Genomic DNA, 57,671 nt, shown 5'->3' with positions numbered 1-57,671 from the left:
AGCCCGTGTCATCGCCCTGGCGAAGGAAGCGGGGATCGCGCTGACGGGTGCCGGTTCGGCGTTCCCGTACAAGAAGGACTCCGAGAACAAGAACATCCGTCTCGCCCCGAGCTTCCCTTCGCTCGGTGAGCTGGAGAAGGCCATGGACGGTGTCGCGACCTGCGTGCTGCTCGCCGCAGCAGAGAAGGCGCTCGCCGGTAAGTAGTGCGCCGACAGGCCCGCAACGCGAGGACGAGGCTCGCAACACCAGCAGTGACTGCCGGTGTTGCGAGCCTCTTTTCTGTGTTGCGTACCTCCCCGGCTGCAGAGTCTGTGAGTTTGTTCCCAGCCTGTGGATAAAGTTGTGGACAACACGTGGATGGGCGGTGGACAACCCCGAACCGCCCTGTTCGGAGCGTTTTCGGGACCCGGCGTCACACCGACTTGCTTTCCCCTCCCGACCTGACATACTCGCGGGTCAGGGTCGCCGCATACCGTGCGGCGGGTTCGGAAGTGGTGAGTGTGATGGAAAACCGCGCGCTCGTGGATTCCGGAGTCGGCGTATCGGCCGTCGGATCTGTCACGGGGTGTGTCGGCGTACTGAAGGTGTTCCTCCTGGCGCTCGACATCGAGGCGGCGCCCGAGACGCCGCCGCGAGTTCCGCCCGTCGAGAAGATGGAGCCCTTCCTTCCCGCACGCATCGCCGATCACCCCGATACCGACCACGGTGTGCGTCCGCCGTGCCTGCTCGCCTTCCGGCACATCGTCGACCCGGCACGGCCGGCCGTCTCGTTCGGCGCGTCGACGGGTTCGCTGCGGGAGGCCCCGGATGCGACCCGGCCGTATGTGGGTCACCCCGCGACGTGCGTGTCGCTGTGGGACGTTCCGGGTCACGGCCTCGTGCTGGCGCTGGAATCGCTGACGGACAACGGCTCCCCGCTGATCGACTGGCGGAGCGACCCGCTGCAGGACCGCGACGGAGCCGGTCTGCGTCCCGTGCTCGGCGAGTTCCTCGCACCCTTCGAGCTGACGGCCGACGATTGCCTGAACGATGTGTTCCCGGGTCTGAACAGGCGGTTGTGCGCGCCGACGACGTTCCGTCCCCTCCACGAACTCGTCGTCCACCGCCACCGGGGAGTAGGTGATCGGGAGGTCGTCGAGGGGATGGTCGTGGAAGTGCTCTCCAGCGGTGGCGAGCGCGTCCGTTCTCTCGTCGACGGACCGCGTATCGGTCCGGAGGCCCGCGCCGCGGCACGGTCCTGGGGTGTGCTGTGGGGATGGGACCGCGTGCCGCTGGTGGACCGGCCCGTTCAGCCGGGCGCCGCCCTCGCGGTGCGGGAGGATTCCGGTGCGGTGCTGTTCGACCTCGAGGCCACCTCTCTCGGCAGCGACTATGTCGGGCACGGCACTCGCGAGATGATCTACGGGCTCATCCCGTGGGTGGCGGTGCGAGCGCGGGCCTCGGCCGATTACTGGACGATCATGGACCGTCTGCGCCACCCCGACGGGCTCCGCGGGGATCGGCTGGCCACCGTTCTCGACGACATCGCGATCATGCAGGCCCGCCGGATGGACCGCCTTCTCCTGCGCAAGGAATCGCTCCACGACGACCGGTTCCACTCGTGGACGCACCCCACCCAGCTGCGCGCCCTCATGGCCGGCCGGGTCGCCGCCGAGATGGCGGAACTCGACGCGGAACTGTCCGAGATCGTGGAAGTCGTCGAGCACGCGTTGCTGCACAGTGCGGAGCTGCGCGGGGCGAGGCACACCCGCCTCGCCCAGGGGTGGTCCGCGGCCGCGTCGGTCATCGCCGTCGTGGCGTTGTTCGCTGCGCTGGCCGCCGTTCCGGCAACGTCGCAACCGACTCTCTTCCCGCACTGGTTGCATGCGCTGACCACATCGATCGCCCTCACCCTGGGCATCGTGATCGCGGTGGTCGTGTGGCGCCGGCCCTGACGCGCAGGGCATGATCGTCGTCATGTCATCGACGCTGAACCTGGTCGGAGATCCCGACGCCGACGCACTGCTGGCCGAGGATCCGCTGGCCCTTCTCATCGGCATGCTGCTCGACCAGCAGGTGCCGATGGAGGTCGCGTTCGCGGGACCGAAGAAGCTCGCCGACCGTCTCGGTGGTCTCGACGTGCACCGCATCGCGTCGGCGGATCCCGACGAGTTCGTCGCGGTGTGTGCGCAGCAACCGGCCGTACACCGGTTCCCCACGTCGATGGGTCAGCGGATCCAGGCGCTGTGCGCGGCGATCGTCGAGGACTACGACGGCGACGCCGCAGCATTGTGGACGTCCGGCCACCCGGACGGCAAGGAAGTTCTGCGGAGGCTGAAGAAGCTGCCGGGTTACGGCGACCAGAAGGCACGCATCTTCCTGGCACTGCTCGGCAAGCAGATCGGCGTGCGGCCCGAAGGGTGGCGGGAAGCTGCCGGCGACTACGGGCACGAGGGCGCGCGCCGGTCGATCGCCGACGTCGTCGACGAGCAGTCGTTGCGTGAGGTGCGCGAGTTCAAGAAGTCGATGAAGACTGCGAAGAAGTCGTGAGACGCGCATTCGCAGTGTGTTGTGCCGCTGCCGCATTCGCTTCCGGAGCGTCGGGCGTGGCTTCGGCGGGCGGGGGAGACGACCGGGTCGTCCTCCGGCCCGGCGACGGGATCTCGTTCTCGCCGGAGCCGACACCGGGCTGGTGTTCGGTCGCGGCGGTCGGGCACGACGACGCGGGTCGTCTGGTCGCCATCACGGCGGGGCACTGCTATCGAACGGGATCGTCGCCGGTCTGGAAGGTCGACGAACAGCATCGAGGTGCCATCGGTGCCGAAACGGATGTCGCGAGTACGGGTTCGATCGATCCGCTCGGATTCCCCACCGACGAGATCGCCGATTACGCGGTGGTCGTCCTCGACGAGACCCGCGTACGGGGGTCGAACACGTCGGCGCCGAACGACCGCGGAGAACGTGTGGTGCTCGAGTCGGTGGCGGCGTTCGACGAGGGCGAGCTGCCGGTCGGGACACACTGCGCGGCAGGGCGAAGCACGTCGGTGGCCTGCGCGACCGGCGAGGTGCGGGTGGACGAGAACCTGATGTCGTCGCCGTTGCTCATGCGACCGGGCGACTCCGGGGGTCCGCTCGTACGTGCCGAGACGGGTGAGTGGCTGGGACTGTCCGTGGGATACCGGTTCCCGCCGACCCGGGTCTCCGGCGACCGGCAGGTTCCCGATACGAGATTCGCCGCCTACCAGCGGGCCGACCGGATCCTCGCCGAGATCGACGCGCGCGACGGGATCGGGTCGGGGTTCCGTCTCGTCGACACCCCCTGACCGATCCCGCCGGCGTTACCGTCAGAGCTTCTCGAAACGCGGAATCAGGTGCTCCGCAACGTTCTTCGCTTCGTCGATGAGCGGCCATCCGGCGAGGATCAGGGAGGTCGGTCCGGTCGCGTCGCGCAGGGTGCGCACGTGGCCGGTGATCTCGTCCGGGTCGCCGACGTAGTAGACCGCCGACGAACCCGTGGCAAAGATGTCCAGCGGTGACCACGCGGTGATGCCCGCGTAGAGGCCGTCGCCGAGATACAGGTCCTCGGGTTCGGGCAGCGTGCCGGCGTTGATGGAGTCGACCCAGCCCTGCCGCTGCGCGTCGCGCGCGGTGAAGGTCTTCAGGTCCTGCTTGCCGTGGGTGCGGCGGCGGACCGCCTTGTCGAGCACGTCCTGGATCTGCTCGATGCCGGCCTTCTCGAACAGCGACCGGAACCGCTCGATCGCTTCGTCCCGGCTCGGGCGCACAATCACACCGGACAGTGCGCCGCTGAACGCGTCGAAGGTCAGGGCCTTCTCGGCGAGCAGTCGCGCGGGCATCATGTTCGCGTAGATCGCGACGAGGAACTTCATCCGGCTGGTGTGCGCGGCCGCCCACGTCGCCGAGATGAACGGATCGTTCGGCCAGGTGGCGACGAGCGCGCCCTCGAAGCCGCCGTCGTCGATGGTCTTCGCGAGTTCGATCTGCCGCTGCCCGTCCACCGGGTACAACCCGCCGGGGCTCCAGGGGTAGTCGCCGTCGGCCTGGGTGAGATACCAGAAGGTCTTGACAGGCATTACTTCGTGTCCTTCGAGGGGAGTTCGAACGGCTCGACGCGGGCGCGGGCGCGCACCGTGTCGGCGTCCACGGTGAACAGGGCGTCGAGGTAGGCGACGGCGAACGAGCCCGGGCCGGTGGAGTTCTCCTCGGCGATCTCGGAAGCCACCGCGACGTGCGTGTGTGCTGCCGCGAGGCCGGCGAGCGGGGTCTCCGCGACCGCGAGGTAGGCGGCGACGAGACCACCGAGAGAGCATCCCGTGGAGGTCACGCGCGGCAGCATCGCGCTGCCGCCGGCGATGCGTAGCCCGACGATCGAGCCTTCGCGGTCGCGGCCGACGAGATGGTCGACGGGACCGGAGGCCGACACGGCGTCGGCGTGATCGAGCAGGGTCAGGGCGGCGGGCACGGCGGCAGCGGCCTCGTCGGCGCTGTCGACGCCGCGCGTGTCGCCACCCAGACCGGCCAGCGCGATGATCTCGGAGGCGTTGCCGCGGATCGCGGTGGGACGGAACTTCAGCAGGTCGGCGGCGAGCGAGGTGCGCCACGCGAGTCCGCCCACACCGACGGGGTCGAGGACCCAGGGGGTGCCGGCCTCGTGCGCCGCCTCGGCCGCGCGGGTGAAGGCCACCGAGGTCTCGTCGAAGGGCGTGCCGAGGTTGACGAGCACTCCACCGGCGATGCGTGCAAAATCGCCTGCCTCATGGGCATTGTCGATGTGCGCGTTGCTGGCGCCCGCGGCGAGCAGCACGTTGGTGAGGAAGTTGGCCGAGACGATGTTGGTCAGCGAGTGTACGAGCGGAGTCCGCGCGCGCAGAGCGTCGAGGGTGGCGGCGAGATCGTCGATGGTGGGGATCGTGGTCACGGAAGATCCTGTCGGGGGAGGGGAGAGGACGAAGCGGTCAGGATCGCGGACATCGCATCATGCGCCGCCCTTCTCTTCTCCGAGGGTCCGCATGGGAAGGGCGGGGTCGGCCGTCCACTCCTCGAGCGAGCCGTCGTAGACGGCGACGTCGTCGTGTCCCGTCCGTACCAGGGCGAGCGCCAGCAGGCAGGCCGAGACGCCGCCACCGCAGTACAGGATCAGCGGCCGGGACGTGTCGGTGAGCACCTGCTCGGTCAGCTCGCCGATCCGATCGGTGCTCCGCAGGATCCCGTCGGTGAGCAGGCTCTTGGCCGGCAGGTTCCGGCTCCCGTCGATGTGCCCGCGGCGTGCGTAACGGGTGGTGACGGTGCCCGCGAACTGCGCGGCGTCGAGCGCGCAGACGAGGGTGCCCGGTGCGTCGCCTGACACCACGGCGAGCACGTCGTCGCGGTCGCGCCACAGGCCGCGGTCGGTCCGCGCGGTCCGAGGCGTGGCGGGGTGGCGTTCGGCGGCGTCGCCGGCCTCCACGGGCAGGTCGAGTGCGGTCCAGCGGGCGAAGCCGCCGTCGAGGACGCGGGCGGAGACGCCGATGTTGCGCAGCATCCACCACAGCCGGGACGCCCAGGTCATGCCACCGTCGTCGTAGACGACGAGGTCGGCCTCGGGGGCCACGCCGAGTTCGGCCAGGGCTGCCGCGAGGGCGTCCGGAGTGGGACGGGTGAAGTGCAGGTCGGGGTCCGGGGCGCTGAATCCACCGAGCAGGTCGGCGTGCAGGGACCCGGGGATGTGTGCGGCGCGCCAGGTCGCGTAGCCGGATTCCGGCCGGTAGTCGCCGTCGAATCGGGGCTTCGGAAAGGTGACCGTGGCGTGCAGGACGGTGTATGCACCGGGATCGTTCGAGAGCTCGTCGGCGCTGATCAGCACCTGCTCGTCTCGAAAACTTGCCTCGGTCACGCGTTCGGTCCTCTCGTCGTGTTCGCCCGACCGACGCTAAACGACGGATAGCGTATACGCAAGTATTCGCACGTTGACAGTGGCATAATCGGCGCACGTAACCGGCATGCCTACGGAGGGTGTAGATGACCGAGCAGGACGCGACGGCCGAGCTGGAGAGCTCGCTTCTCGTCGAACCGCCCACCGGGCGCGACGACCAGACCTCCAGGCAGTACCTGCGCCTGCGCTCGGACATCCTCGCCGGGAAGTTCCCGCGCGGCGCCGCTCTGCACGAGACCCAGCTCAGCGAGACCTACGGGGCCTCCCGCACCCCCATCCGCGAGGCGCTCAACTGGCTCGCGCACGACGGTCTGCTCGAACGGGCGAGCCGCGGCTTCCGGGTGCGTTCCGGTACTCCCGAGGACGTCATCGAGATCTATGCGGCGCGCGTCGCGCTCGAATCCGAGGCGGCCGGCGCCGCGGCGGTCCGGCACACCGATCTCGACATGGCCCGGCTCGAGCGGCTGCACGATTCGTGCTGCTCCGCCACCGACGATGCCGCGGTGCGCATCGGGAACTTCCGGTTCCACGAGGCGCTGTGGCAGGCCGCGCACAACACGACGATCACGACGTTGCTCGTGCGACTGACCACCCAGCTGCGGATCTACGACTCCGGGCCGCCGTCCAACTACGGCGAACCCGATCTGCTCAACCGGGAGCACGCGCAGATCCTCGGCGCGTTGCGGGCGCGGAACGAGTCCGCGGCCCGTGAGCACATGCGTGCTCATCTCGAGCGCAGCCGCGAACAGCGCATCCGCCTCTTCGCTCGCGGCTGAGCCCGCCCTCCTTCTCGACCGTGACGACTCCTTCGTCCTCGAGCTCGGGGATCGTCAGGGTGGATCGTGCCCGGGCCGGGGCGTCAGGCGCGATGGATCTCGGTATACGCCCGACGCGGGAGTGGTCTCGGCCACAGAGGGCGGCGGACCGACCTCCGTGCGTGTCGGCCGCCGCCGGTACGCTCGGCGCGTGGCTCTGTACCGGAAGTATCGACCTGCGACCTTCGCGGAGGTGGTGGGGCAGGAGCACGTCACCGTGCCCATCAGCACGGCGCTCGACACAGGCCGCATCAACCACGCCTACCTGTTCTCGGGTCCTCGTGGATGCGGCAAGACGTCCTCGGCCCGTATCCTCGCCCGCTCGCTCAACTGCGAGACGGGCCCCACCTCGACGCCCTGCGGTACGTGCCGGTCGTGCGTGTCGCTCGGGCCGGGTGGCGGCGGCAATCTCGACGTCACCGAACTCGATGCCGCGAGCCACGGCGGTGTCGACGACACCCGCGAACTCCGCGACCGCGCCTTCTACGCTCCCGCCGAGTCGCGCTACCGCATCTTCATCATCGACGAGGCGCACATGGTCACCACGCAGGGCTTCAATGCCCTGCTCAAGATCGTGGAAGAGCCGCCGGAGCACCTGATCTTCGTCTTCGCGACCACCGAGCCCGAGAAGGTGCTGCCGACCATCCGGTCGCGCACGCACCACTACCCGTTCCGGCTGCTCGCCCCCACCGCGATGCGGGGGCTGCTCGAACAGATCTGCGGCCAGGAGAACATTCCGGTCGAGGATGCGGTCTACCCGCTGGTCATCCGCGCCGGTGGCGGATCCCCCCGCGACTCGCTGTCGGTGATGGACCAGCTCCTCGCCGGCGCCGGACCCGAAGGCGTCACCTACGACCGCGCCCTGTCGCTGCTCGGCGTCACCGACGTGGCGCTCATCGACGAGGCCGTCGATTCGCTCGCGGCCGGTGACGGCGCGGGGCTGTTCGGCACCGTCGAGAAGGTCATGGACGCCGGACACGACCCGCGTCGCTTCGCCGTCGACCTGCTCGAACGCCTCCGCGACCTCATTCTCATGAAGTCGGTGCCCGATGCCGCCGAGCGTGGGCTCGTCGACGCACCCGGCGACGTCCTCGAGCGGATGCGCGACGAAGCGACCCGTCTGGGTCCGGCCACCCTCACGCGCTACGCCGAGATCGTGCACGCCGGGCTCGGCGAGATGCGTGGGGCGACGTCGCCGCGACTGCTGCTCGAGGTGATGTGTGCGCGCATGCTGCTCCCCGCGGCATCCGATGCGGAAACCGCTGTGCTGCAACGGCTCGAACGTCTCGAACAGGGTATCGTCGCGCCTCCGGCCGGAGATGCTGCACCGAGGCCCGTGTCCGCCCCTGCCACACCGCCCCTCTCGCCCGACGAGCCCGCAGCGCGTTTCCAGCGACCCTCCCAGCGCCGGGTGAGCGAGGTGCCGCCTGCCGCGCCGCCTCGCGAGGCCACTCGGCCGCAACCGGAAGCCTCTGCCCAGCAGACCCCTGTCCAGCAGGCCCCCGCCCCGCAGGCACCGATGCAGCCTGAACCGGCCCAGTCGGTATCTGCCCCGACGCCGCCTCCCGCTGCGGTGCCGCCTCCCGTCGTTCCGGAGGTGTCGCAGCCGCAGAGTGTGCCCGACGAGGGTGTCGGGCAGGAGATTCCGTCGCCCGCGCCCGCGCCTGCACCCGAGATCGAGGAGCCGGTTGCTCCCGAACCCGAGCCCGAACCTGTCCGCGCGACCAGCGGTCCCGATGCAGCCCAGATGCGGGGCGTGTGGTCGGAGGTGCGCGCGAAGGTCCGCGAACGGAGCCGCACCGTCGAGGTGATGCTCTCGGGCGCCACCGTGCGCTCGGTCGACGGCACGCGCGTCGTGCTCGTGCACGACTCCGCTCCGCTCGCGAAGCGACTCGCCGACCCGCGCAACGCTGCAGTCATCGCCGATGCGCTGCACGAGGTCTTCGGTGGGGAGTTCGAGGTCACCTGCGTACACGGTTCGGCTGCGGAGGCGCCCGTCAGAACCCAGGCGCCCGAGAAGAATTCGCGCCCCGCAGGTCAGCCCCGTTTCTCCCGGCCGAGTCAGGCGAAGAACGCCGCGCCGGCTGTGCCCGCCGAAGCCTCCGCCGCACCGCAGCGGCCGGTGGCCACCGCTTCCGCTTCCGCAGCCCCGACCTTCACACGTCCGTCCGTCGAGAACGTCGACGACATCCCGCCGCCCGAAGCCCCCGATCTCCCCGACGATCCGGGGCCGGGCTACGACGCGCCGCCGCCCGACCCGTCGCAGATGACGGAGGCGGACGTCGAGGAGATGTTCGCCGAGGCCGCCACACCCGGCGATCCGTCGACGCGTCGCGATCCGGAGGAAGTCGCCATCGAACTGCTCAAGGACGTACTGGGAGCGAAACCGCTCGACGAGAAATAGTCGTACCGCGTCCGGAGCTGCCGACGAACGGTGTCAGCTCTGCGGATCGTCTCCGTCGGTGCGGTCCGGCGTGAGCTCGTCCCAGGTCGCATCGACCGCGTCGGCGAGTTCGCTGTCGGTAGGCACGAGTTCGCGGATGGGTTCGGGCAGGGTGTCGTAGGTGTAGTTCGCAACCGCCAAGGGAGCGGTCGTGCCCGCGAGCGAATAGCGCACGACGTTGTCGTTGCGCCCCGCGCACAGCAGGATCCCGATGGTCGGTGCGTGCCGGTCCGCGACTCGCAGGTTCTCGTCCACCCAGGAGACGTAGAAACCGAGTTTGCCGGCGTATTCGGGCTCGAACCGGCCGATCTTCAGCTCGACCACCACGAAGCGCGACTGAATCCAGTTGAAGAAGAGCAGGTCGATGTAGAAGTCGTCGTGGTCGACGGTGAAGTGGTACTGGCGGCCGACGAACGCGAACCCGTGCCCCAGTTCGAGGAGTACCTGTTCGAGGCGTGTCATCAGTGCCGCTTCGAGTTCTCGTTCCGCGGCCCGCTCGTCGAGATCGAGGAAATCGAAGATGTACGGGTCGCGGAACGAGTTGCTGTGCGAGGTCGGAGTCCTGTGGAGGAAGATGGTCCGGAAAATTCGACGGTGCGGCACCTACACGGCGATGTAACTGCCCGGCGATCTGATGGTCAGAACGTGACGCGACCACCCGTGTTCTGCTGCGCGAGCTGCGTACCAGTCGCGAAGCTCTCGATTGTCGAGCTTGTCGAGAAGGACCGCATGTAGAAGAGATTGCGGCGCGAGAGACCGCGCATGTGTGGAAACTCGGAGCGCAGGTCCCTGGCCAGTTGGTCGACGACCTTCGATCCCCAGCCGTGTACATGTTGACGCTCGAGAAGGGAGTGCCCGAGCGTCCAATACAGGATCAGCAGTTCGGTATTCGCGGCGCGTGTAGCCCGTAGACGCGCTCGACGAACCTGTGCTTCGAGTTCGTCCAGGAATTGCGGATAGTCCTCGGGAAGCCCGACGGTCTTTTCGGTCACGGCCACATGGTGCCCTCGGGATACGACAGAAATACGAATGCCGCCCTCGTCATGGTCAGCGATCGAAGGGTGCCGTCGCATCGCGGTCACCCGGCGATTCGTATCTGCTGCCGACGGGTATCGCCCCATCATGAACCTGCACGAACTCCTGCGCGCCGTCGAATTCTTCGACGCTGTGGATCGGCCCGCCGAGCGCGTCGCGCAGCGCATACGGCGAGTCCTCGACGGTTCCGTCGTCGACGACCTGCTCCGAGGTTCCTGGCTCGGACACCCCGTCCATCCCCTCCTCGTCACCGTCCCGATCGGATCGTGGATCTCCGCTGCCGTATTGGATGCGCTGCCCGGCCAGCGGGACGCGTCCCGGAAACTCGTCGCCCTCGGACTGGCCGCGGCCGTTCCGACCGTGATCACCGGATACGCCGACTTCTCCACCCTCGATGTTCCTCAGCGCAGGGTCGGCGCGGTGCATGCTGTATCCAACGCGATCGGGGCGATCTGCATGGCGACGTCCTATCGCGCGCGTCGCGCACGGCACGACCGGACGGGGACGGTGTGGACCCTGGTCGGTCTCGGCGCCGTAAGTGTCGGCGGCGCGCTCGGCGGTCACCTCTCCTACGCCCAGGGCGGGGGAGTGTATCGGTGGCAGCGACCGTCCGAGAGTGTCGATCTCGCAGCCGAACTCGAGGACATCGGCGCGAAGAGGTGAGCGCTCGTCGCCGAGGTGGACCACCCACAGTCGAGGCTCACAACCCTGATGGCCGACCACCGGGGTTGTGAGCCTCGTTTCCCGGTTGTGGCCTCCGTTTATCCGCACACGGCGGTCAGTGCGATCTCGAGCGGCGCTCCACCGGGCAGGGTGTGGACGCCGACGGCGGTGCGTGCCGGTAGTGCGGCGACACCGAGTTGGCGTTCGATCACGTTCGACGCGCCGTCCGCGACCACCGACAGGTCGGTGAACCCGGGCGCGGTCGCGACGTAGACGACCATCTCGACCGGCCGGAACGGTGTGCCCTCCGGCAGCGCCGCACGGATCGCCGCCAGCGCGTTGCCCACCGCGACGATCGCGGCGGCACGTGCCTCGTCGACGGTGACCTCCGCGCCGACCCGCCCGGTGAGTATCAGTTCGCCGTCGCGCCGGGGCGTCATGCCCGCCGTGCGGACGGTGTCGCCGGCCAGTACGGCGGGGACGTACCGGCCCTGCGGACGCGGTGCGACAGCAGCAATGTCAGAGGACACCCGTTGCGGAGCAATGTCAGAGGACACCGAGCGCCACCCCCTCCTGTCGTGGATCGCTGCCGCCGGACAGCACTCCGCGGTCGTCGATCGAGATCACCTGTGCGCTTCCGTCGGCGCCCAGTGGTTCGAGCATCTCCACCCGGTGACCGAGCCGGCGCAGTTCGTCGCACACACCGTCGGCGACGTCGCCTTCGATCCGCAACGCGGTCGGTTCGCCGAGCACGTCGGCGTCCGATCCGGGGAAGACGGTGAAGCGCGGCGCCGAGACCGCCTCCTGGGGATCGAGACCGTGATCGAGCAGGTGCGACAGCAACTGCATGTTCCACTGCACCTGACCGTCGCCGCCGGGGGTGTTGCCGACGTGCCGCAGCTCGCCCGCCGAGTCGGTGACGATCCACGCGTTGAGTGTGTGCAGGGGCTTGCGGCGCGGTGCAACCTCGTTGGGGTGACCGTCGATCAGGTAGGCACCGCGACCGAGCCGGTTGTTGAGCACGATGCCGGTGCCGGGCACGGTGAGTTTCGCGCCGAAGGTGAACGCCAGCGAATGGATGAACGACACCGCCCGCCCGTCGGCGTCCACGGCGACGAACGACGTGGTGTCCCCGGCGGCGACCGCGAACGCCCCGGCCGGTGCACGCTCGTCGATCCGTGCGCGACCCGCTGCGATATTCGCGGGGTCGAGCACCCGCGCGACCCCGTCGTTGTCCGACGAACACCAGCGGAGTCTGTCCTCGAAGGCGAGGGTGGCCGCGCGGGCCATCCGGTCGATCGATGCCGCCCCGAGTACGGGATGCGTGCCGAGTGCGCCGTCGCACAGGGCGGCCTGGTGCAGCACCATCCATCCCGGCGTCGGGAGCGGGGTCTGGTGCACGACGTGCCCCGCATAGGTGGCGGTGAGCGGTGCTTCCGCGTCCACTGTCGCCCCGGCCTGCCATTCGTCGCCGGTGAACGGTGCTCCGCACCCCTGCAGCGTAGCCACACAGCGTTCGGCGAGCGCGCCGGTGTAGAACGATCCCGGATCGTCGGCGAGAGCACGGATGGTGCGGGCCAGATCCGGTTGCGGCAGTATGTCGCCGACGCGCGGGAAACGGTCGCCCGGGGTGTACACCGAGGCGAGTCCGGCGTCGCCGCGGATCGCATGGAGGGCGGTCTGCACATCGGTCCGAGTCTTCGCCGAGCAGGGCAGGCCGCTTCCGGCGAGACGGGCGGCCGGTGCCCACAGTTCGGGCAGCGACCTGCTCGCTCCCCGCCGGTGCAGTGCGGCCAGCGCGGCGGGCGCACCGGGCACGGCGACGGCGAGCGCCCCGTCGAGCGGGATCGCGCCGAGTCCGTGTTCCCGGTAGAAATCCGGTGTGCCGCCGTCGGGTCCGTAACCACTGCCGTTGACCGTCCACACCGATCCGTCCGGTTCGCGCACCACGGCGAAGGCGTCGCCACCGATGCCGCATTGCCCGGGCAGGGTCAGCCACGTGACCGCCGCCATCGCCAGGGCCGCGTCGACGGCGTTACCACCGTCTTCGAGCACGCGGACCCCGGCCCGACTCGCGAGCGGATGACTCGACGCGACCATGCCCCCGGTAGCGAGCGTCGCCGGTCGTACAGCGCGCCGGGTCATGCCGACCGCATCCTGCGTCGGCGCGGTCCTTCCGGCGGCTCGGCGGGGTCGATCCCGACGAAGATCTCCCCGTCGCGCTCCTCGCACGGATAGGTCTTGATCGGCTCGGTGGCCGGAGGGCAGATCGGCTCACCGGTCTCGAGGTCGAACGCGCTTCCGTGGCAGGAGCATCCGATGCCGTCCTGGACGAGCTTGCCGGACGAGAGCAGGCAGTCGAGATGCGAGCAGTAGTTGGATGTCGCGTACGCCTTGCCGTCGAGCCGGGAGACGGCGAACTCGTAGTCGTCGGCGTAGAACCGGCGGACGATGCCTTCGGGCACCTGCCCGGATCGGGCCACTCGTTTGAACTCCATGGTCTTTCCTCCAGGCATGTGTAGGGGTGTTCGCCGGTCAGGCGTCGGGGGCGAGGTAGACGGTCTTCTCGGATTGGTAGAACTGCATGAGCGTGGGGCCGGCCTGTTCCTTGAAGGTCTGCGTGCTCGACTGCTTGTAACCGCCGAACGGTGCGTTCATGGCCATTCCCGTGGTGGGCTGGTTGACCTTCACGAGTCCGGTCCTCGATCCGGCGACGAATCGCTGGGCGTCCGAGAGGCTCCGGGTGACGACGGAGGCGCTGAGCCCGAAGGCGGTGTCGTTCGCCAGGGCGAGGGCTTCGTCGAAGGAACCGGCGCGCTGGAAGGCCAGCACGGGTCCGAAGATCTCGTCGGTGAGCAGGCGCATCCCCGGTGCGGTGTCCGCGAACACTGTGGGCCGCACGAAGAATCCGTCTCGCAGCGCATCGTCGTCGCATCGCGCGCCACCGCACACGAGCCGTGCGCCTTCGTCCGTGCCGATGGTGACGTACTCGAGGAACTTGTCGAGCTGACCGCGACTCGCGAGCGGGCCGAGGTCGACGGCGGCACCCGAACCCGGTCCCACCCGCAGGGCGCGGGTGCGTTCGGCGACCTTCTCGAGCAACTCGTCGTGGATTGCGTCGACGGCGACGACACGGCTGGTGCCGGTGCACGCCTGGCCCGACAATCCGAAGGCGCCCTTGACGATCAGTGCGGCTGCGGCGTCGAGGTCGGCGTCGGCCAGCACGACGACGGGGTTCTTGCCGCCCATCTCCAGCTGCACGCGCCGGTCGGGGCCGACGCTGCGGTGGATGGCGCGTCCGACCTCGGTGGAGCCGGTGAAGGTCACGGCCGCGACCCGTTCGTCGCCGGACACGGCCGCGCCTGCCTTGCCGTCGCCCTGGACGAGTGCGATCGCGCCGGGCGGCAGACCACCGGCGAGCAGGGCCTCGACGAGTCGCTGCCCCATCAGCGGGGTGATCTCGGACGGCTTGAACAGCACCGTGTTGCCGGCGGCGAGCGCCGGCCCGAGCTTGCGGGAGGGGATGTTGAGCGGGAAGTTCCACGGTGTGATGGCACCGACGATCCCGATCGGTTCGCGCACGGTGTAGATCGTCGTGGATCCGGGGGCCGGGAAGGTCGCACCGGTGGCGCGCAGCGCTTCACCCGCGTAGAAGCGCAGGTTCATGGGGGTGCGGCTCACCTCCATCGACGCTTCGGTGCGGGTCTTGCCCTCCTCGCGGATCAGTTCGTCGACGAGTTCGGCCGAGCGCGCGGCGAGGTGGTCGGCGGCCGCTTCGAGGATCGCGGCGCGGCGTTCCGGCGGGGTGGCGGCCCATTCGGGCGCGGCCTTGTCGAGTGCGCCGACGGCGTTGCGGACGTCGACGCTGTCGGAATCCGGGAAGGTGCCGATCAGATCGGTCTCGTCGGCCGGGTTGCGGCGTTCGAAGACCGCTCCGGAGGCCGCCGGTACCCAGTTGCCGTCGATGTGGTTCAGGCCGGTGATCGTCATGCGGGCTCGACCTCCTCGTACATCTCCCACAGATCGGTGTCCTCGTCGGCGAGCAGCGCCGCGTCCACTCGGCGTCCGACGAGTTCGCGGGCCGCCATGATGTCCTCGCCGCGGTCCATCGCGAAGGCGGCGGTCAATACGTCTCCCGCGAGATAGAAGACGGAGAACTCTCCGCTGCCGGCATCACCTCGGACGACGAGTTCGGTTGTTCCGGAAGCCGATCCGGCGAACTGGATGTTGGTGTCGTATTGATCCGACCAGAACCAGTGCGGGTCGTCGGAGAGCGACTGCCGTCCGGCGATCGTGTCGGCGACCACCGCGGCCTGCCGGTTCGCGTTGTCGAAGTGCTCGACGCGGATGTGCCGGCCTTCCCTCGGTGAGAAGCGCTTCGCGACGTCGCCTGCCGCGTAGATGTTCTCGACCGAGGTACGTCCGGTGGCGTCGACCACGACCCCACCGTCGACGGTCAGTCCGCTCGCCGCCGCGATGTCGGTGTTGGGCACGATGCCGATACCGACCACCACGGCGTCGGCCTCGACGATCCCGCCGGTGGTGGTCTCGATCCGTACGCCGCTGTCGGAGGTGGTCACCGAGGCGACACCCGTGCCGGTGCGCAGGTCGACGCCGTTGCGGCGGTGCAGATCGGCGCAGTGGCCGCCGACCCGCTCGCCGAGAATGCCTCCGAGCAGGTGTTCGGCCTGTTCGAGGACCGTCACCGTCACGCCGAGAGATCGTGCCGTCGCGGCGATCTCGAGTCCGATGAAGCCGCCACCGACGATTGCGAGACTCGACCCCGGGGTCAGGCGTGCCGCGAGGGCGGTCGCGTCGTCGACAGTGCGCAGGTAGTGGACGAGATCGGGACGGGATCCGGTGGTGGTGAGGGTGCGGGGGCGTCCGCCCGTCGCGAGGACGATCGCGTCGGCGGCGATCTCGCCGCCGTCGAACTCGACGGTGCGGGTCGCGGTGTCGATGCGCTGCACCGACACGCCCGTGCGGATGTCGATGTCGTTGGCGTCGAGCCATTTCCGGGTCAGCAGCGCGAGGGAGTCGACTCCTTCACAGCCCGCGAGGAATTCCTTCGACAGGGGCGGACGCTGGTAGGGGGCGTGCTGCTCGTCGCCGAGCAGCACGATCCGTCCGTCGAAGCCGCGGCGACGCAGGGTGCGTGCGGCGACGGCGGCGACCTGGCCGGCGCCCACGGTGACTACGGTGCGAACGGTCATGCCGTGCACTCCTTTCCGGATGCGGCCGGTGCCGGACGCGGGGTGGGGTCGACGAGGACGGTCTCGTCGCGCACGAGGACGGGATAGACCGGCTGGCAGAGGTCCTGGTCCTCTTCGTATCCGGTCTCGAGATCGAAGCGCCACTGGTGGCCCGGGCAGATGACCCGGCCGTGCAGGAGCGTGCCCTTCACGAGCGAGCGGTCCTGGTGGATGCACAGGTCGGCGAAGGCGTAGATGCGGTCGTTCGCATGGAACAGTGCGATCGCGAGGCCGGCGACCTCCACGCGGAGTTTGCGGCGGCGGGTCACCTCTTTCACCGTGGCGACGGCGACCCAGGCCGGGGACTCCGTTGCGGCATCGGTGCCGGTGGTCCCGCTGCCCATGATTTCGGTGGACATGCTTCTCCTTCGCTCGTGTGCGACATCGGGAGCGGAAGCCGCGAGCGACTTCCGCTCCCGCACATCGGATCAGGCGGACGCCAGCTCCAGATCGGGAGCGACGTACGTGTCGTACAGGCCCTTCGTGTACGAGAAGCGCATCTCCGCTCCCCAGCGGACGAGCTGCAGGCAGCGCTGCTGCAGCTGCGGGGTGTCGGCGCAGTCCAGGACGATCTGGTAGCCGCGCTCACCGTGCACCACATCGGAGGTGATGTGCAGGTCGAAGAACTCGATCTCGTCCTCGGTGAATCCGTACACCTCGCGCAGCGGGACGATCTGCTTCTTGTAGATGCTCGGCACCTGCGATTCGAGGCCGACGACCAGCGCCGCGGTGGCGACGACGAAGTGTTCGCGCTGGGACACCGCGTAGCACCACGCCTGCAGGCCGCGCGTCACGGCGTTCATGTTGTTCGGATCCTCGACGCGCTCCTTGGTGGTGCCGCACGCCTCGGCGAACTTGATGAGCAGGTCGGTGTGCCGGATGTCGGCCAGTTCCTCCTCGTACATGTTCTGGAGGGTGAAGTCCTTGGCGTCGGTGAAGTGATCGGGGGTGTTGGAGTAGATGTTCGCCAGGTAGTCGGCGAAGGGGCCGACGTAGTGGTAGTGGTTCTCGGCCCACCGGGCGAAGTGGTGCTTTTCGAGCTTGCCCTCGGCCCACGCCTTGCTGAACGAGGCGTTCTTGGCCTCGCGTCCCTTGATGGCGTCTTCGAGTGCGGCGCGGAATTCGTCGCGTCCGAGCAGTTCGGTCATGATGATGCCTTTCGGTGAGGAGGTCGTGCGGGGGATGCGATCAGGCGTTGATCGCGGAGGTCAGAGCTTCGAATTCGGCGATCATGGCGGCGCCGACCGCTTTGTCCTGCTCGCCGTTGCCGCCGCTGATGCCGACGGCGCCGACGATCTGCCCGTCGTAGACGAGGGGGAAGCCGCCGACGAAGATCGCGAACTTCCCGGGGAGCATGTGGCTGATGCCGAACGCCTCGTTGCCGGGGAGGGCGGGTCCGTTGGGGCCCTCGTTGAACAGGTGGGTGGCGCGCTCGTGCCCGGCGGCGGTGAACGCCTTCGCCATGGCGATCTCGACACCGGTCAAGCGGGCGCCGGGAAGCCGGTGCAGAGCAATGACGTTCGCGCTCTCGTCGCAGACACACAGGGTCTGCTTCACGCCGATCTCCTCGGCCTTCGCGCGGCCGGCGGCCAGCAGGGGGAGTGCGTCGTCGAGGGTGATGCGGTGGATTCGATGCATGGGTGTCCACTTTCGAGGTCGGGTCGGAGAGTCGGACGATTCCTGGTCCGCGTCGGGATCCGGATGCGTCCCGCCGATGCCGCGTCGCTGAAGTGTCGGCGGGTGCCGGAGTGGTGAAGCGGTGTGTCCGGCGTGGCTCATTTCTAACAGGGCTGCGCGCCGATGGGGACGGTCAAGATCACCGTCGTTTTCGTAATTCGGTGTACACAGTGCACATGTGTCTGTGACCCATGACTCTGGTAACTGGTGTAGAAAGTGCACACCGCCACGGTGTCGGCGGGCCCACCCCCTCGCGGCCCGCAGATGCTCCCGAGGGAAGCAGGTCCCCATGGAATCGAGCCCGCGTCTGACAGTCCGAGGGCTGCTCGACGAACCGCTCATGGCGGGCGCCCGGGTCGTGGATCGGGAGGCCGATCTCGACCGGGCGCTCACCTGGGTGCTGCCGTTCGGCGAGATCATCGGCCGATTCGACGATCTCGACGGTGTCGCCGTGTACATGCGGCCGGAGTCGCTCGCCGACAGCGCGCACGCTCTGTCCGCGCTTGCGGCCCGCGGCGCCGCGGCGCTGGTCGTCGACGGCGCGGCGCCCGCCGGAGTGTCCTGGCCGCCGGGGTCGGTGGTGATCGAACTCGACCTGCCCGTGGGGTTCGCGGCGCTCAACAGGTTGCTCGCCGAGCGGTCGCTGATGCAGGAAATGCACGTCATGCGCTATTCCGCGCATGTGCACTCGACGCTCGCCGGTCTGCTGCACCGTGGCGCGGGACTGACGTTGCTGGTCAAGGAGGTCTCCGCCCTCGCGCAGCATCCGGCGATCGCGCTCGACGCGCGTGGCCAGGCCGTCGCCTTCCATGGCGTGGATGCCGGCCGGGCGGACGACATCTCGGAGATCCTGCTCGAGAAGTTGTCGGCGGTGACGGCCGCGGATCGTCACGCGCACCACGACACCCGCGTGCTGGAGGAGGTCGTCGGAGGCACGCACTGGACGTGCACGGCGAGCACCATCCGGCTCGGCAAACGGTTCGAGGGCTGGGTGGTGGTTCTCGCCTCGGGGCCGTCGCCGGGACCGCACGAGCTGGCCCAGCACGCGGTCGTCACCGAACAGGCGACGGCGATCATCGGGTCGGAGATGCTGCGGCAACGCAGTGTCGACGAGGCCGAGGAACGGGCCCGCGGCGATTTCGTGCAGGCTCTGGTGCACGGCAGCTTCACCAGCCAGCACGACATGCAGGCCCGCGCCGAGTACCACGACATCGACCTCACCTCGACGTTCGCGGTCTTCGTCGCGCCCGGCTACGGGGAGAACCCGGCCGGTCCGGGCGGCGACGAATCCGGCGGACTGCTGCGGTTGGCCCGGTACGCGGCCAGCGTCCTGCCCCATCCGTCGGTGCGCTCGTACGTCACGGTGATCGGCGACGTCCTGGTCGTGGTGCGGTCGCTGCGCTACCGCGACCCGCGCGATGTCGAACTCGAGATCGCCGAGTACGCCGACGCGGTCTCACAGGATCTGTCCCGCCGGCGCGTGCGCCCGGTGCCCGTCGCCCACGGCGCTCCGGCCGTCGGGGCGGACCAGATCCGCGAGAGCTACCGGCAGGCCCGCGTGGCGCTCGGCATCGGGCAGCGGCTCGGGATGTCGGGTTCGGTGGCGTATCGCGATCTGCGGGGCTACGGCGTGCTCGAGTTGGTCGCCGAGACCGACCGGAGCCGCAGATTCGTCGGCGACGTGCTCGGCGCGCTCGAGCCCGGCACCGACCTCTACGACACGCTGTCGGCCTATCTCGCGGCCGGCGGGAACGTCAATGCGGCGGCGCGGGAGTTGTCGGTTCATCGCAACACGATGCTGTCGAAGCTCGACCGGATCTCCCGCGCGATGGCGATGGACGTCCGGATACCGGAGAACCAGTTCACGGCCTGGCTCGCCGTCAGGCTCGAGCTCCTCGACCGGCTGCGCACCTCCGTCGAGAACGAGATCAACTACCGCTGACGGCTGTCGAATCGGAGACGGGTTCGGTGTCCTCCGGATCCGTCCCCAGGAACGAGGCGGCCAACCCCGCGCACACGACCACGGCGCACACCGCGAAGAGCGGGCCCACCGTCCACGAGCCGAGCGCGACGGTCACCCACGCCGCCCCCACGGCCGATCCGCCGAAACGGATCAGGTTGAACACCCCCAGCCCTGTCCCGCGCTCACCCGCCGGTGACCGCGTCGATCCTGCCGCTGCAGGGGTCTGCACGGCGGCGATGCCGGCACCGGTGATCGCCAGGACCGTCGCGACGAGCCACAGGCGCGGTTCGTCCGCCGAGAGGACGACGGCGAGCGCGACCTGACCGACGAGCAGCACCACCAGTCCCGCCCGCAACATCCGTCGTCCGCCGACACGATCGACGGTGCGGCCGACCACCGGGGCGAGGGCCGCCATCACTGCGGGCAGCGCGAACAGGATCACCCCGGCCGTGGCCGTCGACGCGCCCGTCGCGTGCAACCGCAGCGGCACGGCCAGCAGGGCCGCACCCAGGCAGAACATCTGCGCGAAGGCGGCGGCCGCGCTCCGCGCGAACCGGCTCTCGACCAGCAGTCGGACGTCGACGAACGGTACGGTCGCGCGCAGGCAGTGCCCGACGAAACCGACGAGTACGACGATCGAGACCGCCAGCACGATTCCCGCGACGGACGTGGGGATCCCCGCCTGTCCGAACATGCTCAGCCCCAGCACGACTCCGGCGGAACCGAGTGTCAGTGCGATCGCGCCGGGTACGTCGAGGGTCATCCGGCGGCCGGGGAAGATCGGGATCCAGCGCAGCGTTCCGGCGAGTCCGATCAGTGCAATCGGAATCATCGGGACGAAAACCCATCGCCAACCCCACTGTCCCGCAACGAAACCGCCGAGGGTGGGGCCGACGGCCTGGCCGAGTCCGTTCACGGTGGCCCACGCGCTCACCGCGCGTGCGCGTCGGTGTGCGCCGAACAGCCACGCGATCAGTCCCATGACGGCCGGTGCGAAGGCGGCGGCCGCGAGTCCACCGAGGGCGCGCCAGACCACGAGGATCTCGAGGGTCGGCGCCGTCGCCGCTCCGGCCGCGCAGATCGCGGTGCCGAGCAGGGCGCCGCAGTAGACGCGCCGACGGCCGTATCGGTCGCCGATGTACCCCGCGAGGGGCATCGCCGCAGCGAAAGTGAGAAGGAAACCGACGGCCAGGAGTGCGCCGTCGTCGAGGCTTGCGTCGAAGTCGGAAAGAATCTGTGGCAGTGGGACATTGATGATGTTGTTGCTCAGTGTCCCGACGAGGGTCCCGGCGAGCAGGGCGGACAGGGCCGTAGGGGTGCCTGCATCCGTTTCGGTTGCCGGCGCTGCCGGTGTATCGGTGCGAGTGGTCATCGAACTCTCCGGAACCTCGGGAACGTGCGCGGCACGGTTCGTACCGTCGGACCACTGTCGCACTGCGCTACCGTCGGATGCATCGCCATCGCGGAGTCGAGATGCACATCGGATCCGGACGAGCCGGGGCAGAGTGCACATTCGGCGAGATCGCGAGACCGGCGCCGGGCTCGCGACACATGTTCGTAGCAATTTTTCACATGCGAGCGACTCGGCGTCACGAAATCGCAAAAGTGGAACACAGTGCACAGTTAGCGTGTCGGTCACTGTGCACCGTTCTCGTTGACCGAGCACGGGCCGTAGCGGAAAGTTCCCCCAATACATCGAGTGCCCATTCACCGTCCACGAACACAGCCCGACTCGTTCCACCCTCCTGTCGAAGGAAACGCCTTGGACGTACACCTCACCGCCGCGCACTGGGTCTACCTGGCCGGCATCCTCGTCATCCTGGCCACCATGGCCCTGCGGAAGAACATCGTCGTTCCTGCAGTCGTCGCAACCTTCCTGACCGCACTGACGTTCTCGGGCAGCATCGTCACGGGACTGTCGGCCATCTTCAACGCGAGCCTCGTCGCGGCGAAGGAACTGTTCAACATCTTCCTCATCATCGCGATGGTCACGGCCATGCTCGGCGCGCTGCGCCAGCTCGGCGCGGACCGGATGATGGTCGCGCCGTTCCGGCGCGTCATGCGCGCGGGCACCAGCAGCTTCCTCGTCCTCGCCGCCGTCACCTACGTGATCTCCCTGTTCTTCTGGCCCACCCCGGCCGTGCCCCTCGTCGGCGCAGTGCTCATCCCCGTCGCGATCCGCGCCGGCATGTCCCCGCTGTCGGTGGGCATGGTCATCGCGATCTGCGGTCAGGGCATGGCGTTGTCGTCGGACTACATCATCAAGGTCGCACCCGGTATCTCCGCGGCAGCCGCCGGCGTCGACGCCGACTCCGTCGCGGACAAGGCGCTGGTCCTCTCCCTGATCGTGGGCGTCACGGCACTGCTCATCACCTACTTCGTCCAGAAGCGGCACTGGCGTGCACCGTCCGCCGACCTGCTCGTCGAATGGGAATCCGAAGCCGACAGCGGCATCGGTGACACCCGTGGCGGCGACGACTCCTCGGGTGGAGCAGGCGGCTCCCGTCTTCCGCGCCGGCCCGAACCGGCCGGCGGTCCCGGCGGGCCCGGTGGTGGCGGCGAGCAGGCAACGGCGGCCACGGCGGTGCTGGTGGCTCCGTCCGAGCCGGTCGCCGACCCCGCCGAGGCGGAGAAGGAGCGTCGCGGTACCGCCAAGGCGTTCGCGATGCTCGTGCCGCTGGCCTACCTCGCGTTCATCGTCTATCTGATGCTGGGCAAGTTCACCGAGGTCGTGCCGCCCCTGCAGGGTGGTGAGGCCGCCGCGATCGTGGGCGGGATCGCAGCCCTGATCCTGTTCGCCGCCGCAGCGTCGACCGACCGGGGAAGCTTCCTCGAGACCACCTCGGATCACCTCGTCGACGGTCTGGTCTTCGCATTCAAGGCCATGGGCTGCGTCCTTCCGATCGCCGGATTCTTCTTCATCGGCAACCCGGAGTTCGCAGGCCCGATCCTCGGCCTGTCCGCCGACGCCGCGGGCCCGGCAATCCTGTTCGACCTCGTGACCTCGGTGCAGGCACATCTGCCGCAGAACGCCTTCGTCACCTCGTTCGGAATTCTGCTCATCGGAGTGGTCGCGGGACTCGACGGTTCCGGATTCAGCGGACTGCCCCTCACCGGCGCGCTGTCGGGTGCTCTCGGCCCGGCCGTCGACGTCGACCCGTCGACGCTCGCGGCGATCGGTCAGATGGGGAACATCTGGTCGGGCGGCGGCGTCATCATCGCCTGGTCCTCGCTGGTCGCCGTGGCCGGTTTCGCCCGGGTGCCGGTGCTGGATCTCGCCCGCAAGTGCTTCCTGCCGGTGATGGCGGGGCTGATCCTCTCGACCGTCTTCGCAGTGTTGGTGCTCTGACGAAGGCGCATCTTCGTGCGGAAGCGACCGGGTCCCTGCTTCAGGGACCCGGTCGTTCCGGCAGGGTCAGGATCCGGTAGCCGAACTCGTGGAGCCGGCGATGCTCGGTCCAGCGCTGCCGGGTCCACGCCGGCTCGGTGTGCGCGGCGATGACGGCCGCGGTGGTGGAGGCGTGCAGATCGAACTCCAGATCGCGGCGCAGTTCGGGCAGTTCTTCCACGTCCGTCGACGCGGCGATCCCGGCGACGGCGTCGCGGACGCGACCGTCGGCGAAGTCGAGGACGCGGCGGTGGGCCCGGGGCAGCACGCCCCACATCACCGCCAGCGCGACACAGACGCCGACGACGGTCTCGAGGAACCGGTCGCGCGAGACCGTCACCAGATCGCCGGGGGTACCCAGCCCGCCGAGAACGACGACGAGCGGGGTGATGAAGACCATCGCGAGGCCGTAGTTCCGCACCAGGAACATCTCGGTGCCGGCCATCGCCGCGGCCAGCACCACCACGAGCGCGACACCGCTCGGATGGAAGGGCGTCAGGCAGGCCAGCAGGCCGAGCCCGAGCACGGTGCCGACGAAGCGGTGCGCGGCCCGGTACGAGCCGAGGATCCGGTCCGGTCCCTGATGCAGGATCATCGCCGCCGTGATGACCGCCCAATCGGGGCGCCCGACACCCAGCGCGATCGCGGTCGTGCCGGCGACCGGCCCCGCGACGAGCAGACGCACGGCGATCGTCGCCGAACGACTGCGCGGGTGCGCGGCCCGCGCGAGGCGGTACCGCACCGAGGGTCGCCGCAGCGGCGGCTGCAATTGCAGGTCGTCCTCGGGGACCGCTTCGTCGCGCGGACGTTCGTGCAGTGTCTTCGCACATCGAACGTGGGCGGCGTGCAATGCTCGTTCGAGGGGGTGCCCCGAGCCGACGAGGCCGGCGTCGTGCAGGCACTGCCAGGCCACGTGCAGATCGTGGACGGCGGCGCGGCGATGAGCCGGTGAGTTCTCCTCGAAGACCGCGTCGACGGCGGCAACCGCCGCGGCCACGGCGGTGCGTTCCGGGGTCCGTGGCCGGAAGGGGGCGCCGGACACGGACACCACGACGGCCGCCGCCGCCCCGATCGCCGTCCACACCGCGACCGCCGGGACGGACACTCCCAACGCAGGCAGAGCCGAGGCGATCTCGAGGGACAACAACATCAGGAAGGCGCCGGGCGCACCCATACGCAATGCGTCCACGACGAACGCGCACACCGAGACGGTCGCGGTCATCGCCGCGACGACCAGCAGATACCACCACGCCGACCCACCGGCTGCCACCGCGTCGTGGACCACCGACCCGGCCGCGGCGCCGATCGTCGCCAGCGCGACGAGCACCGTGCCGACGACGGCGACCACCCGGGCACGTACCCGATAGGGACGTTGTTCGCCGTAGACGACGGCGAAGGCGCCGAGTGTGGCGACGGCGGAGACGGCACCGAATCCCAGAGTGACGCCCACGAGACCGGGCCCCGCGACTGTGGCGACTGCACGCGCGGCCCCGGGCCACCGGCGTCCCTGACGGGGAACCGTCAGCATCGCCGTCCGCAGCGGGGCGGGTGTGGGCAACGGCAGGTCGACGACCCGATGATCTCCGCTCGCTTCCGCCACGTCGTATCACCTTAGGAACCGACGGGGCACTGCTCACCGTCGGCAGGCGCGCATGAGGCGCAGGTCACTGGGCTGATCCGCCGCATTCTCCGACGGAATATTCGACCCGGAATTCTGCGGCGTTCGAATTGCGAACGTATCGAATTCGCCGGTGGAAAATGCGTTGACTCGCATATTTCTCGTAAATGGGATAGAAGAGGGGAGCGCCTGTTTCGAAGTCGGGGGAAATTCGCCCGGCCCCGTGAAAGGACATTCCATGACACTCAATGTTGTGCTGTTGTTACTGGTACTGGCTGCGGCCTTCGCATCCGTCGCCGCTCTTCATTCGGCGGACGAGCGCCGCACCCGAAATCCCTGAGTGAATTCGGGGCGACGCGGATCCGGCAGCCCGGAAATGTCCGCGTCGACATCCTCCGGTCGTAGGGGAGGTTGTGCGCGTTTTCGTCGGGAGAATCGCACACAACCTCCCCTCGGTTGTGGTAGGCACACGGCGCCTGCCCGGGAGAGCGCGAACTGTGGTCCCGGAAGGTCGGGACAGCCGTCCCTTCCACCCGGGACACCGGGCACCGGATCGTTCCTTCCACGACGCGCAGGGCGTCGCACCGATCCGAAGGGACCCTCATGAACACTCTCGGCACCGAGACCGAACCTCTCACGCCGATCACCCCCGACCCTCGTGGCCCCGGCTCGATCTGGGCGTGGACGGGTGCCGCCGCCGGACTCGCCGGCGTCGTGGGCATCCAGGCGAGCATGGCCATGGGCGCGGCGTACGACGAGCGCACCGCCGGCAACGCGGCGGCGATCATGACCGAGTTCGCCGGGCAGCGCACGGCCATGCTCGTCATGCACCTGACGTTGATGGTGTCGACGGCCTTGCTGCTCGTCTTCGCGGCGGGCCTGCAGCGCCGACTGCGCGCGGGCACTCCGGAGTTCGGCCTCGTGCCCACGGTCGCGGCCTTCGGGCTCGTGCTCACCTCGGTCGCGACACTCATGGGCACGGGGCTCGACACCGAGCTGCTGTTCGGGCTCGGGAACACCGATCGGATGGTGCCCGAAGTCGCGGTCTTCGCCTCGCACTGGATGGGCACCATCCCGTGGCTGTGGGTCGGGGCCGGAGTGAGCGGCGTCGCGGTCGCGGTGGCAGCCCTGCGTCACCGTGCGGCACCTCGGTGGATCGGTTGGGCGAGCATCGTTCTCGGTGGCCTGACGTTGCTCCTCGGCATCTCGCCGCTGCAGTACATGGCCGGTTTCACCGGCCCGGTGTGGGTGCTGGTGGCCGGTGTCGGATTCGCTCTCACGGACCGGCGTGCACGTTAGTACCACTGCGAGCGGCCCAGCGGCGTATACCTGCCGCATCAAGGACACAGTGGTGCATACTCACCGCACCATGAAGGACACAGCCACAGCGAACGGATCGGCGGGTACCGGGGCTCCGGTACCCGCCGCCGTCGTGGCCGTCGCCTCCTGGTTGCTCGCCGTCGCGGCCGTGGTCGTGTTCGTCGCGGCCCGTCCCGTACTCGACTCCGACCAGCTGTTCTTCCTCGTGGACGTGGTCGGTGCCGCCGTCTACGGGACGGTCGCCGGTGTGATCCTCGCCCGTCGCGTCCATGCCGTTCCGATCCTGCTGGCCGTCGCGTCGATCGGGGTGGGCCTGGCAGCGGTGTCCTACAGCTGGACCCAGCTCGCCTTCGTCCGTCCCGAACTTCCGGTGGGATTCCTCGGGCCGCTGCAGAACACCACCTGGATCCCCGGGACGCTCGCGTTGTTCCTGGTGGTGCCGTGGCTCGTCCGCGATCGTCCCGCCGGCCCGATGGCGCGAGCGGGGGTTCTCGCCGGCGTCGTGACGATCGCCTGGTTCTTCTGGGCGCGCACGTTCACCGGCATCGCCGACATCTGGTTCGTCGGACCCGTTGTGGCCGTAGGTTTCCTCACCGCCGGACACGTCGAGTGGCGCCGCCGTCACGCCCCGGCGGCCGAACGATCCGGGATGGGATGGCTCGCTCTCGGCAGTGCGCTCATGACGGCCTCGTACATCCCGCTGGCGGTGCCGGATGTGCCGTGGATGCTCACCCCTCTGCTCCACCTCGCGACGCAGGCCTTCTATCCGGTCGCGATCCTCGCGGTCGTGTTGCGCCAACGACTCTGGGGCATCGACCTCGCGGTCGGACGCGCCGCTCTCGCCGGCAGTCTCACCGCCGTGCTCGTCACCTGCTATCTCGCGGTGACGGTCGCGGTCTCGCTGGTGCTCCCGAACGAATCGGTGTTCGCCCAGGCGGTCGGGGCCACCACCGTCGCCCTCGCTGTGCAACCGGTGCGGATGTGGCTCGGCCGGAGGGTGCACCGGCTCGTCTACGGCGACGGTGTCGACCCGGCGCGCGCCGTACGGATTCTCGGGCGGCATTTCGCCGGCGCCGATTCTCCCGACCTGCTGTTGGGTGAACTCGCCGCCGGCATCGGCACCGCGCTGCGCCTCGAATCGGTCGAGGTGCGCCGTGGGGATGACGTCATCGCGCGCTGGGGGACCGCCTCGGGACCTGTCGAGGAGGTGCCGGTCGGCTCGGGCGACGCGATCCTCGCCGTCACCGCACCGCCGGGTGAATCGCTCGGGGCCCGCAGCCGGCGGGCGCTGACCGAACTCGCGACCGTCGTCGATGCCGGACTGGTGGTACTGCGGTCGGCCGAGGACCTCGACGACGCCCGCCGGCGCCTCACGGAGGTCCGGCTCGAGGAACGCCGCACCATCCGCCGCGAACTGCACGACGGACTCGGGCCGTCGCTCGCCGGAGTGCGGCTCGGTCTGCAGGGGGCACGCAATCTCGTCACCACCGATCCGGAGGCCGCGGCCGTGCTCGTCGACGAGCTGCTCCGCGAACTCGACCGCCAGGTCGACGGTGTCCGCGAACTCTCGCGCAGCCTGCTGCCCCCGGTCCTCGACGAACTCGGTCTCACCGCAGCCCTCGACGAGCTCGTGATCACGCACGCCCGCGCGGGATTCCGCGTCCACCTGCAGGCCGACCTCCCGGCCGGGATGTCCGGCCCTGTCGCGTGGGCCGCATACGGCATCGCCTCCGAGGCGATCATCAACGCCCGGCGGCATTCCGGAACCGACGAGTGCACGGTGCGGGTCGCGGCGGAGGGCGACGTTCTGGCACTCGACATCGTCGACGACGGGAGCGGACTCGCAGCCGACGCACGCGTCGGCGTGGGCACGCCGAGCATGCGTGAACGGGCCCGGGAGGTCGGTGGGACGGTGGGCATCGAATCCGGCGACCCGCGCGGTGTCGTGGTGCGCGCGCGGCTACCCTGGTCCGAATCGAGAGCGACAACCCGGTGATACGCGTCGCGATCGTCGACGACCATCCCGTCTTCCGCCTCGGTATGGCCGCGCTCCTCGGCACCCTCGACGGGATCGACGTGGTGTGCCAGGCAAGTTCGGTGGGGGAGGCGCTCGAAGGCGTGAACGCCGACATCGACGTCGTGCTCATGGACATCGAACTCGGCGACGGCTCGGGGATCGACGCGACCCGCAGCATTCTCCGGAAGGTCCCGGGCACCCGCATCCTGATGGTCACCATGCACGAGGACGAGGACATCCTGGTCGCATCCATCCGCGCCGGTGCCTCCGGCTATCTCGTCAAGGGGGCCGATCCGTCGGGGGTCGAACGGGCGATCAGGGCGGTGGCCGCCGGGGAGATGATCGTCGGCGCGGCGGTCGCCGCGAAAGCCCTTGCGGCGGTGTCGACATCCCGCAACACTGCGGCCGCCTTCCCGGATCTGACCGAACGTGAACGGGAGATCCTCGATCTCGTGGCGCGCGGACTCGACAATGCGGCGATCTCCCGGCGACTGATACTCAGCCAGAAGACGGTGCGCAACCACGTGTCGAACATCCTGGGCAAGATCGGTGCGGCCGACCGGGCGAGCGCGATCGTCCGTGCGCGGGAAGCAGGCCTGGGCGTCGACTGACCTGCTGCTCAGGGAGTGACGGTCGTGACGAACGACATCCGGTCGCCGCGATAGAGCGAGCGCCGATGTTCGATGGGGACGTCGTTCTCGTCGTAGGAGATCCGTTCGAGCAACAACATGGGTGTGCGGGTGTCGGCGTCGAGCAGGGCCGCTTCGCGCGCGTCGGGCAGTGTGGTCTCGATCTTCTCGACCGCCCGCGCGAACGTGATCCCGCAGGCGCGGATCGCGGCGTACAGTGACGACGACGGATCCAGCGTCCGGCGCAGCTCCGGAAAGCGGTGTGCGGGAAGCCGGGTGCGTTCGAGTCCGACGTGCACCCCGTCGGTGAGCAGGACACGTTCGAGTTCGAGGACGGGGTCTCCGGCCTCGATGCCGAGGCGGCAGGCCGTTTCGTCGTCGGCGACGAGATCGGTCCACGCGACCAGCACACGCCCCGCGCTCCGTCCTTCGAGGAGGGCGGCTTCGGTGTAGGAACCGATGACGAGGGGTTGGACGATCTTCGGTCCGGCGACGACGGTGCTGCGACCCCGTCGTTCGATGCGGCCGTCGACGAGCAGTTCGCGCAGTGCCTGGCGGACGGTTTCGCGGGCGACGTCGAATCGGGTGGCGAGATCGCGCTCGGAGGGCACCTGGTCTCCCACGGTGAGCTGGTCGAGAAGACACTCGACCTGGCGGCGCACGACCTGGTGCTTGAGGGTGCGCGCTTCGCGAACGACGGTGGCCACACATCCAGCGTAACCGAATTCCGGTCTATACCAACTGTTCACCGTGCGTTCGCCGAATCGCCCCCATCTGGTCTAGACCATGCTCCACTGTTGCAGACATGCGAATCCTGATCATCGGTGGTGGCATCCTCGGCACCGCACACGCCGACGCCGCCGTCCGTCGCGGACACGACGTCCTGCATCTCGAACGCGAACCGGAAGCACGCGGTGCCACCGTGCGCAATTTCGGTCTCGTCTGGGTCTCCGGCCGCACGCGCGGCGAACTCGACGCGACCCTCCGGTCCCGGGAATTGTGGGAGGACCTCGGCGCGCGCGTGCCCGATGTCGGCTTCCGTGCGAACGGCTCACTGACGCTGTTGCGCACCGCCGCCGAGGTCGCCGTCGCCGAGGAGGCCGTCGCGCGTGACGACGCGGGCCGGCGAGGATTCACACTTCTCGACGCCGACGAAGCGCGCGGTGTCAACCCTGCGCTCCGTGGGAAATTCGTCGCCGCACTGCACTGCGGTACCGACGCCGCCGTCGAGTCCCGCATCGCGCTTCCGGCGATCCGGCAACATCTCGCCACGTCGGGCCGCTACCGGTTCCTGCCGTCCACCGAGGCCCGGGACGTCTCCCGCACACCGCACGGGACGGTCCGGGTACGCGACGATCACGGTGTCGTGCACGAGGTCGATCTCGTTCTCGCCTGCCCCGGCGCGACACTCGGTGGCCTGGCCCGCGATCTCGCCGGCGACCTGCCGTTGCGCCGGGTCCGGTTGCAGATGATGCAGACCGCACCACTGGACGAAGCGCTCACCACCTCGATCGCCGACGGCGACAGCCTCCGCTACTACCCGGGATTCGCCGGTACCGCCCTCGACGATCTCACCGCCGCCGAACAGCAACGCCCCGTCGCAGAGCAACACCGCATGCAGCTGCTGTGCGTCCAACGGTTGCACGGCGGCCTGACCATCGGAGACACCCACGCCTACGACGAACCGTTCGACTTCGACGTCGACGAGGAACCCTACGACCATCTCACCGCCGTCACGGAAGAACTCCTCGGTCGCCGTCTGCCGCCCGTCGTCCGGCGCTGGGCAGGGGTCTACAGCCAGTGCACCGATCCCACCGCGCTCGTCCACCGCGCGAAGGCCGACGAGGACGTGTGGGTCGTCGCCGGTCCGGGTGGCCGCGGTATGACACTCGGCCCCTATCTCGGCGAAGAGACCGCCGACCTGCTCGGACTCTGACCGACTCCCGAAACCCTTGGAGCAGAAGATCATGACCACCATCCGACTGGCCGTGCTCGACATGGCCGGAACCACCGTCGCCGACGACGGACTCGTCGTCCGCGCCTTCGACGAAGCGGCCACCGCCGTCGGCCTTCCCGAGAACGGCCCCGAGCGGGACGACGCGCGCCGATACGTCCTCGACACGATGGGACAGTCGAAGATCGTCGTCTTCCGCGCCCTGTTCGGCAGCGACGAGCGCGCCCGGATCGCCAACGACGCCTTCGAACGCGCCTACGAACGGTTCGTCGACGCCGGGGACGTCACCGCGATTCCGGGGGCGGAGAAGACGATCACGCAACTGCGCGAGGCAGGCGTGAAAGTCGCACTCACCACCGGTTTCAGCCGCTCCACCCAGGACCGGCTGCTCGACGCACTCGGCTGGCGCGACCTCGCCGACATCGCCCTCACGCCCGCCGACGCCGGTCGCGGTCGTCCCTACCCCGACATGATCCTCACCGCGCTGCTGCGCACCGGCACCGACGACGTCCGCGAGATCGCCGTGGTCGGTGACACCGCCGGCGACATGCTCTCGGGTCTGCGGTCCGGAGCGTCCGTCGTCGCCGGCACGCGCACAGGAGCCCACGACGAGGCGACACTCCGCGAAGCCGGTGCCACCCACGTTCTCGACTCGATCGCTGCTCTGCCCGCCCTGATCCTCTCCTGACCTGCCGACTCGAAGGACCCTTCCCATGCGTTCCCTGTCGTCTCGCCGAGCCGCCGTCTCCGCCGGTCTCGCCGCCGGTCTCACCCTCGCTCTGACCGCCTGCGGCGGTTCGGATCCCGACACGCTCAACGAACAAGGCTTTCCCGAAACCATCACGCTCGGTGCGATTCCCGCCGAGAACTCGTCCGATCTGAAGTCGAGTTACGAGCCGCTGCTGACGATGCTCGAGGACGAGACCGGATCCACCGTCGAGTTCGTCCAGGCCTCCGATTACGCGGGCGTGGTCGAGGGCATGATCGCCGACAACGTCGACCTCGCCTTCTTCGGTCCCTTCGCGTACGTCGTGGCGCAACTCAACGGCGCCGACACCACTCCGCTCGGTGCCGTCGTCCAGGACCCGGACGCCGAACCCGGCTACCGCTCCTACGGTCTGACGCAGTCCGGCAACTCCGGGATCGACAGCATCGAGGACTTCGCCGGCAAGGACGTGTGCTTCGTCGATCCCGGTTCGACGTCCGGATTCCTGTACCCCTCGGCAGGACTCATCGAAGCGGGAGTCGTCGAGTCGGGAACCGAGCAGGATCTCGTCGCCGGTCTGACCCCCGTCTACGCCGGTGGGCACGACGCTTCCGCTCTGGCGATCGCAGCGGGCGACTGCGACGCCGGTTTCGCGTTCGACACCATGGTCGACCGGACGATGATCGAGAGCGGCGACCTCCGGGAAGGCGAACTGAAGAAGGTCTGGGAATCCGAGACGATCGCCGGATCCCTGTTCGTCGCCGACAACTCCCTCGGCACCGAGGTCACCGAACGACTCGCCGCCATCCTCACCGAGAAGGGCAACGCCGACTACCTGCTCGCCCAGGGATACTGCGACGGCGAATGCCGCATCACCGACGAACGTGCCTGGGGTGTCGTGCCTGCGACCGACGCCGACTACGACGGGGTCCGCCACGTCTGCGAGATCACCGAATCCGAGAAGTGCAAGGGCTGACGATGAGCATCGATCCCACCCACCAGGTCGCCGGCGACGATCTCGTCGTCTCGGCCCGCGGCGTCACCAAGGAATTCGGCACCACCACCGCGCTGTCCGGCGTCGATCTCGACGTGCACCGCAGCGAGCTGGTCGTCCTGCTGGGTCTGTCGGGCTCGGGGAAGTCGACCTTCCTCCGGTGCTTGAACGGTCTGCACCCCGTCACCGAGGGCAGGATCGACGTCTCCGGTACACGGGTCGATCTCGCGTCCCGCCGCGAGCTGCGGTCGCTGCGCAAGGACGTCGGATTCGTCTTCCAGCAGTTCAATCTCGTCGGACGGCTCAGTTGCCTCGAGAACGTGCTCATCGGCGGGCTCGGCAGATTGTCGCTGCCCCGCTACGGGGCGCTCACCTACCCGAAGACCATGCGCGTCGAGGCGCGGGAGCATCTCGACCGGGTCGGTCTCGCCGACCTCGCGGACCGGCGTGCCGACACCCTGTCGGGAGGCCAGCAGCAGCGCGTCGCGATCGCACGGACCCTCATGCAGCGGCCCACGGTGCTGCTCGCCGACGAACCCGTCGCCTCCCTCGATCCGGAGAACGCCGGCGTGGTCATGGATCTGCTGTTCCGGGTGTGCATGGAAGACAAGCTCACCGTCGTGTGCACGCTGCACCAGGTGGACCTCGCACTCGGCTGGGCACACCGCATCGTCGGCCTGCGAGACGGTCGCAAGGTGCTCGATCGCCCGGCGGTCGGGCTCTCCCGCGACGAGGCCATGGAGATCTACCAGCGCGTCGAACCCGCCTCCGGCTCTCTCGGAGCACGGTCGGCATGAGCATCCTCACCCCGACCCGCACGGAGACGAGGCCCCACGGCGCCGGTCGTGACCGTCGGCGGACGATCACCGCCGGTTGGGCCGTCGTCGCGGTCGTGGTCGTCGCGTCGGCCGCGTACATCGATTTCGCTCCCACAACCTTGCTGGACGGGCTCGACTCGACGGCCGGCCTGATCGAACGCATGCTGCCGCCGCGGCTCGACGACCCCGGCCGCATCGGTGTGCTCGCGATCGAGACGCTGCTCATGGCGGTGCTCGGCACCGTCCTCGCGGCGGTCGCATCGGTACCGCTCGCGTTCCTGGCTGCGCGCAACACGACACCGCACCCGGCGCTGCACCGCATCGCCCGCGCCGTCATCACGTTCTGCCGCGCCATGCCCGACCTGCTGTTTGCGGTCCTGTTCGTCCGCGCACTCGGAATCGGCGTCCTGCCCGGTGTTCTGGCATTGGCTCTCCACTCGATAGGCATGCTCGGCAAGTTGTTCGCCGACGCGATCGAACAGACCGACGCAGGTCCACGGGAGGCGGTGCGCAGCACCGGCGTCGGATACGTCCGGGAGATGATCAACGCGGTTCTGCCGCAGGTCGTCCCGTCCTGGACCGCCAACTTCGTCTACCGGATCGACATCAACCTCCGAACCTCCGTCGTCCTCGGTTTCGTCGGAGCCGGCGGAATCGGATTCGCGTTGCAGGACGCACTGCGTGGACTGGTCTATCCACGTGCACTCGGAATCGTCTGCGTGATCCTGGTGATCATCGCGGCGATGGAGGTCGTCGCCATCGTCGTCCGGCGCGCTCTGCTCACTCCGTCCGCGAACGGTCCTGGACGAGAACGTCTCTCGCGTATCATCTTCTCGTCCACCGTCATCGCGGCCACGGCGGCCGCTCTGTTCGCTCTCCGTATCGATCCGCGTGATCTGTTCACCTGGATCGGACCGTCCCTCGAGGTCTTCACACGGCTCGTTCCACCGGACTTCACCGCGGTGGGTTCGGATCTCGTCGACGCGGTGCTGCAGACCCTCGCGATCGGCGCGGTCGCCACCGCCGTCGGTGCCGTGCTGTCGCTTCCGTTCGGAATCCTGGCGGCGAACAACGTGTCTCCGCATCCCACCGTCTATGCCACCGCTCGCGCCGTGATCCTCGTGGTGCGGGCGATCCCCGAACTCGTACTCGCGGTGATCTTCGTGGCCGCCATCGGACTCGGTCCGGTCGCCGGTGCGTGTGCGCTCGCCGTCGGTTCCGTCGGATTCCTCGGCAAACTCGTCGCCGACGCGGTCGAGGAGATCGACCCCGGGCCGCTCGACGCGGTCCGCGCCGTCGGCGGCGGATGGTGGAAGACCCTCTTCGCCGCGGTGATCCCCCAGGTGGTTCCGTCGGTCGTCGGGTCGACGCTGTACCTGCTCGACATCAACATCCGCACCTCGACCGTTCTCGGTGTCGTCGGTGCGGGCGGCGTGGGATTCCTTCTCTTCGAAGCGGTCCGGACGCTGAACTTCGAGTTCGCCGGCGCGATCGTCGTCATCGTGTTCGCCGTCGTGTACGTCATCGAAAGGATGTCGGGATGGATCCGCTCGAAGGTCGTGTGAGCCGTACGGCGGTGTGGACCGGGACGGGCATCGAGCTGCGGCAGGTACCGATACCGGCCCTCGGTTACCGCGAACTGCTCGTGCGTGTCCGCCTCGCCACGGTGTGCGGGAGCGACCTGCACACCGTGTCCGGGCGCCGCCCCGGACCGGCGCCCTCGGTGCTCGGACACGAAGGGGTAGGGGAGATCGTCGCTGCCGGTCCGCACGCCTCCGCGGCGGTGGGGGAGCGGATCGTGTGGAGCGTGACGTGCGCGTGCCACGACTGCGACCGGTGCCGATCCGGGCGCACGGCCAAGTGCAGGTCGGTGACGAAGGTCGGCCACGAACCGTTCACCGGGCCGTGGCCACTGTCGGGCACCTACTCCGAGTACATCGTGCTGCCCGCGGGCGCGACGACCGTGCCCGTCCCGGCCGCGGTGCCCGACGTCGTCGCAGCTCCGGCCTCGTGTGCGACCGCGACGGCTGTCGCGGTGGTCGAGGCGGCCGGCGATCTCGACGGCCGCAGGGTCGTGGTGTGCGGTGCCGGGATGCTCGGTGTCACGGCGGTCGCCATGTGTGCCGAAGCCGGCGCCGACGTCACGATCGTGGACATCGACCCGCAGCGCGCGGCACGCGCCGAACGGTTCGGCGCGGTTCTCGACGACGGTGGTCCTGCCGATATCGCTCTCGACTTCTCGGGTTCGGCGGATGCGATCGCGTCGCTCGTGTCGCGCCTCGATGTGGGCGGGCGCCTCGTGCTCGCGGGCTCGGTGGCGCCCGGTCCCGCCGTTCCCGTGGATCCGGAGGCGATCGTGCGCCGGTGGCTCACCATCGGCGGGGTGCACAACTACGAACCCGCGCACCTGCGCGAGGCCGTGGCGTTCCTGTCCCGCACGGTCGCCGTCTACCCGTGGGACGAGCTCGTCGGCACCCCCGTCCCCCTCGATGCGCTGCGAGAAGTCCTGCACGCGGGGCCGCGCCTGCGGGCGGCGGTGGTCCCGTAAGGGGTTTGCGGACGTTCGGTTCGGTCACGGACACCGATCGCTTCGGTCCTTACGGCCGAGGGGTACCCGCTTCTACCGTGGGGGAGGTTGGGCACGGCGGCCCTCTGCAGGGCCGTGGGTGCCGTCGCTCCGCAAGCACGGGAAGGAACCTGCGCACTGTGACCACCGAGGCATTCATCTATGAAGCCATCCGAACACCACGCGGCCGAGGCAAGAAGACGGGCTCGCTGCACTCCGTCAAGCCGATCTCCCTGGTTACGGGCCTGATCGACGAGCTGCGTGTTCGATTCCCCGATCTCGACGAGAACCGCATCTCCGACCTGATCCTCGGTGTCGTCAGCCCCGTCGGCGATCAGGGTGCCGACATCGCCCGCACCGCTGTCACCATCGCGAACCTGCCGGCCACCACGGGCGGCGTGCAGATCAACCGGTTCTGCGCGTCGGGCCTCGAGGCCGTCAACATGGCTGCGCAGAAGGTCCGCTCCGGCTGGGACGAGCTCGTTCTCGCCGGCGGCGTCGAGTCCATGTCGCGTGTCTCCATGGGCTCCGACGGTGGCGCGTGGATGCTCGATCCCGCCACCAACTACGACAGCTACCTGGTTCCCCAGGGCATCTCCGCCGATCTCATCGCGACCATCGAGGGCTTCACCCGCGAGGACGTCGACGCCTACGCACTGCGCTCGCAGCAACTCGCCGCGGCAGCCTGGTCGGGCGGCTACTTCTCCAAGTCGGTCGTGCCGGTCAAGGACCAGAACGGTCTGACGATCCTCGATCACGACGAGCACATGCGTCCCGACACCACCCTCGAAGGCCTCGCCAAGCTGCAGCCGTCGTTCGCGACCATCGGTGAGATGGGCGGCTTCGACGCCGTGGCGCAGCAGAAGTTCCACTTCGTCGAGAAGATCGATCACGTCCACCACGGCGGCAACAGCTCGGGCATCGTCGACGGCGCGGCACTCGTGCTCGTCGGTTCCGAGCAGGCCGGCAAGGACCTCGGTCTGACCCCGCGTGCCCGCGTCGTCGCCACGGCCACCTCCGGTGCCGACTCGACGATCATGCTCACCGGCCCCACGCCGGCCGCGCACAAGGTTCTCGCCTCGGCGGGCCTGACGGTCGACGACATCGACCTGTTCGAGATCAACGAGGCGTTCGCCTCCGTCGTCCTGAAGTTCCAGAAGGACCTGAACATCCCGGACGAGAAGCTCAACGTCAACGGCGGCGCCATCGCGATGGGCCACCCGCTCGGCGCCACCGGCGCCATGATCACCGGCACCATGATCGACGAGCTCGAGCGCCGCGGAGCCAAGCGCGCCCTCGTCACCCTGTGCATCGGTGGCGGCATGGGTGTGGCCACCATCATCGAGCGCGTCTGACACCGGAAGGAATTCGAAAAACAGTGAGCGACAACATGATTTCCTGGGACAAGGACGCCGACGGCATCGTCGTGCTGACACTCGACGATCCCAACCAGGGCGCCAACACGATGAACGAGCTGTACAAGGCGTCGATGAAGGCCACCGTCGACCGTCTGTACGAGGAGCAGGACTCCATCACCGGTGTGGTGATCACCTCCGCGAAGAAGACCTTCTTCGCCGGCGGCGACCTGCGCAACATCATCGCGATCGGCCCCGACGACGCGCAGGCCGCGTTCGACGAGGTCCAGGGCATCAAGGCCGACCTGCGTCGTCTCGAGACCCTCGGTAAGCCCGTCGTCGCCGCCATCAACGGCGCGGCTCTCGGTGGCGGCCTCGAAATCGCCCTCGCGACGCATCACCGCATCGCTGCCGATGTCAAGGGCGTGCAGATCGGTCTGCCCGAGGCCAGCCTGGGCCTGCTCCCCGGTGGCGGTGGCATCACCCGCACCGTGCGCCTGCTCGGCATCCAGACGGCGCTGCTCTCGGTTCTGCTGCAGGGCAACAAGTACAACGCGGTCAAGGCCAAGGAGATCGGCCTCGTCCACGACGTCGTGGGCAGCGTCGAGGAGCTCGTTCCGGCCGCCAAGGAATGGATCAAGGCCAACCCCGAGGGCGGCGTCCAGCCGTGGGATGTCAAGGGCTACAAGATCCCCGGCGGCACCCCCTCCAGCCCGGCCTTCGCCGCGAACCTCCCGGCCTTCCCCGCGAACCTGCGCAAGCAGATCAAGGGCGCTCCGATGCCGGCTCCGCGCGCCATCATGGCCGCCGCCGTCGAGGGCTCGCAGGTGGACTTCGACAACGCGTCGACCATCGAGTCGCGGTACTTCGTCGAACTCGCCACCGGCCAGGTCGCGAAGAACATGATCCAGGCGTTCTTCTTCGACATGCAGTCCATCAACTCGGGCGCTTCGCGTCCGAAGGACGTGCCGAAGCGCGAGATCAAGAAGATCGGCGTTCTCGGTGCGGGCATGATGGGCGCCGGCATCGCCTACGTCTCCGCCAAGGCCGGTTACGAGGTCGTCCTCAAGGACGTCACCCTCGAGGCCGCCGAGCGTGGCAAGAACTACTCGGAGAAGATCGAGACCAAGGCTCTCTCGCGTGGCAAGACCACCGAGGAGAAGTCGAAGGCTCTGCTCGACCGCATCACGCCGACGGCCGACCCCGCCGACTTCGCGGGCGTCGACTTCGTCATCGAGGCGGTGTTCGAGAACACCGAGCTCAAGCACAAGGTGTTCCAGGAGATCGAAGACATCGTCGATCCCGACGCGCTGCTCGGTTCGAACACCTCGACGCTGCCCATCACCGGTCTCGCGACCGGCGTCAAGCGTCCCGAGGACTTCATCGGTATCCACTTCTTCTCGCCGGTCGACAAGATGCCGCTGGTCGAGATCATCAAGGGTGAGAAGACCTCCGACGAGGCCCTGGCCCGCGTGTTCGACTACACGCTCGCGATCCGCAAGACCCCGATCGTCGTCAACGACAGTCGCGGCTTCTTCACCTCGCGTGTGATCGGCACCTTCGTCAACGAGGCCATCGCCATGCTCGGCGAGGGCATCGAGCCCGCGACCATCGAGCAGGCCGGTTCGCAGGCGGGTTACCCGGCTCCGCCGCTGCAGCTGACCGACGAGCTGAACATGAAGCTCATGCAGAAGATCGCGAAGGAAACCGAGGAGGCCGCCAAGCAGGGCGACACCAAGCTCGGCACCACGCGTCATCCCGCACTCGACGTGGTCGACTGGATGGTCGAGCAGGGCCGTCCGGGTCGTCTCGAGAAGGCCGGCTTCTACGAGTACGACGAGAACGGCAAGCGTCAGGGCATCTGGCAGGGTGTGCGCGATCACTTCAAGACCGAGGCGACCCTCGATGTGCCGCTGCAGGATCTGATCGACCGCATGCTCTTCGCCGAGGCGATCGAGACCCAGAAGTGCTTCGACGAGGGTGTTCTCGAGACCACCGCCGACGCCAACATCGGCTCGATCTTCGGCATCGGTTTCCCGGCCTGGACCGGTGGTGTCGCTCAGTACATCGTCGGTTACCCGGGTGGCAAGGAAGGCTTCGTCGCGCGGGCCGAGGAGCTCGCCGCCAAGTACGGCGAACGCTTCACCCCGCCGGCGTCGCTGCGCAGCTGACGCACACGACGGTTACACGGAAGGGCTCCCGACGCCACGGTGTCGGGAGCCCTTTCTCAGCGCAGTGCGCGGTAGACGCGCGATTCGAACTCCAGGAATCCACCGACGGAGGCGCGGTCGGCGAACGGGAGCACCTGTGCCGCCCAGATTCCGGCAACATCGGCACGACGGTCGATCCAGTAGTACAGATTTGCCAGTCCCGCCCAGCTCAGGGACCCTGCGCTGCGGCCGGTGGGCGCTTGTTCCTCGTTGACCATGAAGGAGTACGACCACGTCTTCCGCTGGCCCGGAAAGAACTCCGCGTCATTCGAGAGCTCGGGCTCGACTCCTGGGAGCATCGTCACCTGAAGGTCGCCGAGACCGCTGATCGCAGCTTTCGCCACAGTCTCCGGCTGCAACACTCGACCGTACTCACCCTCACCGTCGTTCAACCACATCTGTAGGAATCGGGTGTAATCACCGATGGTCGAGTACAGGCCGTGACCGCCCATATCCACTTCGGGCTCCTGCGGCAGCACCAGACCGGTCGGCACGAGCGTCCCGTCCTCCCTGCGTTGGTGGATCTCTGCTCGTCGTTCCTGCATCGAGGGGGTCATGGTGAATGCGGTGTCACTCATCCCCAGTGGACGGAAGACACGTTCCGTCATGACGTCGCCGAGTCGCTTCCCGCGAACGGCTTCGACCACGAGCCCCGCCCAATCGATGTTGGATCCGTAGTTCCACCGGGTACCGGGCTCGAACAGCAGAGGCGTCTGCAGCGCCGCACGAGTTGCTGTGATCACGCTCGGGTGGACGCCCGCGACCGAGAGACGGTGATAGGTGTCGTCGAAGAACGAGTACCCGAGTCCGGCAGTATGCAGCAACAGCATTCGGGTGGTGATCGGCGTGCGGGGAGCGCGCAGCGTCAGGACCCCGGACTCGTCGAAACCCTCTGCGACGGAGAGATCCGCGATGTCCGGCACGTATTCCGATGCCGGAGCATCGAGGTCGATCAGTCCTTCTTCGACGCACTGGAGCACGACTGTTCCGGTGATCGCCTTGGTGGTGGAGAACAGTGCGAGTACCGAATCCGTGGTCATCGGAGTGGCATCGCTCAACGAGCGGACGCCGGACGCCCCCTCGTACACGGACCCGGTCGAGCGCGTGACCGCGGCTGCAACGCCGGGAACCAGAGCCGGTCCGTCGGGAAAAGCGGTGACGTGGTCCAGAGCGTCGTCGAGACTCGTTGTCAAAGCAGAGAGATCCAGTGTGTGCATATCCGTCCTTCCGGTGTGATGCGTGACACGCATGGAAGGTAGGACATGTGATCGGCTCTGTACGTCTGTGATCGGTAGGGGATATCTGCAATCGGCAAGAATGACGCGTCTAGCCTGTGCGCGCTCGACGCAAGGTCTCCGACGGGTTCTCTCCGAACCGGCGCCGATAGGCCGCGGCGAAGACACCCATGTTGACGTACCCCCATTCGTGGGCCGCGGACGACACCGAAGGAGACCCCGCGCTCAAAGAGCGACGAACGCCGCGCAGTCGCTGCTCGACCAGATACGCCCGCGGGGAGGTCCCCACATATTTCTTGAACGCACCGTTGAGGGCACGGACACTGACGCCCACTGCTGATGCCGTCTCGGTGACGGTGGGCAGATCCTTCGCATGCTCGTCGATGTACTGCACAGCAAGCCGCACATATCCAGGAGCGGCAACCGGCGCGGGCCCGGTGAGGTCGATGCCCGCCGAGCGAGCCCACTCGTCGAGCAGGTGAGCGGCGAGCATCTCCTGGAGATTGTGGCCTATTCTTCCGGCGGCAACAGCGTCCGGGGCGGTCGAAGCCGTCCTTGTGGCGTAGTCGAGCAGGGCGAGCCACGCACTGTCCGGCCCTCCGACCGCACACTGGTGACTCCACAGTCGTTCGTCGGGAACGTAGCCCCACCACTGCAGGGCGAGATCGGACAGGAAGCGGTGCGGAATCGTCAGGTTGAGCTGGAGATGGTCGGGATCTGCGTCGAGCCGATAGTCCACCCGACTGCAGTCGGCGACGAACGTCTGGCCCGCACCCAATTCGGTCTCGTCGTATGTTCCTGTCGCATGACGTGTCCTGCCTCGAATCGTGGTCAACACCAGGATGTTTCCTGCGTCGGAATCGAAGTTCCGAAGATCGACTTCTACGCCGTAGCGGAACCGCGTCATGGTGATGTCGTGGATCGGTACCGAGAACATCGACGATGCGGGGACGGCTGTGCGGTCCGTCGGCCGTACATCGAACCGCATGTACTTGTCGTCCGTCCAGGCACGAATGGCATCCCAATCCGATTCCCGAGCCGACCGACGGCGGCTCGGGAGCGGTCTCGGGTCCAGATCCGGCAACACGCGTCCAAGATATGCGATGAAACCGGGTGAGGTCAGGCGACCCACCAGGGCCGTAGCGGCGTCTGCGGCTTCTTGTCGTCGCCCAGCTTGACCGCCAGCACCTGGTGCAGCTGCACCACATTGCGTTCGAAGCCGAGACGGGAGCCGGCCATGTACAGGCCCCACAGACGGGCCGTGCCCTCACCGACCTCGGCGACGCACGCCTCCCAGTGCTTCTCGAGGTACTCGCACCAGCCCTTCAGCGTCAGGGCGTAATGCTCGCGCAGATTCTCCTCGTGCATCACCTCGAAGCCGATGTTCTGCGCCTCGGTGATGATGCGCCCCGAGCCGGTGAGTTCCCCGTCGGGGAAGACGTACCGGTCGATGAAACCGCCCGCCTTGACCCGGCTGTTGTTGGTCGGCCGGGTGATGCAGTGGTTGAGCAGCAGACCACCGGCACGCAGCTTGTCGTGGAGGAACCGGAAATACGCCGGATAGTTGGCGACGCCGATGTGCTCGGTCAGGCCGATCGACGAGATGGCGTCGAACCCGCCCTCGGTCACGTCGCGGTAGTCGGAGTGCCGGACCTCGGCCAGGTCGCTCAGACCTTCCTCGACGATGGCCTTCTGCGCCCACTCGGCCTGCTCCCCGGAGAGCGTCACGCCGAGGGCCTTCACGCCGCGCCGAGCTGCATACCGCACCATTCCGCCCCAGCCGCAACCGATGTCGAGCAGACGGTCGCCCGGCTTCAATCGCAGCTTCTCGAAGACCAGACGGTACTTGTTCTCCTGGGCGTCCTCGAGGCTCTGATTCCGGGATTCGAAGACGGCGCAGGTGTACGTCATCGACGGTCCGAGCACGTACTCGTAGAACTCGTTGGACACGTCGTAGTGGTGGTGGATGACCTCGGCGTCGCGCGACTTCGAGTGCCGCAGACCCTCGGCGATCCGGCGCCAGCGCGGCAGGTGTTCCTGCGGCGGCGGCGCGATCGGCTTGAGCAGTTCGGTGCCGAGCGACCGGGCGATCTGCGCGAGGACGCGGGCCGGAGGACGCTCGAAGTGCAGGTCGCCGAGCGAAGCGAGCAACTCGTAGGGGTTGCCGGGATGCACGCCCTGCGCCTCGAGATCACCCGAGATGTAGGCCCGGGCCATGCCCAGATCGCCGGGAGCCGTGGCGATGTACGTCGCGCCCTTGGGCGATGCGAGGTGCAGGCCGTAGGGGGAGTTCGCCGGGCCCGCTGCGGAGCCGTCGTAGGCCGTGAAGCGCAGCGGCATGTCGCCGCCGGTCACGATCTCGACGATCTGGGCGAGGGCGAGCTTGTCCTCGGTGGGTCGATCGTTCTCGGCCTTGAAAATGGTCACTTTCGTTGCACCGCCTTCGAGAAGAGGTCCAGTAGACGGGACCGAGGGTCGTATTTCTGTTTGAGGGCGGGGTATTCGCCACCGCCGTAATAGAGTTTCTCGAACTCGTCCTTCGAGTAGTAGGAATCCGAGTAGAGCGATTTGTGCCCGTCGAGTTCGGCGACCTTGTTCTCGATCAACCGGTTGGCGGCGCCTTCCTCGGCGCCGGGCACGATGGGAACGGACGACCAGAACCCGACGTTCACATAGGCGCGCTTCGGTTCGAGCGGGTACAGCGGCCACGGCCGCTGGGCGTCCGAGGCGCTCGGCCGCCGGCCTTCCGGGGACGACTCGGTGTCGCGCAACTTCAAGGGGCACAACCAAATCGGTTCGATGGGAATCTCGTCGAGGAACCATTCGACGAACTCCCGGGTGCGCTCGAGCGGAACCTCGATGTCCTGCACGACACGCTCGCGGGGCGGATTGCCCTTGCGTGCCTCGATCCGGTCGGCCACCGAATACTTGTGATCGAGGGCGATGAGCTTCCAGTAGAAGCTGCTGCGCAGCAACCGCTTCGGCCACAGTCGGCGGATCTTCGGATTCTGGGCGCCGAACGCGCGTGAGCACCAGAACCAGTCGGTGTCCCACCGCCACAGATAGTCGCGGATCGTGAGTCGATCCTCCTTGGGGCGGTTGACGGAGACGTGCTGGATCGACCGGTAGTAGATGTCCTGCCCGGTGTAATCGCTGACGGGTCCCGGCTCGTCGGTTTGCGTGCCGAGCGTCAGGTAGCTCTCGGCTGCCGAGAAGACGACCCCGTCGAGATAGTCGACCGATGTGCCGTCCCAGGTGCGCTCGTCGACGATCCGTGCGAGGACGGACTGTAGGTCGGCGATCGTGTCGAACCGCAGGTGCCGCAGCGCGACGTACCGCTTCACCGGTTCGAGTTCGATGCGCAGGCGCGTCGCGTACCCGAGGGAACCGTAGGAGTTGGGGAAGCCGTGGAACAGATCGGCGGTCTCACCCTCGGGGCGGGCGGTGACGATCTCGCCGGACCCGGTGAGGATGTCCATCTCGAGCACCGACTCGTGGGGGAGACCGTTCCGGAAGGACGTCGACTCGATGCCGAGTCCGGTGACGGCGCCGCCGAGCGTGATGGTCTTCAATTGCGGGACGACCAGCGGAGCGAGACCGTAGGGCAGGGTCGCGTCGACGAGATCCTCGTAGGTGCACATCCCGGCGACGTCGGCGGTGCGGGCCTGCGGATCGACGGAGACGACCCCGCCGAGACCGGAGACGTCGAGTCCGGGCGCGTTCACCGCGGCGCGCGCTCGGAAGAGGTTCGACGTCTTCTTGGCGAGTCGCACGGGCGCGTCGACCGGAATCGCGCGGTACGAACGCAGCAGACGGTCGACACCGTGCCGGTGTACCGCCTCTCCGTACGGGACCTTCACACCTGACGATCTCGGCATCTGCATTCGACTCCTCGGAGCGGCGCATCGGTAGCACGTCCACAATAGACCCGGCGGTCGCATCCGTCCCGAAAGGCGGAAGGCAGGATGGATGCAGTCGTCACAGGCACATTCGAGCACGCACGAAGAAGAAGGAGTCGTTCATGGCACAGGTCAGCGCAAGCAGTTCGATCCAGGTGGCGGCCGCCCCCGAGGCGGTACTCACCGCACTCGCCGATTACGAGACGGTCCGTCCGCGCATCCTCACCGAGCACTACCGCGACTACCGCGTGATCTCCGGCGGTCGCGGCGACGGCACGGTCGTGCACTGGATCCTCCAGGCCACGGAGAAGCGTCAGCGCGACGTGCAGGCCACCGTGTCGGTCAAGGGCAGTACCGTCACGGAGACCGACGCGAACTCCACGCTCGTGACGACCTACAGCGTCGTGCCGAACGGGACGGGTTCGACGGTCGTCGTGCTCACGCAGTGGAAGGGTGCCGGAGGCGTCAAGGGCTTCTTCGAGAAGACCTTCGCGCCGCTCGGCCTGCGGAAGATCCAGCAGCAGGTGCTCGAGAACCTGAAGAAGGAAGTCGACTGACCTCGGTTTCGTCGATCTCGGCGTCCGTGCCGACCGCGATGCGCCGGGACTAGGCTGGCGTACACACTTCAGAAAGGACGTGCCGTGCAACCCGGTGGTGGAATGCCCGACATGCAGCAACTCCTCGCTCAGGCCCAGCAGATGCAGCAGCAGCTCGTCGCTGCGCAGAACGAGATGGCGCAGGCGGAGGTCACCGGCCAGGCCGGCGGTGGTCTCGTCACGGCGACGGTGAAGGGCACGGGCGAGGTCGTGTCCGTGAAGATCGATCCGAAGGTCGTCGATCCCGACGACGTCGAGACCCTGCAGGATCTCGTGGTCGGTGCGATCGCCGATGCCTCGGCGAAGGCCCAGGACATCGCGGCCGAGAAGCTCGGTCCGCTCGCGGGTGGGCTCGGCGGCGGAATCCCCGGCCTGCCCGGCTTCTAGAGGTCGGCGTTGTACGAAGGACCGGTACAGGACCTCATCGACGAGCTGGGCAAACTTCCGGGCGTCGGTCCGAAGAGTGCCCAGCGCATCGCGTTCCACCTGCTTTCGGTCGAGCCGCCCGAGATCGACCGCCTGCAGGCGGCGCTCCAGCGGATCCGCGACGGTGTCCAGTTCTGCGAGGTCTGCGGCACCGTCTCGGACCAGCAGCGTTGCCGCATCTGCTCCGATCCTCGCCGCGACCGCACGGTGATCTGCGTGGTCGAGGAACCCAAGGACGTGCAGGCGATCGAACGCACCCGTGAGTTCCGGGGGCGCTATCACGTCCTCGGTGGTGCACTCGACCCGCTCAACGGCGTCGGCCCCGACCAGCTGCACATCCGCGAACTGCTCACCCGGATCGGCAATCAGGAGGACGGCGTCGACGTCTCCGAGGTGATCATCGCGACCGACCCCAACACGGAGGGTGAGGCGACGGCCACCTATCTGGTGCGGATGCTGCGTGACTTCCCGGGGCTGAGCGTCACACGCCTCGCGTCGGGTCTGCCGATGGGTGGCGACCTCGAGTTCGCCGACGAGCTGACGCTGGGACGAGCGCTGTCGGGGAGGCGGGCGATGTGACCGTGCGCGGCACGGAGGCATCGCGTCGGGGAGAGCCCGAGAAGCGCCGCCGGACTTCCGACGAGACCAGGCAGTTGATCATCGATGCCGCGGGGAAGGCGTTCGCGACGCGCCCCTATCGCGACATCACGCTCAAGGACATCGCGGAGGACGCGGGGGTCAGCGCACCGCTGATCATCAAGTACTTCGGCTCGAAGGAGCAACTGTACGAGGAACTCGTCGACTTCCAGTACGGCGCGCAGGTGCTGTTCGACGGCCCGCTCGAGAGCCTGGGGGAGAGGATGGTCGCGATGCTCGCCCGCCCGCTCGAGCCCTACAAGCCGTTGTCGATGAACATCCTCTTCATGAGCGGGGGCAGCAGCGAGGAAAGCAACCGCATGCTCCGCGACAACTACTCCACGCAGATGATCGATGCCCTCGCCGCGCGGCTTCCGGGCCAGGACGCCCGCCTCCGGGCCGAGCTGGCGATGTCGGCGGTGATGGGTTTGGCGATCATGCGGCGCCGCATGATGCAGGAACGCGCGACCGGCACGGTCGAGGAGGTGGTGGCGCTGTACGCGCCGCTGGTGCAGCGACTGCTCGACGGAGACGGTTCTTAGCGGCTGAAATGATTTTGGTCACCTCCCTTGAGGGTAAATAGCCGTTCACCTAATGTGGTGAATGGCTATTTACCTATTCGGTGAGGAGGGACGTCATGTCGATTTCGCTCCCTCTGCGCCTGCACGTACCGGGCAGGGCCACCTCCGCCCCGAGGCGCCCGGCCTCGGGAGCTGCGGAGAAGCGACGCGACCTGGGGCACCTCGTCTTCCCGGTCCTCGCGGTGGGAGCCGTCTTCCAGGCCATCATGCAGACCGTCATGGTGCCCCTCCTGCCGAGCATGCCGGGCTTCACCGGCGCCGGACCCACCGCGGTGTCGTGGCTGGTGACGAGCACACTGCTGGTCGGTGCGGTGATGACGCCCATCTTCGGGCGCCTCGCCGACATGATCGGCAAGAAGCGCATGCTGCTCGTCGCGTTCTCGCTCATGACCCTCGGCTCGCTGATCTGCGCGCTGACCTCGGACATCGGACTGCTCATCCTCGCCCGCGGCCTGCAGGGTGCCGGCGCAGCCGTACTGCCCATCGGCATGGCGATCCTCCGGGAAGTCATGCCCCGCGATCGGGTGGAGCGCTCCATCGCGATCCTCAGTTCCACCCTCGGCATCGGCACCGCGGTCGGCATCCCGTTCGCGGCCGCCATCGTCCAGTTCGCCGACTGGCACCTGCTCTTCTGGATCACCGCCGCCATCGGGGCCGGTGTGGCCCTCGCGGCGTGGATCGTCATCCCGGAGTCGAGCAGCCGCACCGGAGGCCGTTTCGACGCAGTGGGCGCCGCCGGCCTGTCCGCCGCCCTCGTGTGCCTGCTCGTGCCCATCACCCAAGGCAGCACATGGGGCTGGACGAGTCCTGCCGTGCTGCTCTCGTTCGCCGCGGCGGTACTGCTGTTCGTGCTGTGGGGCGCGCAGCAGTTACGCAACCGCAACCCGCTCGTCGACCTCCGCGTCTCGGCCCGCCGCTCCGTCCTCGCGCCGCACCTGTCGGCGCTGCTCGTCGGGTTCGCCTTCTACGGCAACACCCTCATCACCACCCAGCTGCTGCAGGCGTCGTCCGCGCACGGAGCCGGATACGACCTGACCATCCTCCAGGCGGCGGCATGCCAGCTCGCCGCAAGCTTCGCGATGATGATCTTCGCGATCGTGGCCTCCCGGATCACCGAGCGTTTCGGGCCCAAGATCACGATCATGACGGGAGCGGTCTTCCTGCTCGCCGGCTACAGCGTCCACGCGGTGCCCGGAAAACCGCTGTGGGTCGTGGTGGCCGCGATCTTCGTCGCGGCCATCGGCACATCGCTCGTGTACTGCACGCTTCCGGTGCTCCTGCTCGGTGCGGTGCCCCTGTCGCAGAACGCGGCGGCGAACGGCGTCAACGTCCTGCTCCGCACCGTGGGCAGCACCGTGTGCAGCGCGGTGGTCGCGTCGGTGCTCGCGGCCCACACCGTCGGCGGTGGGCTCGGCATCGGCACCGCGGGCTTCGTGATCGCTTATCTCGTGTGCGCCGGCTGCGCCGTGGTGGTCTTCGTCTCGGGTTTCGCGCTGCCCTCGAAGCAGTCCCTGCGTTCCGTCACGACTTGAGTCGCTCCGGCTTCCTCCGCGACGGTTACGGCCCCGTACCCCGGTCGCGAAACCGGAATGCGGGGCCGACCCTCCTGTCCCCAGGTCTCGGTATCCGACCGGATCGAGTGTTCGACCGGATTCAGTGCTCGACGCCGAGGTCGCTCGGGCGGTAGCCGAGGGGGTAGCCCGGATACGTCCGGTTCGCGGCATTGCCTGCCGACAGCGACACACGTCGCTTCGGCAGTCGCCGTACGAATGCCGACCGTGCCCGCAGTGCGCCCTCGGCGATCTCCGTCAGCTGTGGCGAGCTCTGGGGGAAACCGAAAGCCGACGCCATGCGGTCGTCGATCAGCGCGAAGACGACCTTCTCGATGCCCTTGTTCAGCACCTTCGGGTACCACGACTGGAACAGGCGCAGCGTGTACGTGCCGATGGCGTGATTGTCGTCGCTGTAGGTGAACTTCTCGCGTTCGTACTCGAGCTTGAACCGATGGAACTCCTGGAACGACTCCGGGATGTCCTTGATGCCCATCCGGATGCCCACCTGGCGGTAGAAGTAGAACGACGCCAGCCGCTCCTTCGGATGGAGACGACGCCACCCGTAACGGTCGATCCAGTCGAGCGGGTCGTACACGAAGGTCGACAGCACGTACAACATGTCGTCGTTGTCGATCGAGTACTTGCCGTGCATCCGGTTGATGTTGCGCAGCGACTCGCGTCCCCGCTCGGCGTCGTAACCGTGCTCGACCAGCTCGGCCATGAGCAGCGCCGTGTCGTCGTACCGCTTCTGCGGCCGCTTCTCGAACTCGCCGGTGCGGGCGAGCAGCTCCGAGATGCTCGGCACGCAGTACGTGCGGAACAGGGCGAACTCCAGCGACCGCTGGTAGTCCCACGGGAACTCGTAGCCGGCGGTGATCCGCACGATGTCCTGGTGGTGGGTGACCGGATCGAGTCCGTCGATCACCTCGACCCAGCCCCTCCGTCCACGTTTGGGGCGCGGATCCCTGTTCGGAGGCGGGAACGTACCGGCCTTCTCGATGCGTGCCTCGGGATGTGCGACGACGGCGGCCTTCCGGCTTCGAGTGCGCGGGGGAGTGGTCGTCATCGGCTCACCTTCCGTGCATGTACTCGAGCATGATCTTCGCGATCTTCAGGTGGCGCTCCGGGCGTTCGAGGCTCATGAGCTCGAGCGGCGAGCCGAACCTCGCCACCGTGACGGACTTGGGACGGCTGAACTCACGCAGGCCGTCGGCGCCGTGGATGCGGCCGAAGCCGGACTCGCCGATGCCGCCGAAGGGCAGCGACGCGATGGCGGCGAAACCGAGAACCGAGTTGACCGACACCATGCCGTTGCGCAGGCGCTCGGCGAGTCGGCGGCCCTTCTTCTTGTCGCGCGTGAAGATCGACGCTCCGAGACCGTAGTTCGTGCCGTTGGCGCGTTCGACGGCCTCGTCGAGATCGCGGACCCTGTTGACGACGACCGTCGGACCGAAGGTTTCCTCGCGTACCGCGGCCGAGGTCTCGGGCACGTCGGTGAGGATGACGGGTTCGACGATGCGCTCCTGCACCGACTCGAGTCCGCCGAGGACGGCCTTGCCGCCGGACGACAGAGCGTCCTGGATGTGGCTGCGGACGATGTCGACCTGGCGGGGAAGCGTCATGGGGCCGTAGGTCGAGTTCTCGTCGCCGCCCGGCTTCGCGCGTTCGACGGTGGCAGTGAGCTTGTCGAGGAACTCGCGGTAGACGGGCTCCTCGACGTAGATGCGCTCGACACCCGCACAGGTCTGGCCGGCATTGCCGAAGGCACCGAACGCCGCGAACTCGACGGCCTCGTCGATGTTCGCATCGGCTGCGACGATCATCGCGTCCTTGCCGCCGCACTCGGCGACGAGCGGGGTGAGCGATTCGGCGCACACCGCCATGACCTTGCGGGCGGTGGGGCCGGAACCGGTGAACGCGACCTTGTCGACACCCGAACGCACGAGCGCCGAACCCGTCTCACCGAGACCGGTGATCACCTGGAAGACGGGCTGAGTGGGAGCGATCGAGTTCCACTTGTCCTCGAGCCACTTCGCGACGCCGGGGGTGAGCTCGCTCGGCTTGAACACGACGGCGTTACCGGCGGCCAGCGAGTAGGCGATCGAACCCATGGGCGTGTACACCGGGTAGTTCCACGGACCGATCACGCCGATGACACCGAGCGGCTTGTACTCGAGGGTCGCGGCCTGATTGAAGGCGGCGAGCCCCGAGGGCACCTTGCGCGGCTTCAGAACCTTCTTCGCGTTCCTGGCCGCCCAGTCGAGGTGCTCGACCGCGAGCATCACTTCGAGGAAGGCATCGCCGAAGGGCTTGCCGGTCTCCTTCGACACCGTCGATGCGAGCGAGGATGCATCGGATGCGACGGCCTTCTTGAACTCGAGGAGCCAGTCGCGACGGCCGCGGAAGTCCTGCGCCTCCCACCAGCGGGCGGCGACACGGGCGCGTTCGACGGCCGCACCCACGGCGGCTTCGTCGGCGATCGGGTACTCGGCGATCACCTCGCCGTTCCGGGGATCGAGGCTCGCGAAGGTGTCGGTGCTCGCCGTCGTGGATGCCGAGTCCGAGGTGGCCACGGCCCTCTTCGGATCGGTGAGGTTCTGGGTCATATTCGACACTTCCTGGTGGACCACATCACATATATTTGATGTGATAACTGTAGTGGACATCACACTAAGCGTTCGCGGGCCGATTGGACAACCCCCGTGCGCAGTTGTCCGGATTGCTACAGGAGACACGATGGCGGCACCGACACGCAGCCCTGGGATCGAGACGGATCACGCTGCGGCATCCCGACGTTCGGAGGGGCGCGTGCGGCGCCGTCCGCAACTTTCCGACGAGGTGGCCGGCCACCTCCGCGGATCGATCATGTCGGGCGTCCTGCGCCCGGGCGACTTCATCCGGCTCGACGAGACCGCCGTCGAACTGGGCGTCAGCGTCACTCCCGTGCGGGAGGCGTTGCTGACGCTGCGAGGTGAGGGGATGGTCGAGTCCGCCCCGAATCGCGGATACCGGGTCTCGCCGCTCACCCGCGGCGACATCGACGACATCTTCTGGCTGCAGGGGCAGATCGCCGTCGAGCTCGCGCTCCGCGCGGTCGACCGCGCCACGCCGGCCGATCTCGAACGTCTGACCGAGCTGAACGAGCGCCTGCGCATGCTCGTCGTCCTTCCGGACGGGGTGACACCCGACATCGAACGGATCGCCGACGCGGAGTTCGACTTCCATCGGGAACTCAACCGCATCGCCGACAGCCCGAAGCTCGCGTGGTTCCTCAACGCCGCCGCTCGCACGATTCCGTACCGCCTCTACGCACGTGACGCCGAGTGGGGGAGGCTCGCCGTCCGATCGCACATCACGTTGATCGAGGCGCTCACCGCGCAGGACCACAGCGAGGTGATCACGCAGACGCTCGTGCAGTTCGAGGATGCGGCCGCGCGTCTGGTCGCGCACCGCGAGCGAGCAGGGGTCGATTCGCCTTCCGGATAGGCATCCGCCCATCCGGGTACGGATGGGCGCAATCGTATGGCGGTGCCGCACTGGTACTTTCACCATCAGGAGACCTCCGATGACGACCCACGCCGACGAGCGCGTCCCCGCCGGGAAATCCGTGACGGCCCCTGCGCCGCTCCCGGCCGCCACCGTCGATCTGGCCGACTTCGTCGGTGAGTCGATGCTCCTGCTCGGGGCCGGCGCGACGGTCCTGCTGCAGTTGGCATCGCGCGGAGTCGGGCACGGCGTCGCCGACCACAGCAGCACCCTGCAGCGGCCTCTCGACCGGCTGCGCACCACGATGACCTACGTCTACGCGGTCACCCTCGGGACTCCCGAGGAGAAGAAGCAGATCGTGCGGATGGTCAACGAGGCGCACGTCCCGGTGCGTTCGGAGACCTACAACGCCTTCGATCCCGAACTCCAGTTGTGGGTTGCCGCAACGCTGTACCGCAACGGCATCGATATGTACCAGCGGATGTTCGGCCCTCTCGCCGAGGCCGACATCGAACGCATCTACCGCCAGTCCGCGGTCTACGGCACTGCCCTGCAGGTCGAGGACGACATGTGGCCGAAGACGCGGAAGGAGTTCGACAAGTACTGGGACGAGATGATCGCGACCTTCGAGGTCGACGCGGAGGTGCGTTCGTTCACCCGCAATCTGCTCACCGGTGGTGACGCCCCGCTTCCCGTCCGCGCGCTCATGCCGCTGCAGCGCTTCATGACGATCGGGCTGCTCCCGCAACGTATGCGTGACGAGTTCGCACTGCCGTGGAGTCCGCGCGACCAGCGTCGGTTCGATCTGTTCTGGAAGGTGGTCCCGCCCATCTATCGTGCGGTGCCCGAGCCGATCCGTCAGCTCTCGGCCACCTGTTACCTGCACGACATGCGCCGCCGGATGAAGGCGCACGGACAGGTCATCCGACAGGCTCCCACAGCGCATCGAGTTCGCGAGGACCGATACGGTGCGGATGCCGGGTGGCTCAGGTCTCGGGCGGGCGGGTGCCACCGGGTGCGGCAGCGAGCGTCTTCGATGCGGTCCCGTTCGTGCCCGCATCGGCCTTCCGCGGAATGGTGAAGGTCGCAGCGACACAAGCGATTGCGACGACGAAGCACGCCGCGGTGTACCACAGGCTGCCGATCGGGTCACCCGCCTCGGTGACCCCGTCGACGGCCGAGAACCAGTCGGGCAGCGCGCCGATCCACAGCACGGCCATCACGGCGAGATACGCGACGGCGTACCAGCGGACGAGGTCGTTCGAACAGGGGCAATCGGCGGGTGTGCTCCGTAGCCGGGACCATTGGCGCGAGAGCACGTAGATCGCCACGATCGACAGGATCACGAGTTCGGCGGCGTAGATCGCCGCCCGCACCGTCGTGCTGCCCATGCCGATCACGGTCGCCGGCGCCGGGAGGATCACGACGCCCACGGACGCGACAAGTCCGACAGTTATCGTGCGCCAGGTCAGTTCGAGTCCACCGAAGGTGCGACCGGCGTCGATGTGCCGGCCGACGAAGAACTGCGCGCAGAACGCGAGGGACATCGGCCACAGGGCGGCGAAGACCACCACACTGGGAAGCGGCACCGAGTCGAAGAAGGGCTGGTTGATCGGATTGTCGAGCGACCACTCCCACCACCGCAGCTGCGGACCGAGATGGTCGAAGATCTCGTAGAAGGCGTGGTGGACGAAACCTGCACAAACCGCCCCGACGAGGGTGCCGTACTGCCGGAACACCCCGAGCATGCGGACGATCTCGAACGCGATCGTCGCCATCATCGGATAGATGGCGATGATGTAGAGCGGCAGGCGCCCCCACAGGAACTCGACGGTGAACACGTTGTGCGCGAACATCGTATCGAGGTACTCCTCGACGCCGAATACGTCGGGGAAGTACAGCAGTGGTTCGATGATGAACAGGAACGCGAGCGTGCCGAGCCAGACGACGAGGTTCGTGGCGTCGCCGGTGCGCCGCAGCCGGACGATCGCGTACACCAGCATCATCACGGCGCCGAGCACGATGGTCGCCTCGAGGACGGGCAGCGTCCAGTTCTCCGACGCGAACGGACTGCGCAGTTCGAAGATCCCACCCGCTTCGTCGCACGAGAATCCGAGGCGGGCCGAAAGGTCCTCGAAGGTGGGCGAGCACAGGTCGGACATCAATCGTTCCTTCCGCCGGCGGTGTCCGCCGTGTACCAGTGCGAGACGTCGTAACCTTCGTCGAATCGCCGGAACCACACGTCGGCGAGGGCCGGCAGCTTCTCGTGGTCGGGATTGTGTTTGGGCATCTGGCTGCGGATGATGCCCATCAGCGAGACGAGTTGTTCGCCGAGCGGCAGGACGTCGAACGCGCGCGGCATGGGGCCGTGATCGTCGTACTGCAGGAACGGCAACCTCCGTCGCAGGTTCTGCTTACGGCGGTACGAGGCGAACATCGACATCGCGTCGATCTTCCGTTCCTGCAGGGGCACGTGCTTGTTGAAACCCTCGCACGCGATGGCGATGACGTCGAGCACGTGCTTGAACACCGACGGTGCCTGCCGCATGCGGTACAGATCGCTGCCGACCACCGCGTCGAAGATGACGAGCGCCGAGCTGCGGTGCTCGATCTCCTCGACGAAATGCCAGATGAACAACGAGGCGACCCGGTCGTCGCCGGGGCGGAAGAGCGCTGCGTCGTTGTCGAGCATGAGCTTGAAGACGGGCGTGAAGGTCGCCTCGAGGTCGGCGGTGTACGCGAGCCGGTATTCGGCGGAGGTCTCGGCGGTGAGCGTGTCGAAGGCACCGATGACGTCGTCGAGGGTCTCCTGCAGGCCGGGATAACTCTTGATCAGGCCCTTCACGTGCTGCCGGTGAGCGGTCGAATGCTGGCCCTCCTGGTACATGAAGGCGTCGGCCTCTTCGCGGACGCCGGGATCGGTGATGCGCGGAGTGATCTCGCGGATCATGTTCACGATCATCTTCTCGAAGCCGATCGCGAGGAACGAGACGGCGTTGGCCATGCTCGAGAAAGCGGGATTCTCCTCGTTCCACAGGAACGGCACGTCGTAATCCGCAAATGCGAAACGCATCTTGCGGACCTGCAGGTTCGTCATGGGGCGGTACCTCGTCTCGTCGACACCGGACTGGTGGGGGACACCGTTGGGAAGGATCCCGGAAGAGCCGGGAGACCCCGGTCGGCGTGAACATACACGACTGGCGCAATCTGTATGATAGGTGTCCCATTCGCTCGAGGGGGAGCGTTTCGGACCACCTCCGCAGAGGACGAGCGTGTTACCGTCGGGCCTTCTCCAGGCGACGGTTCGAGGAAGCGCGAAGTGGCACGCAGACGTGGGTGGGGTGGGAGTCCTCCCGCCGACGACGACGAGGCGTCGCAGCGGATCGTCGCTGCTGCCGTCGACCTGATCGACCGGACCGGCGCGGAGATCAGCATCGCCGACGTGGCCCAGTCCCTCGGGGTGATCCGCCAGACGGTCTACCGCTACTTCCCGAGCGCCGACGCGCTGATGCGCGCGGCCGCCATCGCTTCGGTCGAAGGATTTCTGGACCGACTCACCCGGCAGGTCGCGGGACTCGACGATCCGGTCGAGGCCATGACCGAGGGTGTGGTCTACACACTCGCGGAGGTGCGTCGCACCCCGCATCTCGGCATCCTGTTGTCGAGCACCTATTCGAACCCGCACCCCGAGGCGCTGGCCTCGGAGGAGGCGTGGATGTTCGGCATGGCGATGATCACGCGATTCGATGTGGACTGGAAGAGCTACGGCTACGACGACGACTCCCTCGCCGAACTGGTCGAGTACGTGCTGCGCACCATGCAGTCGTTCTTCGTCTCGCCGGGAACCCCGCCGCGCTCCGACGACGACCTGCGTCGCTATCTGCGCCGCTGGATGGGAACGGCGATCCTCGCCCAGCGGGAGTGGGGACCGAAGGATCCGACGCCGGGGGCCGCGAGGAGCGACCACTCTCCCGTAGAGTCCGGTTCGTGACGAACGAGGAGCAGATCAGGCGCGCCGATCGTACGCGCGACGGCGACCCGCAGAACGTTCCCCGTCCGGCGGACGGTGAAGCCGACCGCATGGTGGTGGAGACGACCTGGGGCGAGGTGCAGCCACTGCAGGTGGCGACGGGCGTGACGACCGTGGGGGAGCTCGAGGTGATCGAGTTGCTCGGCCGGGGTGCCGTACTCGTCGACACGCGTGTGCCCGATTCCCGGGGCGGGGTGACTCTCCCCGGCGCCGTGAACATGCCGCACGACGACATCGTCGCGCGGAAGGGAGAGCTCGATACCGCCCGGACGACGATCGTCTTCTGCAACGGTCCCCAGTGTCCTCAGTCGCCCGATGCGATCCGGAAGCTGATCGAGGCGGGATATCCCGCGTCCGCGCTCGCCTACTACCGCGGGGGCCTGCACGATTGGGCGACGCTGGGATACCCCCTCGCTCCGGTCTGACCGGCAGCACGAAAAAGCTTGCATTCGAGCTGTGACGTAGCTAACATCGAAGGTGCGAATCGAGCTTATGAGACGTCCGCGGACGACAGAGAGAAGCTCGTGAAGCAGAGATCCGGCCCGGAGAACGCGTCAAGCGAATCACCGGGCCGAACCCCTGTCCGGGGGTAGATTCGCAGACACATGTCGGTCGGTGCCGATCGCCACGACTGCAAGGGGGCCCGGATGGAGGAGCGCATCACCACCGTCGAGAGGGACGGACTCCGGTTCGACATCCGCGACGACGGACCGCTCGACGGGGAACCCATCGTTCTCCTCCACGGATTCCCGCAGGACTCCCGCTCCTGGGACGCGGTCGCGCCTCACCTGCATGCCGCGGGATATCGCACCTTCGCACCCGACCAGCGTGGCTACTCGCCCGGCGCGCGGCCACCCCGGCGTCGCGACTACCTGCTCGAACTGCTCGTCGACGACGTCGTGGCGCTCGTCGAAGCGGTGCCGGGCGGTCGTGCGCACGTCGTCGGGCACGACTGGGGAGCCGCCGTCGCCTGGGTGCTCGCCGCGCACCGCCCCGAACTCGTCCGCACCGTGACGGCGGTGTCCGTTCCGCATCCGGCAGCCTTCCTGCGCTCGTTCGTCACCGGTCCGCAGCTGCTCCGCTCGTGGTACATGCTGGTCTTCCAGCTGCCCTGGATCCCCGAGATCCTGTTGGGCAAGGAAACGGTCGCGCGCCGGATGCTGAGCGGTACCGGCCAGCCGTCCGCCGCGACCGACCGCGATGTCGCGCGTCTGAAGGACCGGGCTGCGGTGCGGGCCGGCGTGAACTGGTATCGGGCTGTGCCACTGTCGAATCCGAAATGGTCTTTCGCGAAGGTCACCGTGCCCACGCTCATGGTATGGAGCGACAAGGACTCGGCGATCGGACCCGGCGGGGTCGAGGCGACGGCCCGCTACGTGACCGGACCGTATCGACGGGAAACCCTTGTCGGCACGAGTCACTGGATCCCGGACGAGGAACCGGAGAAACTCGCACGGCTGGTCCTCGAACACGTCGCCGCGCACGGCTGAGCGCTCAGGAGCGCAACCGTTCCTGCCGCAGCAGATCGACCTCGGGGAGGTCCAGCGGCGGCAGGGAGTCCACGCCCAGAGCGCGCATGAGGAGGTGATCGGCGAGCTCGGGGTTGCGGGCGAGTACGGGACCGTGCAGATACGTGCCGATCACCGAGCCCTGCACGGCACCTTCGAGTCCGTCGCCCACGCCGTTGCCGACACCGCGGTCGACGCGGCCGAGCCCGATGGCATCGGAGCCGAGAGTCGTTCCACCGCGGTGGTTCTCGAATCCTGTCAGCGGCTGGGTGAGGCCGGCGAGGGCGGGCCGGATGACGATCTCGCCGATCGCGCGGGTCTGCTGCGGCGAGGTGGTCGCATCGAGGATGCCGACGCCGTCGACACGTTCGCCGGAGGACGTCTCG

General features: G+C 68.1%; 53 protein-coding genes and 1 pseudogene (2 of these 54 only partly in view). 30 read left to right on the top strand and 24 right to left on the bottom strand.

Translation table 11 applies throughout. From position 1 onward, the window contains the following. The 4 genes from A8G18_RS04360 to A8G18_RS04345 form a co-directional block, all read left to right on the top strand. On the top strand, positions 1-205 hold the 3' end of the coding sequence (locus A8G18_RS04360) for an aspartate aminotransferase type Ic (protein ID WP_064062860.1). The gene continues 1,088 nt to the left of window position 1, outside the view; only the last 205 of its 1,293 coding nucleotides appear in the window; its start codon lies off the left edge, out of view; it ends in the stop codon at positions 203-205. 299 nt (positions 206-504) lie between these two features. Then, complete coding sequence (locus A8G18_RS04355; protein ID WP_064062859.1) at positions 505-1,935, top strand: hypothetical protein; 1,431 nt, start codon at positions 505-507, stop codon at positions 1,933-1,935. Between the two features lie 22 nt (positions 1,936-1,957). Further along, positions 1,958-2,530: an HhH-GPD-type base excision DNA repair protein gene (locus tag A8G18_RS04350; protein WP_064062908.1), complete on the top strand. Its 573-nt coding sequence runs from the start codon at positions 1,958-1,960 to the stop codon at positions 2,528-2,530. Positions 2,531-2,586: 56 nt separating this feature from the next. Then, the gene (locus tag A8G18_RS04345) at positions 2,587-3,303 is read left to right on the top strand and encodes a trypsin-like peptidase domain-containing protein (protein ID WP_245207771.1); all 717 of its coding nucleotides are present in this window, start codon (positions 2,587-2,589) and stop codon (positions 3,301-3,303) included. 21 nt (positions 3,304-3,324) lie between these two features. Here the strand turns inward: A8G18_RS04345 and A8G18_RS04340 are convergent, their stop codons facing one another. Genes A8G18_RS04340 through A8G18_RS04330 form a run of 3 tightly spaced genes read right to left on the bottom strand, consistent with a single transcriptional unit; the run spans position 3,325 to position 5,873 of the window. Further along, positions 3,325-4,074: an LLM class flavin-dependent oxidoreductase gene (locus tag A8G18_RS04340; RefSeq protein WP_064062857.1), complete on the bottom strand. Its 750-nt coding sequence runs from the start codon at positions 4,072-4,074 to the stop codon at positions 3,325-3,327. After that, on the bottom strand, positions 4,074-4,919 hold the full coding sequence (thiM, locus tag A8G18_RS04335) for a hydroxyethylthiazole kinase (protein ID WP_064062856.1): 846 nt from the start codon (positions 4,917-4,919) through the stop codon (positions 4,074-4,076). Before thiM ends, A8G18_RS04340 begins: the two co-directional genes overlap by 1 nt. A gap of 57 nt (positions 4,920-4,976) precedes the next feature. After that, positions 4,977-5,873 carry a sulfurtransferase gene (locus tag A8G18_RS04330; protein ID WP_064062855.1) on the bottom strand — a complete coding sequence of 299 codons (897 nt, stop codon included), beginning with the start codon at positions 5,871-5,873 and terminating at the stop codon, positions 4,977-4,979. A gap of 125 nt (positions 5,874-5,998) precedes the next feature. Between A8G18_RS04330 and A8G18_RS04325 the strand changes: the two genes are divergently transcribed. Both A8G18_RS04325 and A8G18_RS04320 read left to right on the top strand, forming a co-directional pair. Beyond that, entirely contained in the window at positions 5,999-6,688 is a 690-nt protein-coding gene (locus A8G18_RS04325; protein WP_016932250.1) for a GntR family transcriptional regulator, read from the top strand. Positions 6,689-6,878: 190 nt separating this feature from the next. Further along, entirely contained in the window at positions 6,879-9,131 is a 2,253-nt protein-coding gene (locus A8G18_RS04320; protein WP_064062907.1) for a DNA polymerase III subunit gamma and tau, read from the top strand. Between the two features lie 33 nt (positions 9,132-9,164). Here the strand turns inward: A8G18_RS04320 and A8G18_RS04315 are convergent. Next, positions 9,165-10,162: pseudogene (locus A8G18_RS04315) on the bottom strand (PDDEXK nuclease domain-containing protein). Between the two features lie 130 nt (positions 10,163-10,292). Here A8G18_RS04315 and A8G18_RS04310 point away from each other — a divergent pair. Continuing rightward, entirely contained in the window at positions 10,293-10,868 is a 576-nt protein-coding gene (locus tag A8G18_RS04310) for a DUF2231 domain-containing protein (protein WP_064062854.1), read from the top strand. A gap of 98 nt (positions 10,869-10,966) precedes the next feature. Here A8G18_RS04310 and A8G18_RS04305 read toward each other — a convergent pair whose 3' ends face one another. The 8 genes from A8G18_RS04305 to A8G18_RS04270 all read right to left on the bottom strand — a co-directional run bounded on the left by A8G18_RS04305 (position 10,967) and on the right by A8G18_RS04270 (position 17,758). Continuing rightward, the gene (locus A8G18_RS04305) at positions 10,967-11,398 is read right to left on the bottom strand and encodes a RidA family protein (protein WP_245207770.1); all 432 of its coding nucleotides are present in this window, start codon (positions 11,396-11,398) and stop codon (positions 10,967-10,969) included. Between the two features lie 16 nt (positions 11,399-11,414). Next, positions 11,415-13,013, bottom strand: coding sequence for a gamma-glutamyltransferase family protein (locus tag A8G18_RS04300; protein ID WP_064062853.1), 1,599 nt, complete (start codon positions 13,011-13,013; stop codon positions 11,415-11,417). After that, a complete protein-coding gene (locus A8G18_RS04295) occupies positions 13,010-13,366 on the bottom strand; it encodes a Rieske (2Fe-2S) protein (RefSeq protein ID WP_016932244.1) in 357 nt (118 codons plus the stop codon). Before A8G18_RS04295 ends, A8G18_RS04300 begins: the two co-directional genes overlap by 4 nt. 37 nt (positions 13,367-13,403) lie before the next feature. Continuing rightward, positions 13,404-14,858 (bottom strand): aldehyde dehydrogenase family protein, encoded by a 1,455-nt coding sequence (locus tag A8G18_RS04290; protein WP_064062852.1) that lies wholly within the window; start codon positions 14,856-14,858, stop codon positions 13,404-13,406. After that, positions 14,855-16,081, bottom strand: coding sequence for an NAD(P)/FAD-dependent oxidoreductase (locus tag A8G18_RS04285; protein WP_064062905.1), 1,227 nt, complete (start codon positions 16,079-16,081; stop codon positions 14,855-14,857). The genes A8G18_RS04290 and A8G18_RS04285 overlap by 4 nt, the downstream gene beginning before the upstream one ends. Further along, positions 16,078-16,464, bottom strand: coding sequence for a Rieske (2Fe-2S) protein (locus A8G18_RS04280; protein WP_064062904.1), 387 nt, complete (start codon positions 16,462-16,464; stop codon positions 16,078-16,080). Before A8G18_RS04280 ends, A8G18_RS04285 begins: the two co-directional genes overlap by 4 nt. A gap of 84 nt (positions 16,465-16,548) precedes the next feature. After that, complete coding sequence (locus A8G18_RS04275) at positions 16,549-17,268, bottom strand: iron-containing redox enzyme family protein (protein ID WP_006552489.1); 720 nt, start codon at positions 17,266-17,268, stop codon at positions 16,549-16,551. A gap of 40 nt (positions 17,269-17,308) precedes the next feature. Continuing rightward, positions 17,309-17,758 carry a GlcG/HbpS family heme-binding protein gene (locus A8G18_RS04270; protein WP_006552488.1) on the bottom strand — a complete coding sequence of 150 codons (450 nt, stop codon included), beginning with the start codon at positions 17,756-17,758 and terminating at the stop codon, positions 17,309-17,311. A 328-nt stretch (positions 17,759-18,086) separates the two neighbouring features. Here A8G18_RS04270 and A8G18_RS04265 point away from each other — a divergent pair, with 328 nt between their 5' ends. Next, positions 18,087-19,739, top strand: a complete 1,653-nt coding sequence (locus A8G18_RS04265) for a PucR family transcriptional regulator (RefSeq protein ID WP_064062851.1) — start codon at positions 18,087-18,089, stop codon at positions 19,737-19,739. On the opposite strand, the gene A8G18_RS04260 is transcribed toward A8G18_RS04265, so the two are convergent. Continuing rightward, positions 19,726-21,195 (bottom strand): MFS transporter, encoded by a 1,470-nt coding sequence (locus A8G18_RS04260; protein ID WP_084421477.1) that lies wholly within the window; start codon positions 21,193-21,195, stop codon positions 19,726-19,728. The genes A8G18_RS04265 and A8G18_RS04260 overlap by 14 nt on opposite strands. 327 nt (positions 21,196-21,522) lie before the next feature. On the opposite strand from A8G18_RS04260, the gene A8G18_RS04255 reads away from it, so the two are divergent. Continuing rightward, positions 21,523-23,109, top strand: coding sequence for a TRAP transporter large permease (locus tag A8G18_RS04255; RefSeq protein ID WP_064062850.1), 1,587 nt, complete (start codon positions 21,523-21,525; stop codon positions 23,107-23,109). A gap of 40 nt (positions 23,110-23,149) precedes the next feature. Here the strand turns inward: A8G18_RS04255 and A8G18_RS04250 are convergent, their stop codons facing one another. Continuing rightward, positions 23,150-24,748 (bottom strand): FUSC family protein, encoded by a 1,599-nt coding sequence (locus A8G18_RS04250; protein WP_064062849.1) that lies wholly within the window; start codon positions 24,746-24,748, stop codon positions 23,150-23,152. A 621-nt stretch (positions 24,749-25,369) separates the two neighbouring features. Between A8G18_RS04250 and A8G18_RS04245 the strand changes: the two genes are divergently transcribed. The 3 genes from A8G18_RS04245 to A8G18_RS04235 all read left to right on the top strand — a co-directional run bounded on the left by A8G18_RS04245 (position 25,370) and on the right by A8G18_RS04235 (position 28,714). Next, positions 25,370-26,065, top strand: a complete 696-nt coding sequence (locus A8G18_RS04245; RefSeq protein ID WP_172506073.1) for a hypothetical protein — start codon at positions 25,370-25,372, stop codon at positions 26,063-26,065. 70 nt (positions 26,066-26,135) lie between these two features. Further along, a complete protein-coding gene (locus A8G18_RS04240) occupies positions 26,136-28,082 on the top strand; it encodes a sensor histidine kinase (RefSeq protein WP_064062848.1) in 1,947 nt (648 codons plus the stop codon). Continuing rightward, the gene (locus A8G18_RS04235; protein ID WP_172506074.1) at positions 28,079-28,714 is read left to right on the top strand and encodes a response regulator; all 636 of its coding nucleotides are present in this window, start codon (positions 28,079-28,081) and stop codon (positions 28,712-28,714) included. The genes A8G18_RS04240 and A8G18_RS04235 overlap by 4 nt, the downstream gene beginning before the upstream one ends. Positions 28,715-28,722: 8 nt before the next feature. On the opposite strand, the gene A8G18_RS04230 is transcribed toward A8G18_RS04235, so the two are convergent. Beyond that, entirely contained in the window at positions 28,723-29,439 is a 717-nt protein-coding gene (locus A8G18_RS04230) for a GntR family transcriptional regulator (RefSeq protein WP_016931815.1), read from the bottom strand. 98 nt (positions 29,440-29,537) lie between these two features. Here A8G18_RS04230 and A8G18_RS04225 point away from each other — a divergent pair, with 98 nt between their 5' ends. The 8 genes from A8G18_RS04225 to A8G18_RS04190 all read left to right on the top strand — a co-directional run bounded on the left by A8G18_RS04225 (position 29,538) and on the right by A8G18_RS04190 (position 39,296). After that, positions 29,538-30,668: a TIGR03364 family FAD-dependent oxidoreductase gene (locus A8G18_RS04225; RefSeq protein WP_064062846.1), complete on the top strand. Its 1,131-nt coding sequence runs from the start codon at positions 29,538-29,540 to the stop codon at positions 30,666-30,668. Positions 30,669-30,699: 31 nt separating this feature from the next. Beyond that, positions 30,700-31,374, top strand: coding sequence for a phosphonatase-like hydrolase (locus A8G18_RS04220; RefSeq protein WP_064062902.1), 675 nt, complete (start codon positions 30,700-30,702; stop codon positions 31,372-31,374). A gap of 25 nt (positions 31,375-31,399) precedes the next feature. Further along, entirely contained in the window at positions 31,400-32,368 is a 969-nt protein-coding gene (locus tag A8G18_RS04215) for a phosphate/phosphite/phosphonate ABC transporter substrate-binding protein (RefSeq protein WP_064062845.1), read from the top strand. Between the two features lie 2 nt (positions 32,369-32,370). Beyond that, the gene (gene phnC / locus A8G18_RS04210) at positions 32,371-33,183 is read left to right on the top strand and encodes a phosphonate ABC transporter ATP-binding protein (RefSeq protein ID WP_016931819.1); all 813 of its coding nucleotides are present in this window, start codon (positions 32,371-32,373) and stop codon (positions 33,181-33,183) included. Then, the gene (gene phnE / locus A8G18_RS04205; RefSeq protein ID WP_064062844.1) at positions 33,180-34,769 is read left to right on the top strand and encodes a phosphonate ABC transporter, permease protein PhnE; all 1,590 of its coding nucleotides are present in this window, start codon (positions 33,180-33,182) and stop codon (positions 34,767-34,769) included. Before phnC ends, phnE begins: the two co-directional genes overlap by 4 nt. Continuing rightward, a complete protein-coding gene (locus A8G18_RS04200; RefSeq protein WP_064062843.1) occupies positions 34,745-35,752 on the top strand; it encodes a zinc-binding dehydrogenase in 1,008 nt (335 codons plus the stop codon). Before phnE ends, A8G18_RS04200 begins: the two co-directional genes overlap by 25 nt. A 158-nt stretch (positions 35,753-35,910) precedes the next feature. Then, on the top strand, positions 35,911-37,125 hold the full coding sequence (locus tag A8G18_RS04195; RefSeq protein ID WP_064062842.1) for an acetyl-CoA C-acetyltransferase: 1,215 nt from the start codon (positions 35,911-35,913) through the stop codon (positions 37,123-37,125). 23 nt (positions 37,126-37,148) lie between these two features. Then, on the top strand, positions 37,149-39,296 hold the full coding sequence (locus A8G18_RS04190; protein ID WP_084421470.1) for a 3-hydroxyacyl-CoA dehydrogenase NAD-binding domain-containing protein: 2,148 nt from the start codon (positions 37,149-37,151) through the stop codon (positions 39,294-39,296). 56 nt (positions 39,297-39,352) lie between these two features. Here the strand turns inward: A8G18_RS04190 and acmB are convergent, their stop codons facing one another. From acmB to A8G18_RS04170, 4 genes are all read right to left on the bottom strand, one after another. Continuing rightward, positions 39,353-40,552: a methyl acetate hydrolase AcmB gene (gene acmB, locus A8G18_RS04185; RefSeq protein ID WP_064062841.1), complete on the bottom strand. Its 1,200-nt coding sequence runs from the start codon at positions 40,550-40,552 to the stop codon at positions 39,353-39,355. 109 nt (positions 40,553-40,661) lie between these two features. Then, on the bottom strand, positions 40,662-41,702 hold the full coding sequence (locus tag A8G18_RS04180; protein WP_084421467.1) for a helix-turn-helix domain-containing protein: 1,041 nt from the start codon (positions 41,700-41,702) through the stop codon (positions 40,662-40,664). After that, on the bottom strand, positions 41,690-42,997 hold the full coding sequence (locus A8G18_RS04175) for a class I SAM-dependent methyltransferase (protein WP_064062840.1): 1,308 nt from the start codon (positions 42,995-42,997) through the stop codon (positions 41,690-41,692). Before A8G18_RS04175 ends, A8G18_RS04180 begins: the two co-directional genes overlap by 13 nt. Beyond that, complete coding sequence (locus A8G18_RS04170; RefSeq protein WP_064062839.1) at positions 42,994-44,454, bottom strand: FAD-binding oxidoreductase; 1,461 nt, start codon at positions 44,452-44,454, stop codon at positions 42,994-42,996. The genes A8G18_RS04175 and A8G18_RS04170 overlap by 4 nt, the downstream gene beginning before the upstream one ends. A 137-nt stretch (positions 44,455-44,591) precedes the next feature. On the opposite strand from A8G18_RS04170, the gene A8G18_RS04165 reads away from it, so the two are divergent. The 5 genes from A8G18_RS04165 to A8G18_RS04145 all read left to right on the top strand — a co-directional run bounded on the left by A8G18_RS04165 (position 44,592) and on the right by A8G18_RS04145 (position 48,240). Continuing rightward, on the top strand, positions 44,592-45,026 hold the full coding sequence (locus tag A8G18_RS04165) for an SRPBCC family protein (protein WP_016931827.1): 435 nt from the start codon (positions 44,592-44,594) through the stop codon (positions 45,024-45,026). A gap of 102 nt (positions 45,027-45,128) precedes the next feature. After that, positions 45,129-45,452, top strand: coding sequence for a YbaB/EbfC family nucleoid-associated protein (locus A8G18_RS04160; RefSeq protein WP_016931828.1), 324 nt, complete (start codon positions 45,129-45,131; stop codon positions 45,450-45,452). Positions 45,453-45,461: 9 nt separating this feature from the next. Continuing rightward, positions 45,462-46,070, top strand: coding sequence for a recombination mediator RecR (gene recR / locus A8G18_RS04155; protein WP_016693177.1), 609 nt, complete (start codon positions 45,462-45,464; stop codon positions 46,068-46,070). After that, on the top strand, positions 46,067-46,669 hold the full coding sequence (locus tag A8G18_RS04150) for a TetR/AcrR family transcriptional regulator (protein WP_064062838.1): 603 nt from the start codon (positions 46,067-46,069) through the stop codon (positions 46,667-46,669). Before recR ends, A8G18_RS04150 begins: the two co-directional genes overlap by 4 nt. 95 nt (positions 46,670-46,764) lie before the next feature. Next, on the top strand, positions 46,765-48,240 hold the full coding sequence (locus A8G18_RS04145; RefSeq protein WP_084421464.1) for an MFS transporter: 1,476 nt from the start codon (positions 46,765-46,767) through the stop codon (positions 48,238-48,240). A 121-nt stretch (positions 48,241-48,361) separates the two neighbouring features. Here the strand turns inward: A8G18_RS04145 and A8G18_RS04140 are convergent, their stop codons facing one another. Then, entirely contained in the window at positions 48,362-49,327 is a 966-nt protein-coding gene (locus A8G18_RS04140) for an oxygenase MpaB family protein (protein ID WP_064062837.1), read from the bottom strand. 4 nt (positions 49,328-49,331) lie between these two features. Then, positions 49,332-50,867 (bottom strand): aldehyde dehydrogenase family protein, encoded by a 1,536-nt coding sequence (locus A8G18_RS04135; RefSeq protein WP_064062836.1) that lies wholly within the window; start codon positions 50,865-50,867, stop codon positions 49,332-49,334. A gap of 130 nt (positions 50,868-50,997) precedes the next feature. Between A8G18_RS04135 and A8G18_RS04130 the strand changes: the two genes are divergently transcribed. Beyond that, positions 50,998-51,747, top strand: coding sequence for a GntR family transcriptional regulator (locus A8G18_RS04130; protein ID WP_064062835.1), 750 nt, complete (start codon positions 50,998-51,000; stop codon positions 51,745-51,747). A 79-nt stretch (positions 51,748-51,826) separates the two neighbouring features. Further along, entirely contained in the window at positions 51,827-52,828 is a 1,002-nt protein-coding gene (locus A8G18_RS04125) for an oxygenase MpaB family protein (RefSeq protein ID WP_245207769.1), read from the top strand. Here the strand turns inward: A8G18_RS04125 and A8G18_RS04120 are convergent. Continuing rightward, complete coding sequence (locus A8G18_RS04120; protein WP_064062834.1) at positions 52,734-53,909, bottom strand: hypothetical protein; 1,176 nt, start codon at positions 53,907-53,909, stop codon at positions 52,734-52,736. The two genes, A8G18_RS04125 and A8G18_RS04120, sit on opposite strands and share 95 nt — an antisense overlap. Next, the gene (locus A8G18_RS04115) at positions 53,909-54,844 is read right to left on the bottom strand and encodes a metal-dependent hydrolase (protein ID WP_064062833.1); all 936 of its coding nucleotides are present in this window, start codon (positions 54,842-54,844) and stop codon (positions 53,909-53,911) included. Before A8G18_RS04115 ends, A8G18_RS04120 begins: the two co-directional genes overlap by 1 nt. A gap of 222 nt (positions 54,845-55,066) precedes the next feature. Between A8G18_RS04115 and A8G18_RS04110 the strand changes: the two genes are divergently transcribed. The 3 genes from A8G18_RS04110 to A8G18_RS04100 all read left to right on the top strand — a co-directional run bounded on the left by A8G18_RS04110 (position 55,067) and on the right by A8G18_RS04100 (position 57,267). Then, a complete protein-coding gene (locus tag A8G18_RS04110; protein ID WP_064062832.1) occupies positions 55,067-55,738 on the top strand; it encodes a TetR/AcrR family transcriptional regulator in 672 nt (223 codons plus the stop codon). Further along, complete coding sequence (locus tag A8G18_RS04105) at positions 55,735-56,202, top strand: rhodanese-like domain-containing protein (protein ID WP_064062831.1); 468 nt, start codon at positions 55,735-55,737, stop codon at positions 56,200-56,202. Before A8G18_RS04110 ends, A8G18_RS04105 begins: the two co-directional genes overlap by 4 nt. A gap of 222 nt (positions 56,203-56,424) precedes the next feature. Further along, positions 56,425-57,267 carry an alpha/beta fold hydrolase gene (locus A8G18_RS04100; RefSeq protein WP_064062898.1) on the top strand — a complete coding sequence of 281 codons (843 nt, stop codon included), beginning with the start codon at positions 56,425-56,427 and terminating at the stop codon, positions 57,265-57,267. A 4-nt stretch (positions 57,268-57,271) separates the two neighbouring features. Here A8G18_RS04100 and A8G18_RS04095 read toward each other — a convergent pair whose 3' ends face one another. Next, on the bottom strand, positions 57,272-57,671 hold the 3' portion of the coding sequence (locus A8G18_RS04095; RefSeq protein ID WP_064062830.1) for a type 1 glutamine amidotransferase. 311 nt of this gene lie beyond the right edge of the window; 400 of the gene's 711 nt are visible here — the last part of the coding sequence; the start codon falls outside the window, past its right edge; its stop codon occupies positions 57,272-57,274.

Source organism: Rhodococcus gordoniae (assembly GCF_001646655.1).
In the GTDB taxonomy this organism is placed as follows: Bacteria; Actinomycetota; Actinomycetes; order Mycobacteriales; family Mycobacteriaceae; genus Rhodococcus; species Rhodococcus gordoniae.
Note: the sequence above shows the minus strand (reverse complement) of the source record. Positions and strands in the feature narration are given on the sequence as shown.

Coding starts and splice junctions, on each gene's coding strand:
- A8G18_RS04220 (WP_064062902.1), top strand. CDS start 30,700: ATGACCACCATCCGACTGGCCGTGCTCGACATGGCCGGAACCACCGTC.
- phnC (WP_016931819.1), top strand. CDS start 32,371: ATGAGCATCGATCCCACCCACCAGGTCGCCGGCGACGATCTCGTCGTC.
- A8G18_RS04265 (WP_064062851.1), top strand. CDS start 18,087: ATGGAATCGAGCCCGCGTCTGACAGTCCGAGGGCTGCTCGACGAACCG.
- A8G18_RS04200 (WP_064062843.1), top strand. CDS start 34,745: ATGGATCCGCTCGAAGGTCGTGTGAGCCGTACGGCGGTGTGGACCGGG.
- A8G18_RS04245 (WP_172506073.1), top strand. CDS start 25,370: ATGAACACTCTCGGCACCGAGACCGAACCTCTCACGCCGATCACCCCC.
- A8G18_RS04165 (WP_016931827.1), top strand. CDS start 44,592: ATGGCACAGGTCAGCGCAAGCAGTTCGATCCAGGTGGCGGCCGCCCCC.
- acmB (WP_064062841.1), bottom strand. CDS start 40,552: ATGCACACACTGGATCTCTCTGCTTTGACAACGAGTCTCGACGACGCT.
- A8G18_RS04295 (WP_016932244.1), bottom strand. CDS start 13,366: ATGGAGTTCAAACGAGTGGCCCGATCCGGGCAGGTGCCCGAAGGCATC.
- A8G18_RS04310 (WP_064062854.1), top strand. CDS start 10,293: ATGAACCTGCACGAACTCCTGCGCGCCGTCGAATTCTTCGACGCTGTG.
- A8G18_RS04300 (WP_064062853.1), bottom strand. CDS start 13,013: ATGACCCGGCGCGCTGTACGACCGGCGACGCTCGCTACCGGGGGCATG.
- A8G18_RS04130 (WP_064062835.1), top strand. CDS start 50,998: ATGGCGGCACCGACACGCAGCCCTGGGATCGAGACGGATCACGCTGCG.
- A8G18_RS04115 (WP_064062833.1), bottom strand. CDS start 54,844: ATGACGAACCTGCAGGTCCGCAAGATGCGTTTCGCATTTGCGGATTAC.
- A8G18_RS04100 (WP_064062898.1), top strand. CDS start 56,425: ATGGAGGAGCGCATCACCACCGTCGAGAGGGACGGACTCCGGTTCGAC.
- A8G18_RS04290 (WP_064062852.1), bottom strand. CDS start 14,858: ATGACGATCACCGGCCTGAACCACATCGACGGCAACTGGGTACCGGCG.
- A8G18_RS04170 (WP_064062839.1), bottom strand. CDS start 44,454: ATGCAGATGCCGAGATCGTCAGGTGTGAAGGTCCCGTACGGAGAGGCG.
- A8G18_RS04240 (WP_064062848.1), top strand. CDS start 26,136: ATGAAGGACACAGCCACAGCGAACGGATCGGCGGGTACCGGGGCTCCG.
- A8G18_RS04140 (WP_064062837.1), bottom strand. CDS start 49,327: ATGACGACCACTCCCCCGCGCACTCGAAGCCGGAAGGCCGCCGTCGTC.
- A8G18_RS04270 (WP_006552488.1), bottom strand. CDS start 17,758: ATGCATCGAATCCACCGCATCACCCTCGACGACGCACTCCCCCTGCTG.
- A8G18_RS04160 (WP_016931828.1), top strand. CDS start 45,129: ATGCCCGACATGCAGCAACTCCTCGCTCAGGCCCAGCAGATGCAGCAG.
- A8G18_RS04145 (WP_084421464.1), top strand. CDS start 46,765: ATGTCGATTTCGCTCCCTCTGCGCCTGCACGTACCGGGCAGGGCCACC.
- A8G18_RS04350 (WP_064062908.1), top strand. CDS start 1,958: ATGTCATCGACGCTGAACCTGGTCGGAGATCCCGACGCCGACGCACTG.
- A8G18_RS04215 (WP_064062845.1), top strand. CDS start 31,400: ATGCGTTCCCTGTCGTCTCGCCGAGCCGCCGTCTCCGCCGGTCTCGCC.
- A8G18_RS04120 (WP_064062834.1), bottom strand. CDS start 53,909: ATGTCCGACCTGTGCTCGCCCACCTTCGAGGACCTTTCGGCCCGCCTC.
- A8G18_RS04225 (WP_064062846.1), top strand. CDS start 29,538: ATGCGAATCCTGATCATCGGTGGTGGCATCCTCGGCACCGCACACGCC.
- A8G18_RS04355 (WP_064062859.1), top strand. CDS start 505: ATGGAAAACCGCGCGCTCGTGGATTCCGGAGTCGGCGTATCGGCCGTC.
- A8G18_RS04325 (WP_016932250.1), top strand. CDS start 5,999: ATGACCGAGCAGGACGCGACGGCCGAGCTGGAGAGCTCGCTTCTCGTC.
- A8G18_RS04135 (WP_064062836.1), bottom strand. CDS start 50,867: ATGACCCAGAACCTCACCGATCCGAAGAGGGCCGTGGCCACCTCGGAC.
- A8G18_RS04280 (WP_064062904.1), bottom strand. CDS start 16,464: ATGGGCAGCGGGACCACCGGCACCGATGCCGCAACGGAGTCCCCGGCC.
- A8G18_RS04125 (WP_245207769.1), top strand. CDS start 51,827: ATGACGACCCACGCCGACGAGCGCGTCCCCGCCGGGAAATCCGTGACG.
- A8G18_RS04275 (WP_006552489.1), bottom strand. CDS start 17,268: ATGACCGAACTGCTCGGACGCGACGAATTCCGCGCCGCACTCGAAGAC.
- phnE (WP_064062844.1), top strand. CDS start 33,180: ATGAGCATCCTCACCCCGACCCGCACGGAGACGAGGCCCCACGGCGCC.
- A8G18_RS04285 (WP_064062905.1), bottom strand. CDS start 16,081: ATGACCGTTCGCACCGTAGTCACCGTGGGCGCCGGCCAGGTCGCCGCC.
- A8G18_RS04340 (WP_064062857.1), bottom strand. CDS start 4,074: ATGCCTGTCAAGACCTTCTGGTATCTCACCCAGGCCGACGGCGACTAC.